The following is a 57,671-nucleotide window of genomic DNA, read 5'->3' as shown; positions in this document are numbered from 1 at the left end:
ATATCGTCGATACCGGCAAAGGCGATGATATCACCCATTTCAGCTTCATCAGTTTCAACGCGATTCAAACCATTGTATGTATATACGCGACCGATTTTCGCTTTACGAGTACTTTCACCGTTCATGATGGCAACCTGTTGGTTAGTTTTCATTTTACCTCGTACAATACGACCTACGGCGATTTTACCGATGAAGTTATCGTAATCAAGTGTAGTTACCATGAATTGAAGAGGGCCTTCCATATCACCTTGTGGTGCCGGAATCTCATCAATCAATGTTTTGAACAACGGTTCCATGTTTACAGCTTCATCATCCCAGTTGGTTTTGGACACACCGGACCGAGCAGATGCGTAAACCACAGGGAAGTCGAGTTGATCATCATCAGCTTCAAGTTCCATGAACAATTCAAGGACTTCATCCTCAACCTCTTTAACACGTTGGTCAGGACGGTCGATTTTATTGATAACTACGATTGGTTTCAATTTTTGCTCTAATGCTTTACGCAAAACGTATTTAGTTTGAGGCATTGGACCTTCGTAAGCATCTACGAGAAGCAATACGCCATCAACCATGTTAAGTACGCGTTCCACTTCGCCGCCGAAATCAGCATGGCCTGGAGTATCAACGATGTTGATTTTGATGCCATCATGCATAACAGCAGTGTTTTTAGACAAAATAGTAATACCGCGTTCACGTTCCAAGTCGTTGGAGTCCATTACGCGTTCTGCTACCTTTTCATTCTCACGGAACACATGGCTTTGTTTTAATAATGCGTCCACCAAAGTAGTTTTACCATGGTCAACGTGGGCGATAATCGCTACATTACGAAGATTTTCGCGAATCATAAGATCCTCCCTTTAATTCTTTCAGTATATTCTATATCACATAGCCTCTGTGAAAGTAGCTATGTAGGTATATTTTCCAAAAATGGCAACAGTTAATTATAACGCAGTCTATAGAAAAAAGTCAAAATAGTACACCTATTCTAATCATGGCAATTTCAACATTCGATTATACTTTTGACTCATCTTAGGACAAAAACCTATTTACGCGCTATCGCCCGCTTAGCAGATTTACGCAACAACGGAATTTGTTTATCTGTTAAATGGAAACAGAATTTAGGAATCAGCTTTTTTATAATCTCCACATCAGAGGCTTTCAAAATATATTCTGGCTGTAGCAACGGCTCTAATTCATCAAGTCCGGGATAATCCAGCCCTATGCTCCAGTCATGGTCTGCATTAAAAGGGCATGCATCCTGGCAGTTATCACAACCTAATATCCACGCCTCCAGCATATCGTCTGTGACACCATCCGGTAACTTACCATCACCGAATGTATTAATAAAAGATACACATGTTAACGGATTCATAGTAAACGGTGCAGATAAGGATTTTGTCCTACACCCTTGCTGACATAAATTACAAGAATCCGGACATGGTGGTATCTCTAACTGTTGAATATACTCACAGGATTCATCAATTAAATAGCCTACCAGTTCATAGCTAGAACCTTTAGGTCCATAAAAAAAATTATTTTTTCGATAAATGCCTAAACCAGCTGCTACCGAAGCGGGCCGCAAAGGAATAATTCCGGCAGGTTTCGCCGTTTCACCGCCAATATATCGTATTCCATTTTCACCAAGCCAGACTTCAAAAGATTGCCGTCGTTTAAACTCATCACTGTGAGGAATATTTAACAAAGATAACAACAACCCTTTTGCATATCGGTTTCGAAGAGATACAGGAAACTTATAATCACCAAAATATTCAGTACAAACCACTATGGATTGTGCCCAAGGATACTTTTCTTTTAATGCTAAAAAATCTTTACTATGCGCATATACCTCTTTACTTTCAGGTACATCTTCTAAACGCTTTATCAACCGTTCTTTATAAAAATCAAGTACATCAAGAGGCACTATACCACAACTGTCATACCCACACGCTAGCGCTTTATCATAAATCTCCTGGGCCAACAAAGTATTCATATCATCGCCTCCAAAATATGAACTAACTATAAACCTATCATACTCTTTTAAAAACTATAAAAAAAGATTTCTTATGAATCCGTCATCCTTAAAAGAGTAACATTACATAAGAAATCTTATATTAGTATTTAATTTGTATTAATCTTCACCAATCATGCGTACTTCTGGTTCGAGATGTACACCATGTTGATCATACACACGACGTTGTACCTCACTAATCAGGTCAAGTACATCCTTCGCACTTGCACTACCTGTATTGATTACGAAGCCAGCATGCTTATGAGATACTTGCGCATCACCTACAGACAAACCTTTTAGGCCTGTTTGTTCAATCAATGTACCTGCAAAGTACCCTGGTGGGCGCTTAAAGGTTGAACCTGCACTGGCATATTCCAAAGGTTGCTTTGATTCACGTTTTTCTGTTAACTCATCCATACGTGCCTTGATGGCATCCTTGTCGCCTGGTTTGAGTGTCATAATGACTTCCCCAATAACTTCATGATTATCGTGGAATACACTATGACGATAAGCAAAGTCCAAGTGAGATGCATCATACTCTTTAATATTTCCTTGGAAATCTACGGCTCTCACTGCAGTAACTACATGGCTCATTTCCCCATCATAAGCACCTGCATTCATAAATACGGCACCACCAAGTGTGCCTGGAATACCAATGGCAAATTCAAGGCCAGATAAACTATTCTCCCAAGCAAATTCAGAAGCATCCTTTAACATATACCCGGAACCAATACACAATGTGTTTTCGTTACAATCCATGATTTGGGTCATATGTCGAACTGATACGACGGCGCCACGGATACCTCCGTCTTTCACTAAAATATTAGATCCACAACCAATAATAGTTACAGGCACATCTAATTCGTGAATGGTACGAAGTGTAAAACTAAGTTCTGCCATCGTAGTAGGTTCAATAAATAAGTCCGCAGGTCCTCCAATTTTGAATGTCGTATGATGACAAAGAAGCTCCTGCTCTCGTACACGTGTACTTGGTAATTTTTCTAATAAAGCTGTTTGTAATACCTTAATGTTTTGGTTGTTGTTCGCCATGATCTAACACTTTCATCCCCTCAGTGATTGGTTCACTAATGATTTTATAAATATCATTAGAAATCTGGCTCCAACGCATTTGCGCTTGCAAATAAGCAGCCGCTGCAGCATTTTCTTGAATTTGAGGCATCAATTCCTCTTGTTTCTTTTGCAACTCATCCGCTTCTGGAGCACCAGACAACTTAGCATATTCCCATTGCATTTGTTGAGCCATAAATGTGCGAACCAAACCCGTTGCTACTGCATCTGCTTTCACTGCTTCCTGAGCAGCCATTAACTCTTTGTACTCTTCAGATTCACGCATTGCGTGAGCTAAATCATGAGCTTTATCGTAGTTCATAATATCCTCCTCCAAACAACACCGTTAAAATCGCTACCGGTCATATAGATTTGGTAGATCTTCTAACACATACGTATAATATATTTCTCAATTGTAAAAGTCTATTTATTTTGATTGAATCCAATTGCCTTCAGCCTTAAGGTCTGGATAATCAAGTTGACGCATACCTTCATAAGCTATGATTGCCACCGCATTAGATAAGTTTAGAGAGCGTGCTTCATCTACCATGGGTATACGAATGCATGTATCCTCTTTCCCCTCTAATAAACTTTCAGGCAATCCTCTTGTTTCAGGGCCAAAGACGAGCATATCACCGATTTCATATTTCACCTCGGAATGAGTATGCTTTGCTTTGGTAGTGGCATAAAAATATCTACGATCAGGATATTTCTCATATAATTCTTGAATATTTTCATGTACCTGTACATCTACCAAGTGCCAGTAATCAAGGCCAGCACGTTTTACGTGCTTGTCATTAATAGAAAAGCCAAGGGGTTTGATGAGATGTAAGGTCATATGATTGGCGGCGCATAAACGCGCTATATTTCCTGTATTGCCTGGAATTTCAGGCTCATAAAGTACTATTTCCATTTTCAATCCCCTATTCTTTATATCTATATTATTCTACAAAGGAACGGACAAAATGTCCACTTTTCCCGCCTTCTTTTTCTACAAGATATGTAGGGCCTATAATCATCCCCTTATCAATAGCTTTACACATATCGTAGACTGTTAAAAGTCCTACTTGAACCGCCGTAAGTGCCTCCATTTCAACACCTGTCTTTCCTGTCGTTTTTACGGTAGCATGAACTTTAACAGCTCTATTATGTGTAGCATCCGTACAGGCTGGACTTTCACCATCAACAAGAATACAATGCACCTCAACCTTAGTTAATGCTAACGGATGACAAAGGGGAATGAGATTACTCGTCTGTTTCGCCCCCATAATAGCTGCCAATTGAGCCACACTAAGAACATCCCCCTTTTTTATTGTTCCCGCTGCAATGCGTTCATAAATTGCATCATTAATAGTAATAAAGCCTTCTGCCACAGCAGTACGAGTTGTAATATCCTTATCTGATACATCTACCATCCAAGCATTACCATCTTGATCAAAATGTGTTAAATCCATAATATATCCTTACTAATTATGTATAAATTATCACCAATAGTTTTATTTTCATTTATTATATTATACAATAGAATTAAGAATTGTATGTACAAGGAAGGAAGTGTTCCTATGAAAACAAAACTAACTTATTTTGGTCACGCTTGCTTTATGCTCACACGTGGCGATGTATCCATGATTTTCGACCCATTCTTGACCGGTAATACATGGGATATCGCTAAAAAAGAAGATATCAAATGCCAATATATCTTTGTCAGTCATGGCCATGATGATCACTATGGAGACACAGATTTTATTGCCAAAGCAAATGACGCCCTCGTTATCTCTACGGCTGAGGTAGCGGGTAAAGCAGCAGCTGCCGGTTGTCGTACACACGCCATGCATTTAGGTGGCAAGTTCGACTTTGAATTCGGTTCTGTTCGAATGGTTCCTGCCTTCCATGGCGCTGGCATCCCTGGCGGTCACGCTGCAGGTTGTATCGTAGATTTCTACGGAGATATCCTATACTTCGCTGGTGATACAGCACTCTTTAGCGATATGAAATTATTAAATCGCTTTGGTGAAATCGATTACGCACTTCTTCCTATCGGTGATAATTACACAATGGGAGTTGAAGATGCAGCCCTTGCTGCTTCTTATGTAAAAGCGCGTATTTCCATTCCAATTCACTACAAAACATGGCCTGTTATCGACCGTGAACCAGGTGTATTTACAAGTCTTGTAGAAGGCAAATATAACCAAACAGCACTCATTATCGATCCAGGCTCCTCTATTGAGCTTAACAACTAATAAAAGATCCACAGACCTAAAAATGACGCAATCCGCTGGATTGCGTCATTTTTGTATACCATTTTGGTTCAAGATTAAACCTATAAAAAAACATGCGACCTAATATACTAAATTTCTTGATTAGCCATAGAAAAGCCACCGCGGTTGGCCATACGTACAAACTCATCAATATCCTGAGTTTCATCAATCCCCACATAACCGAGTTCACGAACCATGCCGTACGGATTATGCAAAGATAATTGTGGATTCTCACCGGTCAATACCCACAGCACCTTATAGCCTCTTGGCGCCTCTCGTAGTCGCTCTTCCCCTTTGCCATCTGTAAAGTATACAAGTAAATCTACACGGTTTTGATTAACCAGAGAGAATACAGGAGTAAAGGCTGTAGCACCACGCACATCGAGGCGCGGCTTCACATCCTTCACGGATTCCATCGTATAGGTGCGGCGTACTTCATTATCACATTCTACAACAGTAATACGATGGTTATAAGCATGCACGATTTGTAGCACTTGCTCTAAAGCATTTGTAAACTCCACATCAGTTATACTGCCACTCATGTCGAGAGCTACCCATACATTTGCCTTATGTTGACGTAATGTGCCAGACAACTCCAAACGCTCAGGTTGACGACGATTACGACGCATCGTCGTTTTTTTGTATCCACTCGCTACCTTGCCCATTAGCTTTTTAAGGTAGAAATACCAAGGCAAGGCACGACGTGTCTTTTGGAATGTATCGATAAGGCTTTTCACATAGCCTTCCATATCCCCCTTTGAGGCTTCGTTGATATAGCGCTCCGTGATTTGGTCCATCGTATCTGTATCAATAGGATCGGATTCATCCCAAATATCATGGCTGGTTTGAGGGTCAAACTCCATAGCAACCGCCGTATCTGCGTTATCAATAGGCACAAAGAGGTCTGGTTTTTCTTTCATGACCTTATCAATAGCCTTCGCATAGTATTCAATGGTACGGAAACGCTTTAATAACAAACCAAAGCGTGCATTTACATTGGCTACCGTTACCGCATCACGGTCTACATGTTCAAGGTAATCGTTTACGACCATATCCATAGCCATATGGACTGCTGTTTTGTGAAAGCCTTGGCTCAGCGCTTTTACCCGCATCAAATGAGCAGAAATGATATGAAGAACTTCACGCTTAATACCATCCTTCATCACATCAGGCGATTGGCGTAACAAGATAAAGGGATTTACATATAATACATATCCGCCCTGTTTAAGATTAATACCAAAAGCACTGGCCATATCAAAGCGAATGCGATGAGTCATTTGTAAGTAAAAGTAACCAAAGAATTGGTCCTCTTCAAGAAGCAAGCTGTTTACATCATGCAATATATTCCACAACCGTTGCTCATAGGCCGGTGTCATTACGGCTTGCTGCATAACGGAGAGGTCTGTCCCCTCCACTTGTACGTCTTCAAGAGCACGACCGATAGTACCTATATGGCTATCCGACATATTATGGTTCATAAGATCAGCCGCTATACGTTCAGGCGCCATGCTATGATGTTGTTCTTCATAGCTATCTACATAGGCCTCATAAGATGCGTATATTTGCGTATACAAAGCCTCTGCTTCACGATGAATACGCTCTCGTTTCGCATGCCATCGATCGAGCGTCTCGATAGCCTCCGCATCATAAGAACCAGTCTTTTCCCAGCCATCAATATGAGTTAGCAAATCCGACGCATCACGTATATCATCCTTATCTAAGTTTCGTTGCATAATTCCACCTCCTTTTCTTAAAAAACAAATTTAGTTTATATCATATTCCATATATCAATTAGTCTCATAACTAATAATTTACTAAGATTGGTTATCTATATAGATAGCTTCAATTCAACTAACTACTAACATAGAATTATTTTTGAGCTTCAAAAAAAGTGTCTACAAAGAGATCATCTTCAATAGCATAAGCGTAAACGCGCTCATACGTGTTACGAAGATCTTTCATAACCGCTACGCGCAAATCCCCTGGATACAAGGTTAAAAACTCCACAAAGTGATGTACTTCCTGCGCATTGCTATTGCGATTTAAACGATGCAACATATTTTTTGCTGCTACATAAAGGCGAGTTGGGCTTTCACCTTTAACCTGCTCAGCCATAGACATAATAGCACCTGGTTTTTGAACCGCTGTTAATACATCATCAAAGGTAATAAGAGGTTCTTGATCGGACTCGATAAAGTTTACAAAAGCCTCCGCAATGAGTTTACCTACGTTACCGCGGATAACATTCATAAATATATCGCGACTATAGCTTGTGCCCTCTTGATTCTTATAAATTCTATATAGACCGGACACGCGTTCAAAGGAACGAGGTGTGGCATCGATATCGTCTTCGTGACGTTGATTTAAATATTCTGGATAGGAAGAAATAAATTCAATAACCTTTTCTTCAATACCAGCACCAATAGCCCAGTCAATCCATTGCATATAATCAGCATTCATATAAAGCCATACGAATCGATTTTGTTGTGCCGGATCCATATCGATGGTTTGGTAATCAAAGGAATCTTCAGGGTTCATAGCGGCGATGATGCGCACTTGATCACTTAAAGAAAAGCCATTAATTTCACGGTTTAGAATAAGGTTCATCAACTCTTGTTGAACTGCATGTTCTGCGCGGTTAATTTCGTCGATAAACAACAATACTTGACGCCCTTTATCTACGGCTTGTGCCACATGTTCCAATGTATGATGCACAGCGTATACTGTAGTTTTCACATCTCGTGTATTGCCATGACCATCCGTATGAGTCACCGTTTCTACAGTAGGTAAACCACCGATTTCACCTTCTTTTAAGAGGTTTCCGTCGATAGTTACTAATTCCCAGTCGTGTACCTCTGCAACACGCGTTGCGAGAGAGGTTTTACCAATGCCAGTCTCACCAACGAGCAAAGGCACTTGATTTGCAGCAAGCACTAATTCAACGCTTGCCATTGTATCTATAAAGTTCATCGTATCTCCGTTCTAATATTTCAAATATTCGCCTACTGCGATTTTCTTAACAGTTCTAGTACCATACATATCAATAAGTGACAATATATCAATAGGCCATTTAGATTGACGTCCACCGATAGCTTTATTGTTGATTAACTCGCGTATATAGTCTTCATCAACTGTATCGCCGGAAATAGCATCTACAATTATAGCTTTGATTTCGTCTACTGTAACACCCAATGTATTAGGTATATAACCGACAATAGCCGCACTTACCTTAAATAGATGCAAGGCCAAGTCCTTAGTGAGGTTTGTAATCTGACGCATTGCCTGTGGATCTTGCTTTACTGCTGCTTCTAGTACAGCTACGCTAGGCTCATCAATGTAGCGCAAGGCTAAGTAACTTTCTTGCACGGCTTGTAACTGCACAGCTTCGCTTGGGGCCTTGATATATTGTAAGGCATCATAATTCGCCTTCATCGCTTCTAATTGCAATTCTTCAGATGGGTTCGCAATATAGCGAATAGCCCAACCTGATTGAGCTAACGCACTTTTTATTAATGTATCAGACGGATTGTCGATATATTCTAAAACCGCCCAATCTTTTTCCACTAAGGCTTTTAACAATTCTTCTGTAGGATTTTCAACGAATTGTATAGCTCGTGGTGCTTGTGAAAGTGCTGTTTCAATAACCTTTTGAGTAGGTTCTTTAATATATTGTAACAGCATGCCGTTTTGTCCCACACATGTAAGTTGCATAGCTTCTGTAGGATTTGAAATGTTTCGAATCCCATGTGGGTTATTGGTCAGTGCCGTTATATATTGTTCCTCTGTCATAATAACCTTCATTTCTATATTAAAAGGCCATACGAATACGTATGGCCTATACTGAATTCCATCTTATTATATCATATTTTTTCGATATATTTATATCACTTTTGTATACTTACTACACTGTTAATGCATCTAAATCAGAATTATTCCCTATAACTAATAATTTTTCCTCTGCTGAAAGAATCGTAAACGGATTAGGAGGGACTTCTAAATCCTCCCCACGTCTAATCCCTACAGCATTAAGATTATATTTCTCACGCAGATTAGAATCTTTTAAGCAGGTGCCTACCAAAAATTTTGGCATATCTACTTCAATAAGGCTAATGCTTTTAGATAGCTGTAAGTAATCCATTACATGTTCTCGTGTCAACGATTGAGCTAACCGTTGTGCCACATCATATTCTGGATAGATGACCATATCTACCCCCATCTTCTTGAGCATCTTACCTTGGAGTGCATTTTCAGCTTTCGAAACCACATGAGGCATTTTCATTTCTTTCAATAACATCGAAGTCATAAGATTTGCCTGGATATTATCCCCAATAGCAACAATAACTATATCAAATTGGCTCAAAGCTAAGGCTTTAATGGCCTCTTCATCAGTAGTATCTGCTACGATAGCATGTGTAACATAAGGGGAAACCTTTTGTACAATTTCTGGATTAATATCTACACCTAAAACCTCATGATTCATAGAGGCTAACATCTTGGCGATGGTCGTACCAAATTGTCCAAGACCAATGACAGCTATTGTTTTATATTTCATGCTATATCTCCTGATAGGCTAACTATTCTACTCAATTACAACAATACATTCTCTTCTGCATACCCAATTGGCTTCGTTGGTGATGTCCTAAGAGCCCATGTACCAATAACGGTCATAACACCGACACGACCGGTAAACATAACAAGCATCAGCACCCATTTACTGCTTTCAGATAAATCAGGCGTAATTCCCGTCGTAAGGCCTACAGTCCCAAAGGCAGACGTAACCTCAAATAACAATCGGATAAAATCATAAGGCTCATCCCAGGCCAGATAACATGTGGCGATTAAAATGAGAAGGAGCGATAAAAATATAATCCCGTTGGCTTTAAGCACGGTTACTAATGAAATACGACGTTCAAAAATCTCCGTATCTGGACGGTTATTAAACAAGGTACGCGATGCAAGTATGGTTACTGCTACGGTACTAATTTTAACCCCTCCACCGGTAGAGTTTGGTCCAGCCCCAATAAACATGAGAATAATGGTAACAAACAAGGTAATTGGATGTAATGCATTATAATCAACCGTTGCAATCCCAGCTGTACGCGGCGTAATCGATTGAAATAAAGAGGCCATTATTTTATTCCAAATCGGTAATGACCCAAAGGTTTTTGGATTTGACCATTCCACTCCTAAGAAAATGACGGTCCCTAGTAGAATAAGAGTCATTGTGCCTACTAACATAATCTTAGTATGAAGTTTTAAGTCAACAAATCGTCGCACCTTACGATGTGACCATATGTCAAAGGCCGCTAAATAGCCAAAACCACCGATCACAATTAGCACGGCCGTATTGATATTAAATAATATGTCCCCTACCATGGCATACGGTAGATCATTATCAAAAAATACAAATCCAGCGTTACAAAAGGTGGAAATAGCTTGCATGATACCTGTATATAATGCAGCCTGTCCAATATAAGGATATAGCTGAATCGTATAGATTATGCCTCCTACAATTTCAATAGCAAAGGTATAAAGCGTTAACTTTTTCGTAATATGTAGTAATCCAGTCATACCATCCTGTCCGACATCCTCGGACAAAAGCACACGATTTTTAAGGCCTACTCGTTTACCTAAAAGCAAAGCAATTATGGTTGTGAAAGATACAATTCCTAAACCACCTAACTGAATAAGGATAACCATTACAAGCTTACCAAATAAAGACCAATGATAATAAGTATCTACAGTGGCCAGCCCTGTTACCGAAACACAAGATACGGCTGTAAAAGCGGCATCTACAAGAGCCGTCGTTTGCCCCTGAGCACTCGCCATCGGTAACATAAGCAATAGGGTACCTATAATCATGACGCCTAGAAAGCTAAACGCTAATAATCGATATGGATTTTGTTGCATGTACCGTTGTACATGAGAATGGGAAATATCGTGCCACATACTGATTTACTCCAAGCCCATTAACTTATGTACAACTTGTAAACTTGGTAAAGGGCTACGGCCACCAATCCCTTGCGTATTTAAAGCTGCTACAGCGGACGCAAAAATAGCAGCCTTTTCTAGATCAGAATGTCCACAATGTTGTAATAAATCTATACCATATGTAGAGGTCTTTAACCCTTCTACTGGGGCTAACTCACTCAATAATGTAACAAGCTTTGAAAGAAATGCACCATGAAAACTATCTCCAGCCCCCGTTGTATCAACTACATGTTCTTGAGGAAATGCTTGGCAGCGATAGAAAGTTCCATCAGGCCATACGAAATAACTACCATTAGCGCCATCCGTAACCCCTGCAATAAGTGCGCCACGTTCATAAATAATACGGCAAGCCTCTTCTAAATCAGTAGTGCCCGTATACTTTTCAGCATAATCACGAGCAACAATAACAATATGACTTGCCTCTGTAATAGATTTCATCTCTTCATCGTAGCGCTGTGCACCTCCATCGAGGGAGATAATAGTACCAACCTCTTGTGCTAATGCCATGGCAGAACACATGAGTTGTCGATGCCGTCCATTGACATGTAAAATGAAAGATTCTTTAATTAATTGCTTATGAGCATCTAAAAATACTGGCTCTGGCGCAGTAGAGCGTTCAAAAAATACGGCACGCTCGCCAGTACTATGCTTTACGAGGATTGTAGCGACACCACTTTTTGCCTGTCCCTCAATATGAATAGAATCGGTATTAACATTATATTTTTTGAAATCATCTAAAATATGCTGCCCTACCATATCGTCACCGATACTATCAATCATGGCCGTACGTGCACCATATTTACCTGCAACGGCCAAGGCAGTTGCTACAGGTCCACCACCATCGTTGGTCGAGGATAAAACTTGCTGCACCTCACGACCTGTTGGATAATGATCAACCACGATAAAACGGTCTAATGTACTAGCTCCAATACCTAATATATCTATCTTTTTCTGAGGAAATGTACTCATACTAACCCCCTAAGCCTACAATTAGCTATATAAGCAATATTACTTTACATCTTATAGATTCAATATCTTTCTTATTAATTTATGATTTTAACAGTAATCAGTTTTTATAGCCTTATAGGTTTGTATATCTATTCTTATACTGTTTAAAGCCCTTTAAGTCTTATATCTACAGAATACCTTTCGCGCTATAAAAAGTAAACCCCAGACCAAAGGCTGGGGTTACTTTGTACTACAAAGAGCACCTATATGTTACGTATTATGTCTTGTTTATTATAAATTAGTTATTCCCAGAGGTTGTTAGAATTGAGGTGTAACATAATAGTTTAGGACATCATACGTTCCATCATATATTCAATTTCGTCAGCGCTCAAATTGTACATAGCTTGCACCATTCGTTCTGCAGACTCTCCAGAAGCACCGCTCTTGGAAATTTCAGCTTTCGCCTTAGTAATAAGAGCCTCTTTACGTTGTGTCTCAGAATCCTCATCCGTTGGCACAGAGATATTCGCTTTTCCTTGACCAATGCCACGTACTTGTTGATTAGGATTCTCTTTAGAAATTGTTTTTGTATCCTGAGCCGCTACTGCTTCTACAGCGAAGGAGTTCTTACCAGTCAAGATATATTCAACAGCTTCTAATGTACTTTGTGTAAGATTTACAGTCCAGAACTCACCGGCTGCAGTCAATTTGTAAAGTAAACCATTATAAACAACAAGGCCTCGTTCTTCCCATAATTTATAGAGCCAGTTCAATTCATCTAATCTTGAATCCATCTTTACTAAGCTCATAATATTGAGGAAACCTTGTTCTAGTTGGCTTACTACTTGATTAACGATAGGTTGTAATTCACTTTGTTTCATTAGTGCCATAAACGGTTTTTCACCACGGCTTACCATATCTTCATATGGTTTTAATGCGCGATGTAACATCATGCCATAGCCATCGACGTTACCACCTGCACCACTACCAAATGGGAACATTGGGACACCCGATTTAGCTAGAGTGTTATATAAGCTACGCTCACGATTATTAGCACTCCAATGTGCGGCACTCAATCGGCGATAAGATCGCGCATCTAGGTATTGTCGACCGAATTCGAACATATCCCCTTGCATCGCTGTTGTTGCTGCAGCAGGAACCTTCCCATTTTCAATGTCTTTATTGAGATCACTACCATCAAATACATTTAATTGATATAGGTCTGCACCATCAACGCCAGAACTTACCAAATCAGCTAAATCTTGTTCCCACACCTCCATAGTTTGACCAGGCAAGCCATAGATTAAGTCAATAACGACAGAGCATTGACCATAAGCTTTTAAAGCAGCTAGCCGTTCTAATACAGTTTCTTTTGTATCTAAACGACCTACCATTTGACGCACTTCTGTGTTGAAAGATTGTACGCCGATGGACATACGGTTAACGCCGTTTGCCATCCAAACTTCAAGATTTTCAGGAATCAAATCGTGAATACGACCCTCTAAGGTAAGCTCATAATCGTTTGCCAATGGCAAGTACTCTTTAATGGCTTTGAGCAATCTTTCAGAGTTTGTCGGTGATAAAGATGTTGGTGTGCCACCGCCGATAAACACGGCATGGATCAAACCATCTTTTAATCTCGGACGTTCACTTGCGAGCTTTAATTCGCTAATTAGACCATCAATATATTGGTCTTCAACACTTTGACTCGTACCGTTTTGGAAGAAGCCACAATATGTGCATTTTGTCTTACAAAACGGAATATGAATGTAAGCGCATTGCATTTCACCCTTTTTAGGAACACCATTCATCAATGTATCCCAAACAGATTGTGTTTCTTTCGGAGAAACGAGCGTACCATTAAGGCCTGCATGAACAACCCGTTTATGAGGAAATGCACCACTCATCGGATTATCGCATTTGAAACCTAATTGTAGATTTCGTTGTTTCTCCGGAATGGATTCAAAAAAACTTGCTAAACTCATACTCCAATCCCCTTTCAGAAATTAGGCTTGTAACTTTGCAAGTACAGATTTAGTAAATTCTTTTGCATTTGCAAAGTCTTGTTCATCTGGATGAGTTTCCGCCGCTTTATGTAACGCATCGCGCTCTGGGCTTTGCCCATGTGCAGATCCAGGTGGGAACATTTTATACATCATTTCGATTACTTTAGGATCGATTTTACCTTGGCATACGAAGCCATCTACAAGAGCTTCTTTGTTAGGCAACAATTCAGATGCTTTCTCGATACTTTCACGAGCATGATCAGAATCAGCATACATTCCTAGTGTGGCAAAGAATACCACATTAGGATTTTTTAAAGTTTCAATCAATTTTGCTGCTTCTTTATTCGCTGTACCGCGATCCACCCAGAAACCTACGAATACTGTATCATAATCAGCTAAATTTTCAGGTGCATCTTTTACAGAAACGCAAGGTGTTCCCTCAGGCATAACGGAAGCCATTGCTTCCGCTACACTTTTAGTATTTCCCGTAAGGGAAGAATATAAAATAATAGATTTCATATTTATCTCCTTTATTACTTAGATATATTTATTCTTCTTCATCTTCGCCATCGGCCTGTACTACAAAGTGTACAGGAACTTCTACTGGTTGTATATCCCCTGTTTCATTTGGATACGGAGTCGCTCGTCGCACTGCATCAAGAGCCGCTTCTACAAATATCTCATCCCCACCACTAGTTGGATATACGTCTATTAAATTACCATTAGTATCTAATTTAGCCATTACATTAATTGTAACATCTACGTTCATTTTACGCTTAATAGCCGCATAAGGAATTTGTTTTTGGCTATCTACAGCTGCATAAAAGCCCTCTACATTGAACGCTGCTTTACCTGTACCATGACCATCACCTTCACCGGTACCATCACCTGTACCAGTACCATGGCCTCTACCATCACCAACGCCAGTACCTTCGCCGGTACCATGACCACCACCAGAACCGCCACCAGATCCAGGGCCTGTGCCACCAACAGCGGAATTATCACCGGATGTATTGCCTTTATTTTCGCTTGCTTTAGCTGCCACATCTACTGCATCAGGAATATCTGTTGCGGTAGATGGTTCAACATTTGCTACAACAGCCTTTGTTCTTGCCGCTACTTCATCTGCTGACAATGGTTTAGGGAACAGATCGGCTCTGTTGCCTCCGCCACCACCAGCATGTCCACTGCCACCATCATCGAGCACACTTTGTGTGAGATCGATTTCATAGGTATCCATTTCTTGAATGGCTGGAACCACTACAAAAAAGATTACAGCAATAAAGAGAGCAATAAGATGAACTACGGCGGATATAATGGCTGCTTTTTTCCATGATATGCCTAGTCCCATAGTTATCCTTTCTGTTCAGCTGCAATAGCTAAGCGTTTAACGCCAGATTGTTTTAACATGTCCATGATTGCTACTACTTGACCATGAGCCGCTCGTTTATCAGCTTGTAAGATAACACTAGCATTAGGGTTTTCTTGGATACGTTGTTTTACCATTGCCTCAGCATCGTCAATGCTCATTGGCTTGTTATCAATCGTAATATGACCCTCTGCATCTAATGTTAGAACCACTGGTAATTGAGCCGGTGCAGAAGCACTAGTAGCCTGTGGTAATTGTACAGACAAGGCTTTTTGAGCCACTGTTTGCAAGCTGTTCATCATGAAGAATACCAACAAGAAGAAAATGATATCAATCATTGGAATAATCATGAATTCCGGCTTAGTTTTCATACGAAAGCTTTGCAAGTTCATAACTATTTCCACCCTTCTCGTTTAGCTGTAACAATATTTACACACATATTTTCAATTTGGTTAATAATGGAATCCAAACGATGACTAAAGATTGTGTATACGATAAATGCCATTATGGCCACACATAAGCCAGATGCTGTTGCGATAAGAGCCTCACCTACACCACCAGTAATGGCAGATGCACCCGCACCGGAGTCAAGGATACTGAAAGAACCAATCATACCTGTTACTGTACCAAGTAAGCCCAATAATGGAGAGATTGTAACTGTTGCACTTAAGTAGTCCATATATTTTCGGAAGCCAACTGCATCAACCCCCATTTGATCAGCAAAGGCTGTCTTCATTGCTTCTTCGCTAGAATCATTTTTTAAACCTGCTTCCGCAATACGACTTGCAATAGAAGGGTTCTCTTTAATGACTTTATCGATTTCATCCCAACGTTGTAGTTTTGCAAATTCATTTACTGCATGAGTTACAACAAATGTTTTGCCTGCATACTTACGATAGAAGAAAGCACGTTCTGCAGCTATAGCGATAACCATGAAAGACAAGAGTAACAATGGATACATTACATACCCACCACTATGAAATAAGTGAATGACATAATTTAAATTTTCCATATTTGTAACCTTTCTGCCTGTTTACAGACTGAGCATTAGAACCTATAGGTCCCTTGAATTCGTGTATAATCGCCTAACTTAAAGCTTTCACTACCATATAAAGTATCTCGTTTATTAGTGCCCTTCGCATCAAATGTATAGAATGCTTCAAGGAGCAAGTCCTTACGCGGTACATAGCCGGCACCAAATGTAAAGCTACGAACACCATCTAAATAACGATCAGGTACTGCGCCCGTACCATTGCCACCGAAGAAGGAACCATGTTTAAAGTATTTGTAATCGATGAACGCATTCCAAGATTTCGGAACATCTAGATCAGCACGCCCAATATCTAGACGAGCCATCCAGAAGTGTGGTGTGCCGCCCATTTGGTGACCTTTTAGAGTAAAGTCTGCTGTGCCACGTTCATGTTGATATACGGTATTACCATTGAGGTAACGTCCTAGGTTAGAACGGTTTTGACCATAATCAACCGTAACAGCTGCATTAGCACCAAGTTGATACTTAGCACCGATACCAAACACATGAGCTACATCGGAGAAACTGTATTCATCATTACTGTTCCCATTAGCATTTAAATATGTATGTGTTTTACCGCCAAAGGAACGTAAGTACCAAGCTTGTAACCCAAGTCGAGAGCCAATTTGCTTCTTGTATTGAATAAATGCGGCCTTATCGATAGCTGGCACAGTATCTTTTTCAAGAACTACACCTTCTGTTCTGATCAAGTTGCCAATGACCTTACCGATTGCTTCGCGTGGTAATTTATTTTCAGACTCTGCATCATGTACAACATTTTCAAGATTATACATATAGTTATACATAGCATTTGGCATGCCCCAACCATAATAAGAACCACCTTCACCATAATCGTTATAGGACATTGTAAAGTTCTTCTTATATAAGGCATCTTTAGCATCATAATCGCTAAATACGTATTTACCACTATCATATTTATAAGTCTTAGCCCCTAAGAAACCAGTAAATTCGTAATCACTAGATGGTTGACCATAGTAATCATAAGATCTCTTAAATGTACCATCAGCTTGTTTTACCCAAACCTCATCAAGCGAACCATTATTATAATTCTTCCAATTATCTGTGGCATTATATTTAGCAATTTCTGAAATGGATTGATTAATCTCATTACCATGCTTATCAACATAACCCTTTGGATTCAACAAAGCTTCTTTATTATCAGTAGGTACGATTAGACCTTTTGCCTTATCTTTTAGATATTCAGGGTATAACGGAGAGTTCACATTATACATAAGCTCACCAGTCTTATAGAGTTTTTCCCCTGTTTTCTTATTAGTAATTTCGTACATTGTATATCCACCAGATGGAATATCGAGGGAGAATTTTTTCTCAGCCATCTCTTTAGGATATGCTTTTGTAAGAATATCTTGTAAACGACTCATAACTTGAGCTTGTTTTTGTTGTGTTTCTGCTAACTTAGCATTAGCCTTTTCAATTTCTTGATCGCGGTTTGGATTACTCCAATTTAGATTTAATGTAGCCTTATAAGCTTCATATTCATCTTGCAAATCTTTAAGCTGTTGATAGAAATAAAGGCTATTAGTCTTGCCTTTATAAGTCGAATCATAAATGCCATTAGGACTATCTGGTGCTGCCGGAGCATCAGAATCTTTTCTTTCACCATCTGAACCAGATTTTGTAGCACTGTTGATATCATATGGATAATCATCACGATTGATACCAATCAATTCAGCTGCTGTTGGTGGTCTAAAGATAACTTTATGCACTGCATGTGTATATGCAGAATCAGTGATACCTGTACTATGTTTGAAAGTACCAACACCAATACGAACTTGAGAATCATGGCCATTCCAAACAGCACGAACGCCATCATATGATTGACCAAACCAGTAGCCACTAACGCCCATAGGCTCAGTTAAACGCCCTACGGATACGTCCCATTTCTTAACGCGTCTTGTAAGATCAACTGTATCGAGTCGTTGATGGTTGAGACCTTTGGAATCAGATTTTGTCCAGCTTGTATCTACTCCACTCATGCCACTCATGCTACCGATAACTTTGAGGTTAGTGAACTCATTGAGTCGAGCATCAAAGCCAAGGCGTAAGCGTTGTTCAAAACTATGACGATTAGCATCGTACATATTGGCTTTTGCAGAACCGATGGCAGAGTTTGCTCTAAATGGAGATTGCGGTCTATTAGAACCATCATGTGCCATCCAACGCGCTCTATAGTCGCCAACCATTGTAATACCACGTTCTTTAGTAGTATCAAAATCAGAACGAATAAAGTCAGTTAAACGAACTACATCAGCTACGTTTTGTACACCAGATTCAGAATTTACCACTTCACCATTAGCTATATTAGCACCTGTAGCATTAACGTTTGCACCATTCTTAGTTTTGCCGATGGCCGTAGTTTTACTACCATCGCCACCACCAAATTTAAGGTTAACACCCATGCGGTATACGCGTTCTTGTGTAGCACGATCATCATCGCGATGGTTAAAGATATTGTTGATACCGAAATACATCATGGCATTTTTATTGAAACGTTTTTGAATCATTACATTCCAAATGCCAAATGTTTTCTTTTCATACATTTGTTTCTTATAAACGCCTGCATCACCAGACAAGATATCTGGCCAGTAGTTACCGCCGTTATTAAGAGTATTACTATCAAGCATATTGATATAGTAATCACCCCAGATGGAGCCATTCCAACCGGATTTAGGATTATCATAAGTAATGCCAATATCAACTTTGTGCATTGGTTTATCCAATAATTGACGTGGCATGGATGGGTCGCTTTTGTTAATGGCGTGTAAATATGTATAACCTAATTTACCAGACCAATATTTGCCGAATTTTTGTTGTACTTCCGCTTGCAACCCTGTAATTTCAGCTTTACCAATATTTTTAAAGCTGTAAATCATATCCGGTGCACGTTGGTATTTCGCATCACCTTTAAGATATGGTGCGAAGTCCATAAAATCACCAGTGAAGTATACAGACATATAGTTCTTAATACGGTTATGGAATACACCTACGCGTGCATATGTATTTTTATTTTCACCTTCCAAGCTCATGTCGAAATTGACTGATTTTTCTGGTTTCAAATTAGGATTGCCAGCCCAATACCAACCGAGTTTTGCTACCCCAATCCCTACAGGGTTAGAAGCATACATTTCCCAGTTATACCACAATTCGCCCATACCAGGTTCTGTATAACCAGTACCTACATTGGCTTTAAATCTGCGATGTGTATTACCCTTAACGTTATATGTCATCCCCAAGGATGCAGATACGTTAGAACCAAACAAGCTACTATTATCAAAACGCACAATTGGAGACAATGTTAAATTCTTATTGACTTGCCATGTATCAGAAATATAAGCGTTTATTTTACGAATCGTACCACTACCAGTAGTCAAGCGTTGGTCGCGATTACGGTACTCTTCCAAGAAAGCCTTACCATTTAGCTTAGGAGCTTTCTTACGCATTTCTGGATCGTTAGACTCACCATATTTAAAATAGTCGCCTACGATATTTGCACGATGCGCCGCCATTTCAGGATTTTCCGATTTCAACCGATTTTCCAAAGCATAATATCGCTTCTTGAATTCATCCGTTACTGGCTGATTATTCGGCGATGTGCTTGACCATTCACTGAGTCTGCTTTCAGATAAACCATAATTCACATAATCATCATATGTAATCCCCGGTTTTTGCGCATCATTCGCTGCACCATAATATTCATAATCCATATCCCATTGCGGCATGCCGCCACCGGAATTAATGAATTTATAATCATGGATGTGAGAGTAAACTTTAATACTGTTATCACCTTTACGTCGCACGAGACGATCAAGGCGGTCTACTAACAAGCTTTTATCGTAATCCCAAGGATCAATGTACATCGTACTTGTATTAGGAGAACTCTTTAAGCGACTACCAGAGCCTTCTTCACGAGCATAGCTAACACCATAGCTTAGCAAATGATTTTTATTGACTTGCGTATTTGCATTGACTCGAATATCTAATTGACGATGATCGATGTTATCAATATAACGCAACTCATTAGAGCCTTCATAAGCGGAACGACCTGTATAGTTAATGAGGGCTACGTCATTTTCTTTAATACGAGAGTAATTAGTTTCTACCGTCCAGTCACTCTTTCCAGCTCTAGAGGACCATTGCAAGTTAGCTGTATTACGATCTGCGGTACGTTTGAAGTGTTGTTGTGGCTCTAAGTCGGAGTCGGAATGCTTAACATCGCGTACAAGATCTTCCGTGTACCGATTGAGTCGCAATTCCACCTTATTTTTATCATTTGCCTCATAGGTCGCTACAAGGCCGATATCTGCCGCATCACCATAGTAACGAAGTACATTTGGCTTGAAGTTATGTTTTGCGTAATCAAAGGCCATCCCAGAGGCACGCCGTTTAACAGATGCTAGAACAGGCATAAGATCTCGTTTACTACCTGATAAACCAACCTTTAACTTGCCCATTTGACCAGAATCGGCACGAATGAAGAAGTTTTGGAACGGAAACACATCGCCATCGCTCTTACGACGCATGCCTTCAGCATTAAATTGTACGGATGGTTTCTTTTGTGCTTTTTTAGTAATGATATTAACTACACCACCTACTGCATCGGATCCGTATTTAGCACTAGCCGCACCTTGAATAACTTCAATTCTCTCTACATTCTCTGTGCCCAAACGTTGTACTTCATCTGCCGCACCAGAGTACTTATCAAAATCACCTAGCACTGGTTGACCATCTACGAGGATAAGAGTGTGACGCGCTTCTGCACCGCGAATGGACACGCCCACACGCCCCATAGCATCAACTGTTCTAGATACGCCTGTTTGCGTAAAAATAATGTCTTCAACGGACTTCGCCTGTTTCTTTTCAATCTCTTTCTTGGTAATGATTTGCACTTGCTGTGAGTTCAATTTTGCTTCTTCTTCTGCCCATGTGCCTTTCACATTAACAACATCTGTAGTGACAGTCGCATTATCTGCCCAAACCACTAGAGGTGCGCTAAGCCACAAGGCAACTGCACTAGACAGGATTATGGTACGCTTTGTATGTCCCCACCGGTTCATTATGCCCTCCTAAACTTATAACTAAACATATGTCTTGTATCTCCCACACAAAAATTAAAAAGATACACTTCACCAACATTAATGACATTGAATATCATTCACATTTTAATGTTAGCAAAGTGTATCTTGCATATCTACTCCGAATAGACCAAAAATATACGTTTCGGACAAATCGGATATAAATTTTTAGAATTTATACGTCATTTGGAAACGAGTATAATTCCCAAGTTTAAAGTTTTCAGATCCATATAAGGTATCTCGTTTATTGATCCCTTTTGCATCAAATGTATAGAATGCTTGTAAAAGAAGATCTTTAGTTGGCACATAGCCACCACCAAAGGTAAAGCTCTTAATACCATCTAAGTAACGGTCAGGAACAGCCTCTGTACCATTGCCACCAAAGAAGGAACCATGGGCAAAGTATTTATAGTCTACATAGGCATTCCAAGAACCAGGTTTATTCATATCGGCACGACCAACATCAAAGCGCAATGCCCAAAAATGAGGTACACCACCTACGTCACGGCCCTTGATATCGAATTGAGAGGATCCAGCCTTATGGTCATAATGAGTATTGCCATTCATGAAGCGACCAAAGTCACTACGGTTTTGTCCATAGTCGAAGGAAACACTTACATTATGATTTAATTGATACTTAGCTCCAACGCCGAAAACATTAGCCATATTGTTGAATTCATGCGCTTCTGTAGCATTACCATTCGCCGTATAGAAGCGATAGTCACTACCGCCAAAGGAGCGTAAGTACCACGCAGCTAAGCCAAGTCTAGGTGTTACCATATGTTTAACTTGAACATAGGTAGCCTTTTCAATTGGTGGAATTGTATCCCGCTCCAATACGACACCTATTGAAGGAATAACAGCACCTGTATATTTGCCTAGCGCCTCTCTCGGCAAACGACTGTTGCCGTCCGCTTTTTCAAGCATTCGGGCCAAGCTATTAAAGTACGAAGCTATCATAGAAGGATAATAGGCACTTCCTTTTACGTTAATAAGACCAGACGTGCCGGAGTCGTTAATATCAACGACATTCGCCTTATAAATAGACTTGTCCAGCCCGTCAAAGGCATTATCTTCAAATTTCATCATGTACGGATTATTGCCAAAGCTATAGGTTGCTATATCTTTCGCCTTGGCACGATACGCCTCCACGATAGCCGCCTTATTCTGATTGTACCAATTTGAAATAAACGTTTTTCCACCATTGGAAAGAACAGTGGTATCACTCAACTTCATTTCAAACAATGGGTTTTTCTTATCAAGCCCAATCGTTCCCGGTGCTATTTTCTGAGTGAAAGTACGTTCGTCTTCATACCATTGTTCATCATCTTCATCATAGTATCGCGATTTATAAGAATACGTTACTGACACATCAGGCATCTTAATCGATACAGTCTGTTTAGCCGCATCCACACCATAAGCTTTCACCGCGATCTCCTGCATCCGGCGCAACACATCAAACTGCGCAGCTCGCAACCGTTCCCGTTCTTTCGCCACACGAGCTTCCACATCCGGCAAAGATGCTTCCAACTTTGCCAACTCCGCTTTTAATGGAGCCAGTTGATCCGCGGACATGCCGTCAATAAATTCTTTAGACCAGATATCGGAAGTCATATCGTCGATTTTCTTCTTTAATGTACCTACCTCCGCATCTAAGATGCCTTCCTTATCGCGCAAGGCTTTTAATTGCTGGTAGAAATTAATAGTATTCCCTGCGTTTGGTACGATGAGTTCCTTATTGGCACCGTCCGAATCCATAGTAACACCTAAGAATTCCTCTACCGTTGGAACCCGTTTAAAATGCGTATAAATAGCATGAGTATAAGCACTGTCGCTAATTCCCGTACTATGTTTAAAGGTCCCCACACCGATACGGACTTGAGTATTCTTATTCGTCCAAACACTACGAAGGCCGTCATATTCTTTATTAAACCAATAACCTGTAACCCCCATAGATTCAGTAATACGACCAACACTATGATCCCATTTAGAACCGTGATGTGTTACATCTAGTTCTTCGAGACGTTGATGATTAAAACCTTTAGAGCCTTCTGTTTCATGACTGCTATCTACACCAGCTTGGCCAGAAGCACTACCCACAACACGTACATTCGTATTATCGTTAATACGAGCATCGACACCGACACGTATACGTTGATTCAAGCCATGTTCCTTGCGGTCCGCCAGATTCTTTGCGGCCTCGTCGGATACGTAACTTGTAGCAGTCACCCGCGTAGCAGGACGATCAGATCCAAGATGACTGTCATTACGTACACGATAATCACCTACAAGTTCCATACCTCGTTTTCTGTCTGTATCGAAAGGACGCGTAATAAAATCCTGCAGCATAACCGGAGGTAACGATTCAAACTGCTCCTTCGTAAGTTTCGTTTTACTTTCACCTGAACCGAAACCGAATTTCATATTTAATCCGATACGATATACTCGAGCCGATAAAGCCCGATCATCATCACGATGATTAAAGAGATTATCAATACCGAAATAGATTCGTGAATCCTTATCAATCTTCTTTTGAATCATCAAATTCCATATGCCATAAGTTTTATGTTCATACATATCGGCGGTTTTTCTATTATTCAAATTATATCTGATAACGGAACGATCGGAATTATTAGGATCAATATAAGATACCATATAATTACCGCCGCCAGACAAGGAGTTACTATCCAGCATATGAATATAATAATCGCCCCACAGGCTACCGCTCCATCCACTGGCCTTATCCTCAAAATCCACACCGATATCCACTTTATGACGCGGTTTATCCAGTAATTCACGAGGCATATCTTTATCGCTCTTATTAAGCGCTCGTAAATACGTATATCCCAAACGGGCTTTCCAGTGCTTATTCAAAGTCTGTTTCACTTCAAATTGAAGACCTGTGATTTGGGCCTTGCCAATATTACGGAAACTGTAAATCATATCCGGCGCATGCGCAAATTTCGCCGCTCCATATGTGGTAGATTCATCATATTGAGGATAAAAATCCATCAAATATCCCGTATTGTAAATCGACATATAATTCCGAATATTATTGTGGAATACGGTTACTTTACCATAGGTATTTTTATTTTCCCCTTCCAAAGAAAGGTCGAAATTCATGGATTTCTCTGGTTTAAGGTTCGGATTTCCGACCCAATACCAACCTAATCGGGCTTCACCTCCACCGATTGTGGCATTTGTAATATTCGGGCCATACATTTCCCAGTTATAATACAGCTCGCCCATACCGGGTTCCGTATAGCTGGTACCCACATTAGCCTTTAATCTGCGGTGTACATTTCCATGTACATTGTGCGTCATGCCGAAATTAAACGACCAATTGGAGCCAAATAAATCACTATGATCCAGTCTTATAATTGGTGATAAAGTAGTATTTTTATTAACCTGCCACGTATCCTGAATAAAGAAATTCTGTTTCTTGATCTCCGCACGTCCTGCGGTCTGTTGATTAACGCGTTTTAAATACTCTTCTTTAAAATAAGCTCCGTTTAATTTCAACTTCGTAGAATCAAAATCCGGTACGGCGCCATAGTAAAAGCTCGGTAAATAGGCATCATAAAGTGCAGGATAATACTTACCGTTCTCATCTTTTCGGCCTTCCTTATTAAAATGATAGTCTTCAATAAATTCTTTATTCTCCGCTATCAAACGTTTAGCAAACTGCTGATATCGCGCATAAGCTTCAGGATTCCGTTTTTTCAGCGTACGCTCCGTCACAGGGCCATCCACAAGCCCCATTACGGCCGCCGAATCAATTCCCGCCTGGGGATTCAAATATTGAAGATATTCTTCGTAAGTAAATTCCGGCAATGTATTTGGCTTACTTTTATCCCCGTTATACCATTCTTTCTCCTTATTCCACTGCTCTACACCAGCGTCGTTTTTTCTGAAAGAATGGTCATAAATTGTGGATGAAGGAACACCGTTTTTTACAGCTAGACTTTTATCGTAATCCCAGGGATCGATATGCCGTTTATAGGTATGAGGCGCATTTTTAAGTCTGCTACCTTCGCCTGTCTCCCGTATAAACCCAATACCATAAGACAAGAGATGTTTCTTATTGACTTGTGTGTCTGCCCCGAGTGTTACGCTCCATTGACGATGATCTACATTATCCACATAGTTTAATGTATTTTTCCCTTCATAGGTACTGTTCCCATAGTCACTGGTTAATGTTACATCATCTTCTTTGGTCCGCGTATAATTCAGTTCCGCTTTCCAAGAACTCTTATTGTCCTGACCAGTATATGTCAAATTAAGATTATTCCTGTCTAAATCCCGTTTGTAATGAACCTGAGGTTCCAAATAAGAAGTACTGCGCTTTACATACCGTTCTAAGTCCTCATTATACCGATCGATGCGAATTCCCAAAGACTGCTTATCATTAATATCATACGTAGCGGCCAAACCTATATTAGAATTTGTACCGTAATACCGTAGGGAATTCTTTAAAAAACCGTGGTCTTCATCATTGGTCATAGCGCTGATACGACGCTGCTCGCTGGCATAAATAGGCATAATGTCACGTTTACTACCGTGAATATTAACTTTTAACTTACCTAATGAGCCAGAATCAGCGCGCATAAAGAAATTGGAAAACGGTACGATATCACCGTCGCCTTTAGTTCTACGACCTTCCGCATTAAACTGAAGGCCAGCGGTCTTACGCGGTTTATTGGTAATAACATTAATAACACCACCGATGGCATCGGATCCGTATTTAGCACTAGCCGCACCTTGGATAATTTCTATGCGTTCCACATTTTCTGTACCGAGACGTTGTAATTCATCACCAGCACCTTGATATTTGGCAAGGTCGCCCATCACAGGCTGTCCATCCACAAGAATCAAGGTATGACGAGGATCCGCTCCACGGATAGATACGCCGACGCGCCCCATCGAATCGACGGTTCTAGATACGCCAGTTTCGGAAAACACAATATCTTCTACGGATTTTGCCTGCTTTTTGACAATATCCTTCTTCGTGATAATCGTCGTCTGCTGAGACTCTTGTTTTGCCTGCTCTTCAGCCCATGTACCGCGAACATGAACCACATCGGTTGTTACAGTCGCATTGTCCGCCATAACCACCGGCATTTGCAACCAGCACGCTACTGCACAGGATAGTATGACATATCTCCTTGCCCGCACCCAACTCCTATTCATTAAATTTCCTCCACACATATATTTAACTATGCATATAAAAATACACTTTACCACTACAACCAAATGACATTGAAAATCATTTACAGGTTTAATAGTAGCAAAGTGTATTATACATATCTACTCCGAATAGACCAAAAATATACGTTTAGGACAATATTTAATTTTCATAGACTATCAAACCTAGCCTAAAGCACAAAAATTTTTAGCTAGGATAATATAAGGTCCAAATTATTTAGACCTTACGATAGGCACTTGGCGTTACACCAGTAGCCTCTTTGAATGCACTAGTAAACTTACTACCATTCTCATACCCTACCGCATTAGCGATTTCTAAAATAGACTGATCTGAGTCTTGAAGCAATCGCTTTGCCGCATTAATACGACATTCTTTTAAATACTGATGTATAGTTGTACCAAATACACCTTTAAAGCAACGTTTCAGGGTAGATGTAGGAATATCAAACTGTTCAGACAAGGAGTCAATAGTAATACGCTTCATAAACTGTGTCGATACATATTCACTTACAGCTTTTACAATATCTACCTGTTGCTTTCTATAGGTACTTCTCTTTTCAGGATTGGCTGTAGAGATAACAGATAATAATAAAAAGATTTCAATCACTTTTAATTTAAAATAGTGCTCTTTTATTTGATCTGGCACATTATATAAACTGGAAAAAATATGACGAACAGTTTCCGTTTCTTCCATCATCATACCAAAATCAGAATGCTCACAAAACCGATTGGCCAGCTCAGTCAAATCAATTCGAGAATCACTAACAAGTGCATCTAATACGGGTTGAGCTTTCTCAACATCCACTAATAATACAATTCCTTTAAATAATTTTGTAGGAAAGTAATTTTCGTGTTGATAATCAGATCGTATATGCCAACCTAACGACATATCCCCTGGCCCCATATATAAATACTCACCAGATGAAAACTTGCACTCTATGCGCCCCTCTTCACAGTGATTTATAGCAAACGTCTTGGTATGTGATTTAGCATAAAATTGAATCGTCTCTTGTTTCACATCTAGGAACATTAGCTCGATACCGTCAAATACCGTATGCCTTGACATAGATGTTCCAGCATGTGAAACCGCATGATTATGTGGATTCATACTATCACCATATACACAAATACTATAAACATAAATTTTAATAATATTATATTATAGTATACTTATTGATAGTCATTGTCAAATTTAAAATAGTAATAATTCATTTTAGATTCAAAAATATGAGTTAGCTCATTTTAGTAATATAAAGCAATTACCATCATCGCTAGGAATTATGCTAAGTTACTATAAAATAAGCCTCATGAATTAAACTAGAAGAATTTAATTCATGAGGCTATATTCAGAACTAAGGATATAAGTTTCTATTTTTTTGTTTTAATAATAAAAGCTAATGCTATGACATGAGCGACCCATATAATGCCCATAACCATTAGAGCAATAGGCATATCTTGACTAAAATAGGCACCAATTGTCATTATGGCACTAACGGATACGAGAATGGACAACTTTGCCCGCAATGTCAACGCTTTATCGCGTTCATAAGCAGCAACAGTCTTTTGATATAAACTAGACGCCAAAAACATTTTATGGAGTCGTTCAGATCCACGAGCCAAACAAAATAACGTTAGCATATAAAAAGGAACTGTTGGCAATAGTGGTAGTACGATACCTGCTGTACCAAGGGCAAAACTTATGGCCCCAATAGTCAGGAATACATATCGAACAACTACATTACGATGTTGCTCAGTTATTTTCATTAATCCTCTTCTACGTAGTTAATAACTTTACCCTTTGTTTTAATAAAGTTAGGAACAATGAGTACTAAAGCGGCAATAGCTACAATGCCATAAATACCTGCCATACCTACCCATTCATAAGCATTACCTAATACTAGACCCATTACGGCAAAGTCCGCATCACCAAAGGTTGTATTTTGGAAGCCTAATTGACCAAGAACAGGAAGCGCCAAAGCTGGCAAGAATGTAATAGCCAAACCATTTAGGAAAGCACCTACCGCTGCGCCACGACGACCACCAGTAGCATTGCCATAAATACCTGCTGTAGCACCACAGAAGAAGTGTGGCACAAGACCAGGAATGATTAATACGCCACCTACAGCACCAAGGATAAGCATACCGATGATACCACCAATAAAGGAGCTAAGGAAGCCTAATACCACTGCAGTTGGAGCATAGGTGAAGAATACGGCACAATCTACAGCTGGAATTGCATTAGGGATAATTTTTGTAGCAATGCCTTGGAATGCAGGGATTAAATCACCTAGGATCATACGCACACCTGAGTATACGATTGTTACACCAACAGCAAAGTTCATAGCACTCATAACAGCGTATAAATATGGGCTCATATCTCCAGATAAAGTGGCTACAAACTCGGAACCAGCCGCAAAAGCTGCAATTAAGTAGAATACAATCATAGTCAATGCGGTAGATAATGTTGAGTCACGTAAAAAACCCCATTTTTCAGGTATTTCAATATCTTCTGTACTATCTTCAGCTTTTCCAACATATTTAGCAACCCAAGCCGATAAATAGTAGCCTAAACTACCAAAATGACCAATGGCAATTTCATCACCATCTGTCACTTTGGATGTATAACTTTGACCAATAGCTGGAGAAATAGCAGACCATGCCCCCATTAAGAAACCACCTACAAGTATGAGTTCCATACCAGATAAACCTGCTGTACCAAGTACGGCAGACATAAGGCATGCCATAAATAAGCTGTGATGACCTGTTAAGAACACATACTTAAACTTGGTGAAACGTGCAATACATAAGTTCATCAATAAGCCTACAACAAGAATAGACATTGTTTCAACACCAAGTACCTTTTGCGCAACAGCTACGATAGCTTCATTATTTGGCACTACACCAGTAATATGGAATCCGTGTTCAATCATCTTCCCCAAAGGGTCAAGATTGCTAACGATAACACCCGCACCTGCAGCTAACATTAAATACCCAAGAATAGGTTTTAATGTGCCCGTCATTATTTTATGAAACGGACGTTTCAAGGCGATCAGGCCTATACATGACATAATACCAATCAAAAGTGCTGGTTGAGACAGCACATCACGCAAGAACTCTAATACCATTTCCATGGCACTACCTCCTATATAATTGTTACATATTATTGAGCAGCTTGTTTTAATGCTTCAAGAACATCTTCTGTAATCTTCTTTTTATTAATATAGCTACGAACAATAGCAACATTTTTATCGTCAAATTGTTCAGCCAACTCTTTTACAGTTACGATGAGATCTGCCTTACGACCTTGAGCCGCGTTAAAATCGATAGATTCAACTTGTGCATCGATACCATTTTCAGCACAAATTTCTTCAATTTTCATTTTTAACATCAAGCTAGAACCAATACCATTACCACATACAGTTAATACAGAAATCATACTTGCCTCCTTCTAAATGTTTATTGCTCGTCTAAATGCTCTGCCAGGAATGCTTGAACATCATCGATACTTTCAAAGTCAACAGCCGCATCTAAGAATTCTTCATCCTCAAATAAAGTAGCAATATCTGTTAACAATTGAATATGCTCATCTTTGTTGGGAGCACATAAAAATAATGCGACAGATACAGGGTCATTATCAGGACTGCCAAAATTCAATGGTTTTTCCAATGTCACCAAAGCCGTTCCTACACGCTTTGCACCATGTTCTGGGCGAGCATGTGGCATAGCAAGACCGGGAGCCAATACGATATATGGGCCCATTTCGCGAACTACTTCAACCATAGCCTCTGTATAAGATGGATCCGTAAAACCCGCATCAACCATCAGTTGACCACCATGACGAATAACATCCTCCCACGTCTCAGCGGGATAATGAAAGGATACATTATCCTCAGATAATAAATCTTGTATCAAACTAACACCTCCTAAACGTACTTCTGTACATATAGTTCTATTATAGCTATTATAATAAATTTTTCATATATCAAAATAACAATGAACTTATAAAAATGAATAAAACTAACATAAGATTTTGCTATTTATAATTTAATAAACCCTTATACGTATAATACCTATACAGGTATTAATATTGTATATATATTGAAAATTCTCTATACTTAGATAAGAATTAGACTACCTAAATAAAAAATAGAATAAGGAGATTTTATGCAGACTTCGGTAAAAGTATTTGTACTCTGTCTAATCCTCTGTATTTCATTAGTAACAGCTTTACAGTTTGGCGCTAAATTCATTTCTCTAGACCAAATTATTTCAGCACTTATGTCTATGATTGATGCAAATACTACAGCATCTATGACTGATACGATTATTACAGATATCCGCTTACCACGACTTATTTACTCTGTTCTAACAGGTATAGGTCTATCACTTGTAGGTCTATTAATGCAAACTGTCACACGCAATGCCCTCGCAGATCCCTATGTATTAGGTGTTTCTTCTGGCGCAAGCACAGGTGCCGTTTTCGCTATTATCATGGGTGGCCTACCATTCTTAGGCCAGTACAATACGCCTATTTTTGCGGCCCTAGGCGCAGCACTTTCAATTATATTAGTCCTCTTATGTGTTGGTAAAAGCAACAGCCCCGTAAAACTTATCCTCATAGGTATGGGTATGACTGGTGTATTCTCAGCCTTAACAATGATGATTATTTACGGAGCCAAACACGAAGCTCAAGTGCGAAGTGCTATGTTCTGGCTACTTGGCAGCTTTGCAGGCATACAATGGAGTGATTTACCATTAACAGCAATCATCATAACCTTATTTATGCTATATATCTATACGTTCAATCAAGACCTTGATGTGTTGCTACTCGGTAATCATGAAGCAGCACAAATGGGCCTTTCCGTTAAGCAGTTACAATTAAGTATTGTTGTCATATCCTCTATTGTGATCGCCACACTAGTATCAAAGGTTGGTGTAGTTGGCTTTATCGGCCTTATCATCCCTCACCTTGCTCGGATTATAGGCGGACCTAAACATAAACATACATTACTATTTAGTGCACTCATAGGTAGCATCGTTATGATCTGGTCAGACGTATTATCGAGAGCACTCTACAGTCCAGAAGAAATCCCTATTGGTGTGCTTACATCTTTATTGGGGGCTCCACTCTTCATTTGGATTATCATGAATCGTTATAAACACAATGGTTAGTGTATATCATATCTATAGGAGATACTATGTATCAAATTAATCAGCTGTCTTTTTCTTATGAAACCAAAGAAGTGTTAAAGAATATTTCTGTAACATTTCCTACCAATAAAATAACAGCCATAATTGGACCAAATGGATGTGGTAAGTCTACGCTACTTAGCCATCTATATCGACTTCATCCGTCAAAAAACAAAATCACATTAAACGAAAAACCTTTAGAGTCTTATAAAGGTCGCGAGTTTGCTCAATTGGTAGCAGTCTTAACACAATCTAGAGACGCTATGATCGATGATTTTCTCGTAAAAGATATCGTTCTCATGGGCCGATATCCGTACAAACAACACTTTGGCACCTATAGTTCTGAGGATGTTAAAATTGCAGAGCATTATATGAATGAAGTAGGCATCACCCATTTATCAAATGAAGAAATTCATCATTTATCAGGTGGTGAGAAGCAACGCGTATTCATTGCTAAAGCCTTAACCCAGAAACCTCAAATACTTCTTTTAGATGAACCTACTAATCATTTAGATATGAAGTACAAAGTGGCGCTAATGGAACAATTACGGGCTTTTAAAGGCACTACGATTGTAGTCCTTCACGACTTGAATCTAGCGGCTCAATATTGCGATCATATAGTCATCATGAATAACGGAACTATCCTAAAAGAAGGTTCCCCTACCGAGGTGCTCACACCTGAAATTCTTGAACCAATTTTTGAAGTTCCTTTCAAAACCTCTTGGGATGAAGGGCGCTATCATTTATATTATTAATTAGTAAAGAAAGGACTTACTATGTTTCAGAATTTAAGAAAGTCAAAAAAATTATTATTAATCGCAATGACATGTGCTACATTCGCTATTGCTGGTTGTGGTTCTGATACTACAAAAACTACAGCGGATAATGGACCCTCTGTAACATGGAGTGAAACATTTGACGGTACAAAAACAGACTTTGCCGTAAAATCCGCCCCAACTCATGCCGTGTCCATGTCCCAAGCAACAACGGAAATGATGTTACAATTAGGACTTGAAGACAAAATGGCTGGGACCGCTTTCAAAGAAGAAGAAATCTACCCACCTTTACAAGCAGCTTACGACAAAGTAAAAGTATTATCTGAAAAATGGCCTTCCTATGAAGTATTTATGTCCGTAAAGCCTGACTTTGCTACAGGATGGCCTGATTCTTTCAGCAAACGAGCCATTCCTGCAGATAAAATGATTTCCCAAAAGGTTAATATTTGGATCCCTGAATCCATGTTATCTACTAAGGCTGACCTAGAAACCAACTTCAGCGACATGATTAAATTGGGTGAGATTTTCGGCGTAAAACCTAAAGCTGAAGAATGGGTTTCAGGTCAACGTAAAACATTGGCAGCTATCCAGGATAAACTAAAAGACTTACCTCGTAAACGCATTTTCATTTATGACTCTGAAGACGGTCAACCATTCACAGCATTCGAAGGTTATACTACTAACATCTTAAAACTTATCGGTGCTGATAATGTAATGAGCGGCTTAGGCGTTGATAAAACATGGGCTAAAGGTTCTTGGGAAACAGTAATTGCACAAAACCCTGATTATATTATTATCGCTGACTATGGCAATTCTATCCGCAACGACGATGATTTCCAACAAAAAATTGAAAAAATCAAGGCTAACCCTCAACTTCAAGACATCACAGCCGTTAAAGAAGGTCACTTCATTCGTGTAAAACTTTCTGAAATCACACCTGGTGTACGTACCGTCGATGCTTTAAAACGTTTAGCCGAAGAAATTCACGGCATCAAAGTAGACTAATTTAATATAACAAGATATAGAGTAATATATGTAATATGTTTTGTATATTATATATAACGAAGAAGGTCCCAATTCAAATGAATTGGGACCTTTTCGTACTACTTGTATTGCACACAGCATATTGTTTAGAGAGTAAAGATGTGTTGTAGTTGAAAGATTTAGAAATAATGAATTATTGTAAAATAGATTTAAAATGTATTAAATTGTATATGCTGTGACAATGCCTGATTATTTATACTTCTCGGCTATATTGTTGCCTATATCGTTTATCATTATTTGCCTTAATAGCCATGATCAATGGCTTTAGCGAAAGAAACTCTTCATCACTGAGTCGAAAGGTTCTACCAATACGTTTAATAGGATTACGTGGGCGCCCGGCACCGCGTCTAGATCCACCCCATGCCATATACATACCTCACTTTTCACTTGAAAAACTCCTTCTACCGATAGTATAACCTCGTATACATAAGTATGCAATAGCCATTCACTTTAAACAACCTCTTAACAGCCTATAAACAAGTAATAAACTTCATTTATTAGTAAAATGCATAATCAACAAAACACATATTTATAAGTATTTTCCCCTATTCAACTTGAATTGTAACATTAATGTTGCCAAATATAGATAAATCTCTTTTATAGAATATAGTATTTACAAATCAGTTTATTTCTATATTTTTAGACTATTTAGAAACTATCACGTACATATATAGTAAATAGAATTTTAAATTAGAAAAGCAAATTATTTATAAATATGACAATATAGGAAGAATATTTTGATAAACAAAAAAGACTGCTTTTGCAGTCTTTTTTACTATAATAAAAAGTATATGAATTAGCCAAATAGTAAGTGACCTACTTCATAAGCAATAGCGGCAACGATGCCAGATAATGGAATCGTTACAAACCAAGCCATAACCATAGATCTTGCTACGCCCCAGTTAACAGCTTTAATGCGTTTAGAAGAGCCTACACCTAGTAAAGAACCACTTACTACATGTGTAGTACTTACAGGCAAATGTAAGAATGTAGCTGTAAAAATAGTAATCGCCGAGTTTAAATCAGCAGCGAACCCATTAATAGTTTCTAGTTTGAAAATCTTGGTTCCCATTGTAGAGATAATTTTCCAACCGCCTACAGCAGTACCCATAGCCATTGCAGTAGCACAACAAAGTTTTACCCAAATCGGTACATCTAATGTATCGATGAAACCACCGCTAAGTAAGGTTAATGTGATTATCCCCATCGCTTTTTGTGCATCATTAGAGCCATGAGAAAATGCCATCATAATTGCTGATACAATTTGCATGGATCTAAATCGATCATTTAAAGCAATTGGAGAAAATCTACCGAAAATAAGCAACAATACTTTCATCACAATATAGCCACCAATCATGGCTACAATCGGAGATAAAATAAGAGACAAAAAGATTTTTAAAATCCCCGCCTCATTCAATGCGTCAAATCCTACAGACCAACCCACAGCACCGATGATACCACCAATCAAAGCATGAGATGAGGAACTTGGAATTCCCCAATACCAAGTTAAAAGATTCCATGTAATGGCACCGATAAGGGCTGCAGAAATAATACCACTATCGATAAGAGATGGCGACATTACTATATCACCACCGATAGTCTTTGCAACACCTGTACTAACCATTGCACCCAAAAAATTGAGAGCAGCGGTCATCATAATTGCCTTTTTAGGCTCAATAGCTCGTGTAGAAACGGATGTGGCAATGGCATTCGCCGTATCATGAAAGCCATTGATATAGTCAAAGGCTAATGCTAAAAATACAACTAGCCATACTAAATAATGAGCATCAAGCATACTTCAATACTACCCGGCGGAATGTACCAACCAAATCTTCGCAGCCATCAATTACATCTTCCATAGCGCTAAGGATTTCCTTCCATTTGATAATTTCAATTGGATCTGTACACTCTGTAAAGAGCTTAGCCATTTCTTCATGATAAATATTATCCGCTTCAGACTCAAGTTTCAATACTTGGTGAACACGCCCCTCTACCTTCACATGATCCTTTTTAAGACTACCCATATAACCAATGGATTTGTTGATATGCTTAACGCATTTAACAACAATTTCACTCATGCGAATAGCACCATCACTTGGTTTGCCAACGTGATACATAACCATTTTATCCATGATTTCTTTGATATTATCCAATGTAGTATCCAGTTGGTCAATCAAAAGCTGAATATCCTCACGATCCATTGGAGTGATAAATGTTTTGCGCAAACGCTCTACAGTTTCATTTACTAATTCATCGGCAGCTTTTTCCTTTGTATCAATTTCAAGAAATGCCTCTTCCTTAGAGATATCCCCCTTAAACACGCGTTCCATCATTTCCGCACTTTCATAAGTTAGTGCAGCATGCTTTTCCAAAATACTGAAAAATTTTTCTTCTTTTCCTTTTAATTTAAAAGCCATGAAGATCCTCCCGAACCAGTATTGATTGCTTCTATAATAACAATTTAATTATAGCATACTACAGATAATTCCTAAACCAATTTACCAATCTCTATATTTTAACCCCTATGCGTATATGGCATATATAGAATCTACATCTGTGAAAGCTTTTATTGACTATATTTCCACTATATAAAATAGAAAAAAGCAGATAGCTGACTAACATATCAACTATCTGCTATATATTTCTTAGCTATCTTTGTGCTTTTTATTAACTAATAACCATCAACTCTTAGCTATTAGCTTCCGCCGCCGCTTTAGCCGCCTCTGCCGCCTTTTTCAAATTAGGTACGGATGTAGGGCATGTAGCAGGCGTACAAGCTCCATTAGGGCCTAAATCTTCAGAACGATTTACAAAGGTAGTATGTAACATATGATGTGCTTTGTGGCTCATTGGTTTGCCATCAAAGAACTCAGCATACAATTTTTGGATATCTGGATTATCACAAGCAGCTTTTACAGTTACTTCTGCATCGCGAGTATATAAGGAAGTAATGCGAGCTTCACGAGCTTTGTCAGCCATCGGTAATTTAACGCGTGGTTGACCACCACCACCGATACAGCCACCACGACAAGCCATTACTTCAATGAAGTCATAATGGATATTTTCTGCACGCATGCGTTCGATGAACTTACGCAAATTACCTGTACCATGAACTGCCGCTACGTGTAATGTTTTATCGCCAATCACTACGTCTGCTTCGCGAGCACCGTCCATGCCGCGAATAGCTTCGAATGGAATCAATGTTTGAGGTGCATCTTCACCTGTCGCCATCTTGTAAGCCGCACGCATAGCCGCTTCCATAACACCACCAGTGTTACCGAAAATGATACCACCACCAGAAGCTTCACCCATCAATGGGTCAAAAGCAGAATCTTCAAGATCATCAAAGTTGATTTCTTCTGCGCGCAACCATTTTGCAAGTTCCCGTGTAGTAATACAGTAGTCTGTATCGCGCATTTCTGGTGTATCCCAGTATTCCGCAGAGGAATTCATTTCATCGCGACGAATTTCAAACTTCTTAGCTGTACATGGTGTTACTGCAACAGCAACAATTTGTTTTGCATCAAGGCCCATTTTTTCAGCAAAATATGTTTTTTGTGTAGGCGCTTGCATAGCAATTGGGCTCTTAGCCGTAGATAGGTTTGGCAAGAATTCTGGATAGAATGTTTCCGCAAACTTAACCCAAGCAGGACAACAAGATGTGAATTGAGGCAATACTGCATCACTATTAATAACACGTTCTAATAACTCAGATGCTTCTTCCATGATAGTCATGTCCGCACCAAAGTTTGTATCGAGAATATAGTCGCCACCCAATTTACGAAGAGCAGCCACCATTTTACCTTCTACAAACGTACCAGCCTCAAGGCCGAATTCCTCGCCTAAACCAACACGTACAGCAGGCGCAGTTTGGAAGATGACAATTTTATTAGGGTCAGCAATAGCTGCTTTTACTTCATCAATTTCAGAACGTTCATTAATGGAATCGAATGGGCAAATAGATGCACATTGACCACAATGAATACAAATTGGATGATCCCCATTTGTTGTTAAATCATAATAATCAAATACACCCATGTCTACAGCACAAGCTTTACGACATAAGGAGCAGTTTTTACATTTAGTTAAATCTTGTACTAATGCAATATTTCCGTCTTCAATTGGTACGCGACGGTCTAAAAATTGGTACTTACTCATGAGTTCCTCCTACTTAGGTAACGTTGTTATCGTTAATCGTAGAAATTATACTATACATTGTGAGTTTTATCAATAAACTTACACGTAATTCCTTTGCATAGCAGATATTAAAAAATGGCATGATAAAAGGAATTATAGGCGTTCCTCTAATTCCATCCACCGTTCAGTGAGCGCATCTATTTGGGCCTGTGTTTCTTCTCGTTCCTCCATCAGTGACTGCATTTTTTCATAATCAGTAGCCACTTGGCTTATCATAACATCGAGGCCTTTTACTAAATGTTCTAGCTTTGGCAATTCATCCATAATTTTGGCATACTCCGCTTCCTCTGCTTTATTGAGGCCCTTCTTTAGTATTGCTTTGAAAGTATCTGTTTCACCAACAGCTACTACATTGTCATTTTCAAAGATATCTGACGTATTTGATTGATTATCAACAGAGTCATCGGTATCAGCCTCTCCACCTTCTACAGCTTGTACCACTTTGGAATTAGCCGGTATATTATCATTTGGCATATAGAATGGGCGCTTGCTGCCACTACTTTCATCAAGAGCATCCTTGTAGTCAGAATAGGAGCCATGAACGATTTCAATATGCCCATCGCCGGTAAAGACAAATAATTTATCTACTACGCGGTCTAGGAAGTACCGATCGTGACAAACTGTAATGATGACGCCACTAAAGGAGTCAAGGAAATCCTCTAATACCTCCAATGTTGGAATATCAAGATCATTCGTCGGTTCGTCCAGCAATAATACGTTAGGGGCGCTCATCAACAATTTTAAGAGGTATAAACGACGACGTTCCCCGCCAGAGAGTTTTCGAATCGGTACACCATGTAATTCTGGGGTAAAAAGGAATCGCTCAAGGATTTGTCCTGCGCTCAATGTAGATCCATCACCGAGTACCATATAAGAGTGGTCCTCACGAATATAATCGAGAACGCGCATATCTTCATCAAATTCAGGTAGCTCTTGTTTAAAATGAGCAATGCGAACGGTCTCACCTTTACCGATAGTGCCTCTCGTCGCTTCGTAGGTGCCATCAAGGATATTCATAAAGGTAGACTTACCAACACCATTGGGTCCTACTATACCGATACGATCATGGCGTACCACGTGATAGGTAAAGTCCTTAATCATAGGACGTTCATCAAAATAAAACTCTAAATGCTCAATATCAAAGATGGTTTTTCCTAAACGTGTCTTCAGCGCAATAGGATCCATTTGATCCGGACGACGGGTTTTCTCCATATTCTTTAATTTTTCGTAACGGTCAAGACGAGCCTTTTGTTTTGTAGTTCTAGCCAGAGCACCACGACGTACCCACTCGATTTCTCGTTTTAAAAATTGACGTCGTTTTTCTTCCGTAGCAGCTTCACGAGCCTCTCGATCAGCTTTCAAGGCAATAAATTCTTCATAATTGCCATCGTATTGATACATATGACGATTTGATAGCTCTAAAATACCATTACATACGGAATCGAGGAAATATCTATCATGGGTACTGATTAATAATCCTCCTTGACGTGCACTCAAATACGACTCTAGCCAATCAATACTATCTTCATCCAAATGGTTAGTCGGCTCATCTAGTAATAAAAGATCACATGGATATAGCAATGCTTGCCCCAATGCAAGACGACGCTTTTGCCCTCCTGATAACATAGCTACCTTTTGCTCCACATCAGGAAAGCCCAATTTAGATAAAATAATGCGCGCCTCTTGCTCTACCTGCCACCCATCTTGCTGATCCATTTGCTCCAATGCATTCATATAGTTGCGAGATATTTTAGCATCGTCTTTGCCAGACTCTTGCATTTGGCGATACTCACGGCTAATACGTTCAAAGGCTTTTACCATCTGTAAGCGAGGATGATCTCCATCAAGAACTGCTTCTAATAAAGTAGATTCCGCATCAAAATCAGGTGTCTGCGCTAAGTAATGGATGCTGGCCTTACCATTACGCTCAATGGTGCCTTTATCAGCTTCCATTCGGCCTGCTAATATTTTTAGAAATGTAGACTTACCCGTTCCGTTGATGCCCACAAGACCTAATCGTTTTTCCGTGGTAAAAGTCATACTCACCTCTTTAAACAGTAGCCTTGTGCCATATGATTTCTCTATGTTCTGTAAACTAATAACGTTCATATTCCGCTCCTATTTTGTAATTCTGTTATTTATTATACTACACATTACCATTGACAGTAACAGGCGCCCTCAGTAGAATAAACGTAACATATATATTCATGAGGAGGTCCACATGGCGACGGATATGGTTTTAGACTTTTATGAAAGTATCAACTTTGAACTTATCGACATTGATGGGTATGACACATTATTTACTGAGCTCTTAGAGGATGGCACGTATGCAACTGTGTCCGATGATGACGGCTATATGCTAGAGGACTTAGAGACACCAATCGTATTCAACGTATACGACGATAATGACTCCTTCCAATGGAGTGTTACCCTTGATGACTCCTACCAATTAAAAGATTTATTGGATGGTGCCGAAAGTACAGATGCTTTTTTGGCTACTTTACAAAAACTTCGACAAGAACATATTGAACAGTATCAATAGAAAAAAGCGATGGCCTTTTAGGTCATCGCTTTTTTTACGCTGATTAGCTAAGAGCCTCTTCAGCTTTTACGAGTTCATCTTGTGTACTAGCATCTAAGATTTCAATGAGACTATTTACGATATCAGCAGCCCCATCCACATGCCATTCGCGAGCACGCTCAGACATTTGTTGTAGTCGCGGAGAATTAATTAACAGTGCAGTTACCACATCTTCTAAGTTGTGAATATCACGAGCCCAGCGGGCACAACCTCGTTGCTCTAATAATTCTGCATTTGCCTCTTCCTGCCCTGGGATAGCATTAAAGAATACCATTGGCAATCCGATTGTAACAGCCTCCATACAGGTCAATGCACCAGGTTTTGTGACGAGCAAAGACGATGATTTCATGAGCTCAGAAATATTAGTAGTATAACCATATACGGTGGTCTTCGTCTTCATAGATTCACTAAGGATAACTAACGATTCATAAAGAGACGTATTTTGTCCAGCTACAACGGTAATTTCACCAATACCATTTACTTCATCTAGATGTTTTAAAGCCGTCTCAAGAGAGCCTAAACCCAAGCCACCACCCATAACAAGTACTTTCACAGGTTCCTCTAAGGTATACTCTTCAATAGCATCACGGAAAAAAGATCGACGCACTGGAATGCCAGATACATGAATACGAGATTCATCGATACCTGAAGCCACCATTTCAGGTACCATAGATTCTGTTGCAACATAATAAACATCAATCTGTGGATAGAGCCAAAACTGATGACTACTAAAATCTGTCATAATAGCTACTAGTGGTACATCTATATGACCTTGACGCTTTAAAATCGATGCCGCCCCACAAGGAAATGGATGTGTAAAAACCATTACATCTGGCTCTTCTTGTTGTACTAGTTTAAGCATGCGGCTTTTAAGTAGGTACGACAATGCGGTTTGCAAAATGGTACCTCGTTTTTCCCCTTTCGATACGCGATAAATCATATCATAGAGCATGGGGAATACGTCAATCATCTTTATATAGGTACCCTTAATTAAATGCTCTACAGACATAGTTTCTGTATCAAGAAAATCAACATGAGTAATTGATGCTTGTGGCTCTTTTTCTTTCCAATATTCTTCTATGGCTCTTGCGGCTTGCATATGTCCAGTGCCGATTGAGGCGGACACGATGAGAACCTTCCTTGATGTTTCGTTATTCATAATGCACCCTTTCTCTGTGCATTATACCATAAATAGATAAAAAAAAGAGACCTCGAAAGGTCTCTTTCACATCCAATATGGATTATTTTTTGCGTTTTTTAGCTTTTGCAGCGTTAACTTGTTCTTTCAAACCTTTACCAGCTTTGAATGCAGGAGATTTGGAAGCTGCAATTGTGATAGTTTTACCGTTTTGTGGGTTACGGCCTTCACGAGCTGCGCGTTCACGAACTTCGAAAGTACCGAAGCCGATAACTTGTACTTTGCCACCAGCTGCTAATTCTTGAGCTACTGTGTCAAATACAGCTTTTACTGCTTTTTCAGCATCTTTTTTAGTTAATTCAGTTTTTTGTGCAACACTTGCGATTAATTCTGTTTTGTTCATGACAGAACCTCCTTAAAATTACAATACCTTAGAAGTGTATAAACCTCTAGGTTACTTTTCCTGCACTTTAGCCTCCTCCCAAAAAGCATCGAGCTCAGCTAATGAAAAGTCTTCCCATGAGCGATCGCTTTGGTTAACACAAGCTTCTACATGTAAAAAACGCTGTCGGAACTTTGTGTTTGTGCGATTTAGTGCATTTTCACCGCTTATTTTATACCATCTGAATAGATTAATCAAGGAAAAAAGCACATCTCCTGCTTCTTTTTCCATATTTTCTCTATTATTTTGGTCAATAGCCTCCTTAAATTCCCCCATTTCTTCGGAAACTTTAGCCCAAACAGGATCAAGCTCATCCCAGTCAAATCCTAGCTTTGCAGCCTTTTCTTGGAGCTTATAAGCCGCCATTAAAGCAGGTAAACTTTTCGATACACCATCCAATACAGAATTTTGAATATTTTTCTTTTCTTGTGCCTTTAATTCATCCCAAGTGTATGATTTTTCATCATTTCCTGGGCTAAAAACACGAGGATGACGACGAATCATTTTTTCAGCGACATCATTAATTACGTCTTGAAGTGTAAAATGACCAGCCTCCTCTGCCAATTGACTGTGAAAGACAACTTGCAATAATACATCACCTAACTCTTCACGAAGATTTGGCATATCTTTATTATCAATGGCATCTACCACCTCGTAAGTCTCTTCTATAAAATAGCGGCGTAAAGATTCATGCGTTTGCTTTTGATCCCAAGGACAGCCATTTGGTGCACGCAAAGTTTTCACTACATCGACTAAAGGTTGAATATCAATATTGTTCTTCATATAGCTTTGCTTCCTCCCTATTGCGTCGAGCTTGTAAGCGCTTGCCTATGATTGGGAAATGGTAAATATCATCTTTTACGACAGCTTTAGTAAGCCATAACGATAAACCATATACAAAAATAGCCACTACAATTGCTGCAGCCACAGCGCCACCATTGCCTAATAAATCAACAGTGCTCACATAGATGACTTGTGTAGCACCGCCCATGGCCATGGCAGATACTATTATTTTTAATAACTCTAATGTGTTCAGTACCGAACCTACATATCTTTTTACAAAAATATAGTTAATAAGCGCTGCAATAGCAAAGTTTAAATTCGTCGCCCAAGCTGCACCATTAATGCCCAACTCAACACTGCCTGTCAACTCATAATCTAAGAATGTCTTCACTAATAAGCCGATAAAAATCGACACCATAGGAATTACTGTCCTTCCTAACCCTTGTAAAACACCTGCAGTAACCTGCTGCCAACCGAGGAACACAATACTCAAGCTAATAACAGCAATAACAGGCCCTGCGTGGGGTGTTGCATATATTAATTGCGATATTGGCGTAGCTAGTACACAGAGACCAATACAGGCTGGAATCGTAAACATATTAGCAATTTTAATCGCCGTTTCCGCCCGTTTCACGATGCGATGTACATCACCTTGAGTATGTGCCTCAGATACGGCTGGTACAAGACTAGCGGCTAAGGATGTAGTTAGAATGATCGGCAACCCAATCAGAGATGTTGCCATACCCGTCAGATAACCAAATTGTGTGGTTGCTTCATTGAGATAGTATCCAATATCCATCAATCGTTTCGGAACTATAAATGTATCAATGAGTGATACCATGGGAAGCATGATATTCGCCATAGAAACCGGTATGGCAAGACTAAACAATCGTTTAACTACGGTGCCGTTACTTTCACAAATGGCATTAGAATTCTGTTGTAAAAGCATCTTCTCTCGAATATTGCGTTGTCGGTAGTAAAAATAAATTAATACAAGTAACCCCGCCAATACGCCTGGGAATGTAGCAAAGGTCGCACCACCTGCCGCTAAATGGAGTCCACGATCAATGAAGTAGTATGCCAAACCTACCATAGATGACACACGAAAAATCTGTTCAAATACTTGACTCGTACCAGTAGGCACCATATATTGGAAACCTTGGAAATACCCTCTAAAACAGCTCAGGATGGTCACTACAAAAATGGCTGGAGATAATAGCTGAATAGCAATTAAAGCACGTGGATCGCTGATGATTTGATTATCTACGAGCCATTGCGCACTTCCATATAAGGCCAAACTGAATACCAGCCCTAATATAGCGAGTACCCTCAAAGATACGGAAAATACTTGTTGTACGCCTCGCATATCATCATTAGCAAGTTTCTCTGCAATCATAATAGATATGGCTACAGGAATACCTGCCGCAGAAATACTAACGATAATTTGATAGATTGGATAGGCCATCATATATAGGCCAATTCCTTCACCACCTAAGATTCGTGCGATAAGAACCTTACTAAACGCACCGATGACCTTCACGATAATACCGGCTAAGGTCAAAATCATGGCACCCTTTAAAAATCGATTCATAGGCCCTCCTTAGTCGGTGACTTGTGGCTAAGAGCCTTTATCACCGCTTCCGTAATGGTCAAAATAGAACCTTTCATACCATTAAGGCTCACATATAATGTGGCTGGTTTGGTATCCATAAACTTCATTTTTTTCCATAAATCTTCTGGTACAGCCCCCATATCCCAATCGGCCATTTTAGAATCGTCATGCCAATGGATAGTGAGTTGCTTATCTCTACGGACGATACTCTTAATGCCCAGTAGACGTGCTTGCTCCTTAATTTGAGCAATGCGCAACAAACGGTCTACTGGATCGGTTGGTGTACCGAAGCGATCAATGAGCTCATCCGTCATATCGTCGAGTTGCTCTTTAGATTTAATATGTAACAATCGTTGGTATACAGAAATCTTACGAGCACTATCTTTGATATACGCATCGTCAATAAACGCATCTACCTCTAAGTCGATAGCTGGATCAATGGATACATCTCGCTCAACTTCTTTATTTTGAGCCTTTGCAATCGCCTCTTCTAACATACTCACGTACATGCCAAAGCCGACAGATGCGATATTACCATGTTGCTGTGAACCTAATAGATTACCGGCACCGCGAATCTCTAAATCTCGCATGGCTAACTTAAATCCTGCGCCGAGCTCAGTGAACTCCTCTATGGCTTTCAAACGCTTTTCAGCTGCCTCTGAAAGTATTTTATCTGGCCGATACATAAAGTATGCATAAGCACGTCTACGAGAACGGCCTACACGCCCTCGCATTTGGTATAGCTGAGATAAACCTAAACGATCCGCATCATAAATGATGATAGTATTGGCGTTAGGAATATCTAAGCCGGTTTCAATGATACTCGTGGACAAGAGCACATCATAATGACCTTCATAGAAATCGGTCATAATCTCCTCAATTTGACGGCCTGTCATCTGTCCATGAGCAACAGCATAACGCAAGCCAGGCAATGCGGATTCTAATAGTTCTCCCATGTGATTAATGGATGCGACACGGTTATATACGAAATAGACCTGTCCACCTCTTGCAAGTTCTCGTTTGATAGCATCTGCTATGAGATTCATATCGTATTCCACCACATAGGTTTGAACAGGCAATCGCTCCTCTGGCGGAGTATTGATAACAGACATTTCTCGAACGCCAACGAGGGACATATGTAAAGTCCGCGGAATCGGTGTAGCACTCAAAGTCAGTACATCGATATTGCTAGCCCACTCTTTCCACTTTTCTTTTTGTGCTACCCCAAAACGTTGCTCCTCGTCTACAACAAGCATTCCTAAGTCTTTGAATACCACCTTTTTGTTAAGTAATGAATGGGTTCCAATGAGAATATCAATAGATCCATCCTCTACGCCTTTAAGAATTTGTTTTTTCTCTGATGTAGTTCGGAATCGATTAAGCACATCTACTTTAACCCCGAATGGAGCAAATCGATTTAAAAAGGTTTGGAAATGTTGCTGTGCTAATACCGTGGTCGGTACAAGTACCGCTACTTGTTTACCGCTCATAACGGCCTTAAAAATGGCACGCATAGCCACTTCCGTTTTACCAAAGCCTACATCACCAGCGAGCAGGCGATCCATAGGAACAGGTCGTTCCATAGATTCTTTAATTTCCGCCGTAGCCTGTAACTGGTCTTCCGTCTCCTCATATGGGAACGCATCTTCAAACTCTTGCTGCCATGGTTGATCCGGCAAGAATGCAAAGCCTTCTGTGATTTCTCGTTGTGCATATATCTCAACGAGCTTATCTGCCAAATCATCAATGGATTTTTTTGCCTTTGTAACAACTTTAGCCCAGTCACGGCCACCCATCTTATGAATACGAGGCACATCACCTTCATTGCCGATGTATTTTTGTAACTGATCTAAATTATTTGCAGGTAAGAACAATTTATCCATTCCAGCATAAGCGATTTCAATATAGTCCCGATGGATGCCTTCCGTTTCTATCGTTTTAAGACCAATATACTTACCGATACCGTGCATACTATGTACAACATAGTCACCAGGGGTTAAATCCGTGAAATAATTGATCTCTTGGCCCTTTTTAGGTTTGGTGCGAAGCTTGCGCTTTTGTTGTCCGTAAATATTGCCTTCTACGACTACTACTAAATGACTATTTGGCAATTCAAAACCATCTGTTAATAATCCTTTTAAAATAACGACAGTGTTCGGCTTTGCTATCCATGTATCACTATGAGTAAATGCAATATTTTCCCCTTCAAGGGCACGCTCAATACCTTCTCGTCGTTGCTGATTATTTAATACTAGTACTACTTGGTGATTTAAACGATGCCATTGCTTTATTTCATCTGTTAATAGGGGAATTTGACGCTCAAAGCTCGTCATCGTCTTCCCTTGAATACCAATAGGGTTAAATCCAGTGAGACCAATAGAACGTTGTTGCATAAATGTGAAAGCCACTTGATTCACAGAATCTACAGTGCGTTGTAGTTCATTCCAATCACAATGATTTTTCCGATGTGTAGGATCTTCCTTAAGGAATTTCTTTAATGCTTCTTGAATACGACCTGGCTCGTCATAAATTAGAGTGCCCTCTTTCACATAAGATAATAAAGTACTTTCCGCATCACTTTTACCAAGAAAGAAAGGAGTTACCGTATAGGATTCGATTTGCTCAATAGAGCGTTGATTCTCAACGGAGAAGAAACGCAATGTGTCGATTTCATCACCAAAAAACTCAATGCGAATCGGATGCTCACTATTAACAGGATATATATCTAAGATATCCCCCCGCACGGCAAAATGACCACGTTGTTCCACCTGGTCTACGCGTTCATATCCAATTGTTACGAGCTGTTCAAGGGCTACATCACGTTCAATTGCATCATTTAAAGCAAAATGCAACGATTGTCCCTTTAAGTAATGAGGAGATACAACATACTGTGTAACCTCTTCAGCATTGGCAATGACTACTGCCGGCTCTTGCCACGCCAACAGTGCTAATGCTCGCATCTGCGCACCTTGGTCTTCAAGACTGCGAGCCACAGTCGTAAAGTCTACATGATCTGTTGTAGGAAATGATAAGACTGGTACATTAGGCATGAAAAAAGCTAAGTCCCGTTCCCACATCTCCTTATGGTCCTTATCATGGACTACGATGACTACAGGTTTTGTAAGACCTGCAGAAAAAGATTGACTTAAGAGGAAACTCTTTTGAGATCCGCTAAGACCATATATGACTGACTTCCCCTTTCGCTGAAATGCGTTTAGCCCATCCACAAAGGATGGGTTCTGTGAAAGCAGTTTTGTTAATGTATTATCCATACTGCACCATATAGTATTACTATGATTGTATTATTTAAATAGTTCTAACTCATTTATTATAACATAATAACGTAGTAGTTAAATCTGTACCTATCTTCCTATCAAATTATATGTGTTTATCGATATAAATATCCAAGTTAATACTTAATTTAGGCAAAAAAAATACACCTCTAAAGGTGCAATAAAGTTGGTGCGGGAGAAGGGACTTGAACCCCCACGCCGTAAGGCGCCAGATCCTAAGTCTGGTGCGTCTGCCAATTCCGCCACTCCCGCGTCTCAACTGAAATAATAATATCATGTATGGAATTCATCGTCAATCATTTTTTTATAAATGACATAAAATTCATACATCGAAAAATATATTCCAAGGAAAATAACTATCTAAACCTTACAATTTACGTAAACCTAAAACAAATTCTAAATCTAAAAACTCTTAACTCTACAATTGTATATATATTAACGCTTAACGCCTCATCTAAACCTTAACGCTACAGGTCTCAATCTAAAAGGTCTTACCGATAATTAATATTTGCAAAATAAAAAGAGACTGACCCAGAATCCGAACTACTAGAACCCTGGGTCAGCCTCTTTTTTAGGATGATGATGAATAAATGCATGCCCTACATTTACCATAAAATATATTAACAGTCATAACATATGCCATGCTGGTAATACCAATAAGGTAATCCACCATGACCATAGCACGACATTTAGGTCGTATAGAACTAAAATCTAAATCAAATATAATGCAATTTAGATCCAATAGAACTAAAAAATCCTTTTTACGGGTACGTAAAAAGGAGCTATTAACTTCTCCTCCCTATCTCTCGTAGGTCAAATGGTGAATGTTGAATAGGCAGTTCTCCTGACTCGGCGTCATCGCTCATCTAGCCTTCCCAGTTTCCCAGTGACTTAATTTAGACTCGCTCGACCATACAGTGGCGGGACCGTGCTGGCATTTAACCAGCTTCTCTATTATGCTTTTCAGCACCTATTCCCAAATATGATATTTTCTATGCCTTTATTCTAACAGTCTACATTCATTTAGTCAATACGGCAGTAGCATATTTATTAATAAAAAAATGCTATATAGGTCTGCCGTATTGTTCTAACAAAATATAAAAAGTTTAACGATCTAATCATTAGCTTTATCCAACGCGATTTCTAAATAGCCATCCTGCTATGGACATGCTTATAACGGTTAGGATAATCATAGGAATAAAATTAAACCAAATATCCGTCAATCCTGCACCTTCTAGATAAATCCTGCGCATTGCCTCAACAGAAAACCGCATAGGATTTCCATATGTAAGATATTGCAATATTTTCGGCATATTATGTACAGGTGTGATTAATCCGGACAATAAGGCTAGTGGAAAAAGAAAGACAAAAACATATACGAGAACTTGCTGCATATTTTTTGCAATAGCCGAAATAGATAACCCCAATCCAATGCTACTACTTATAAACGTAAACAACACGGCATACACAAGAAATATATTGCCCCGAAATGGAACTTTAAACCAAAACATGGCTATTAATAACAATACAGTACTTTGAAACAGTCCTATTAACATGGGTGGTATAGACTTTGCAACCAAAATTTGCATAGATGATACGGGCGTTACCAATAATTGATCAAAGGTCCCCTGCTCTCGTTCTCGTGCCACAGATAGCCCCCCCAACATGATAACTTGTGTCATACTGATCAATATAACGAGACCTGTCAAGAAAGTCCAGGAAGACTGCTGATTTTCATTGTACCAGGTACGAGATTCAATCGTGATTCCCTTATGCTCAACACCTAACCAAGTCTGATTGAATTGAGAAATGATTTGCCCCATATAGGCTGTGGCAAGACCTGAAGTCATTGTATTCGTTCCATTTACAATAACAGTAATAGATGCAGGTTGTTTATGCTTTAAGTTTTCTTCAAAATCCTGAGGTATGATAACCGCCATAATAACCTTGTTGGAGTCTATTAATGGTGCGATTATATCCGGAGAGTTCGCAGATTGATACAGTTCAAAAACACCGGATGAATTAATAGTCGATTCTAATGCAGCTGCGGTCTGCGTATGACTTTCATCAATCAATACATAGGGAACCTTGTTGAGATTATAGGTTGCGGCATAACCGAAGAGAAACCCTTGAATAATAACCGGTAACAGTAAGATTATACGAGTTTTCGGATCTTTAAAGGTGGCTAATAGCTCTTTCCATATGATGGAGACAATTTGATTCCAATACAGGCGCCAATTCATTATTCCACCTTCTTCCGCGTAATATAAATTGTCAATATTGTAAAGCAAATAGCAAACCCCGATAATACGGCACTATTTTTAATAATCAAATACCAGTTATTTCCACCTAGGAACAATGATTTCAGCAATTCTAAAAAATATGTAGGAGGTAAAAGCCGTGAAATATATTGAATCACCACAGGTTGTGAATGTGGATCAAATAAAAACCCCGTCAATATCAACGCCGGTAAAAAACTGGTAAGTAACGCCATTTGACAAGCTAAGAACTGTTTCTTCGTAAACGCAGATATAAGTAGTCCCATATTTAAGGAAACAATCAAATACAATGTGGACACGATGCAGATGATCCATAAGGAACCACGCATAGGTACTTCATAAAAGAAATACGAAACACCGAGGCAAAACAACAGCCCCAACATGGCCAATACATAATAAGGCACTACCTTAGCCAAAATAATTTCAATAGGCTTAACTGGTGTAACGAATAAAGCCTCAAAAGTACCACGTTCCCATTCTCTAGCCATAACGACAGCCGTAAGAAAAACGGATACAATCGTCATGATAATCATGATGAGTCCAGGAATCAAAAACCAGGTACTTGTATTTGCCTCATTAAACCACATGCGAGGGTTCATTGTTATATATCCACCACGTAGCATAAACGGAATATTCTTAACGGCCCATAAGTTAATAGCTGAGTTTACATAACTTTCTATACTCATCGCTACCGAAGTATCGACACCATAGTAAATCCCCTGCACTTTCCCTTGTCCACGCATAATTTGATCAGAAAAGTCCTGTGGAATCACCAATATGGCATCTACCTTTCGTTTTTCCATCAATAATTCCGCCGTTTTTCTATCGCGAACCGCTATAGGTTGAAAGTACTCAGAGCCGTATAAGGAGTCATACACACTCTGGGTCATAGAATCTTGCCGTTCCATAACCACTGCTATCGGCACGTGTTTAACATCCAAAGTAACCCCTGAGCCGATGAGGATGATAAGTAGTATAGGTAGCACAACACCCAACAAAATAGTGCTAGGGTCGCGCAATACTTGTAAGGTCTCCTTGTATACCAATGAGGAAAACCGTCTTATAAATCCGTTCATACGTTATCCTCCTGTTCCCGTTTTTCCAGTATGACGGAGATAAACGCTTCATCCATAGTACAATTCTCATCGCCGGCAATCCGTCTAACTTCATCAGGTGTTCCCAGTACAACGAGTTTCCCTGCATCCTGAATCATAATACGGTCACAGTATTCCGATTCATCCATAAAATGAGTCGTAATAATAATCGTTGTTCCTCGCTTTGATAAAGAAGTAATCTGTCGCCAGAAATTACGCCGCGTAAGAGGATCAATACCACTTGTGGGCTCATCCAAGAAAAGAATTTTTGGCTCATGCATTAAGGCAGCCGCCATGGACAAGCGCTGGTTATAACCACCAGGCAAATCACCGGCTATCATATCGCGCACATCATTTAGACGAAACTCCTTGATAACAGCTTCTATTCGATCATCCTTTTTTTGACCGTACAAACCGTACACACCAGAAAAAAATTCCAGATTTTCCATAACGGACAAGTTGCCATACAAAGAAAAATTTTGCGCTACATAGCCAAAATTGCTTCTTGCCGCCGTACGAGATTTAACGACATCAACGCCAGCTACGCGTAAATCACCGCTCGTTACAGGTAATAAGCCACACAACATACGAAATGTCGTCGTCTTGCCAGCTCCGTTTGGTCCAAGCAATCCGAATACTTCTCCGCGCTGCACCGTAAATGATGTATTAGCTACCGCCGTAAAATCACCGAATGTTCTCACCAAATGAGATACAGAAATTTCTATTGGACGCTCAACCATTTCATTTGGGGACAACAAACGCTTTCGTTCTTTCTCTATCGCACTTTCATCCAAATCCATATCGATAGCATCTAAAAGGGAAGTCCTCTGTTTCGAAGTAAACTCATCCTCTTTTAACAGCATCATAAAGGTATCTTCCAAACGGCTTTGAACTGATTGTTCCTCCATACCGTACTCGCTAAGCCAAGGAATCGAAAGCATTTCTTTCGTTTTTATATATCGTACGGTACCAGCCTCCGGAACTGCATCTGCCACGCATTTTCTATCATCCATCAATGCAGCCTGTACATTTCGCATGCTCAATGACTTCGGAATTTTTACCTGAAAGCATCGCCCCTCAGACATTTGAGTCAATTCATTCGGTGTCCCAGTTGCTAAAAACCGCCCCTTATTGAGGACAAAAACATCTTTACAACGCTCCGCCTCGTCTAAGTATGCAGTACTAACAAGTACGCTGATTCCATCTGTACGTACTAACGACTCTAAAATTTCCCATAACTCCCGCCTTGAAAATGGATCGACCCCTACGGTAGGCTCATCAAGCAATAATAACTCTGGAGAACGCACCAAGGTACAGGCTAAACTAAGCTTTTGCTTCATACCGCCCGACAATTTACCGGCTTGACGCTTCGTAAATTTTGCTAGTCCCGTCATATGCAGTAATTTTTCAAACCGCTCCATTCTCACACTCAAAGGAATTCCGTGTAAATCTGCATAGAGATTCATGTTTTCACTGACCGATAACTCCTCATAAAGACCAAACTTCTGAGGCATATAACTGAGTCTATCTTGAACTGCCTGTGAATGTACTTTCACATCCATTCCGAGGACATCTAAAGAACCAGCCGTGGCATCCAATAAACCAGCTATCAGACGAATCAAAGTCGTTTTTCCCGCCCCATCTGGCCCAACCAACGCAGTTAAACAGCCTTTCCGAATTTTAAAATCCAAATGGTCCAATGCTATTATAGGATCAGCTCCAACAATGGGAAATTCTTTATATAATTGTGACGCTTTGATTGCATATACATCATTCACCGCACACCTCTATATATCAATGGAAACAGTGGCAGGCATTCCTAAACGAAGGCGATTATTCGGGTCATCCACATATACCCGCACTTCATACACAAGGGTAGTACGCACATCTTCCGTTTCTACCGATTTAGGGGTAAATTCCGCTACGGAAGAAATATATCCGATTGTTCCGTGAATCGGTTCGTTCTTATATGTATCCGTTGTTACATTTGCTGCCATACCATTATAAATTTTCCCTAAATCTCGTTCGTTCACATATACACGAACCCACTTTTTGGTATTCTCAGCCAACTTGAATACAGGTGTACTCGGTGAAGCCATATCACCGACCTGTAATAATCGGGCCGTTATAACACCGTCTATAGGAGCCGTTAATACAGTTTGGTTTAACAAAAACTCCTGACGGGCCAATTCACTTTTCATCGAATCCAATTGTGCTTGGGCCTGTGCTATATCTTCCTGTCTTGGCCCTGCGACAGCTAAATTGTATGCTTGCTGAGCCTCATTTAATTTGGCTTCCGATACTTTCACCTTCGCCTGTATATCATCTACAGACTGTCGACTGACGGCCTTACCATTTGAAGCATTATATGATTTTTGTAACTTCTCTGCTTCTTGTTTCGATTGCGCTAACGCAGCTTCTGCAGATGTAACTCTTGCCGATGCTTGACCGATTTCTTCTGGTCTACTGCCGGCCTGCAACTTGGCCACTATAGCTTCCTGTGCTGCAATGCTAGCCTTAGCCTGCTGTACAGCAAGATTTAATTCATCAGAATGTAAATACCCCAAAATCTGCCCTTGGCTCACGACCGCACCTTCATCCACTAACAGGTTGGCAATCCGATCACTTCCCCGAAATGCAACATTCACTTCCCGCAGATTTACATTACCTTGTAACACGATGTGATGAGAGGCCATGTACGCTTCGTATTGATTATAAGCATAATATCCTACGCCACCCAAAATTATCAGAAAAGCAATCATTATACCTACGCACTTTTTTTTATTATTCGCCATCCAACGTTTAAGGACATCAAGTTTCTCTTTCATAATCATTCCCCGTTTCTCACACTATTTCTTAGCATGCGAGTCCGCCTCTGCCTCCTGATCCATGTCCATGGCTTCCCAACCACCGCCTAAGGATTTGAATAAACGAACGGTATCAGCAAACTCTTGCCCCCGACTCATGATATATTGCCGCCTTACAGACAATACATTTCTTCGTGCATCAAGAACACTTAAGTAATCGCTAAGACCGGAGTCAAAATTGGTTTGCGCCAAAGATTCTGCTTGCTGTGCAGATTCTACAGCAGATTTCAATTCCTCAGACTTAATATGATCCTGAGATGCATCCGTTACCGCATTTCGGACCTCCCCTACAGCTTTCAAAACAGTCTCTTCGTAAAGTGCCAAGTATTCCTGTTCCTTTTCTGTTTGTACCTTTATATTCTTACGAATAGCACCGGCATTGAAAATAGGCATAGTGATAGATGGTCCTATTCCTATCATTTTACCGATAGCCGAAATAAGACCTCCCGATGAAAACGACTCCAAGCCTATACTGCCATTTAGTGAAAATCTAGGCTTAAGGTCAGCCTTTGCAGCCTTGGTTTTCTGTTGTTGCGCCGCAATACGTCTTTCCGCCGCCTGAATATCAGGCCGTTGTCGTAAAGCTTCCGCCGGTATGCCGATAAACATGTGTGGATCCACCGTAGGTAATGAAGTATTTTCCATCAATAACCCGTCAATCTCGCCTGGAACTGTTCCTGTCAATATAGAAAGAGCAGACATTGTGGAAGCTATATTTTTCTTTAATGAAGGAATCTCCGCTTGAGTCTGAGATAATGCATATGTAGCCTGTTGTACAGGTAATTCGTTGATAATACCAGACTGATAATTTATCTTAATCAGTTCCAACGCTTCCTGCTGACGCTTCACATCCTCTTCCGTTATGCGCAATTGCTCCTGTAAAGTTCTTAACGACATATACTGTAATGCTGTTTCCGCGCTCAATGATACCCAGGTGGAATATAAATCCGCCTGTGATGCTTGTAACGAATTCGATGCAGCTCGTGATTTTGCTTTTTGTCTCCCGAATATATCAATTTCCCATCGCGCATCAATTCCTAATTTACCGGTTTCTACATTTCTCGTCATCTTATCAGGTATAGGCAAATTCTTTATCGCTTCTCGGTCCGAATCCCATTCGCCCTGACCTCTATTAGCCGACCATGAACCGGAAGCATCTAGCCAAGGTAATCGCTGTGCTTCAGCAATACCCAACTGTAACCGCCCTTGTCTAACTCGAGAACGAGCCAACTCTAACTGCCGATTATTTTTGAGGGTCAAATCAATTAATTGATCCAATACAGAATCGTTAAAAACCTTCCACCAGTGGGCTAATTCTTCTTCACTGACTGCTTTTCCTTCTACAACCTCATACGGTAACGGATGTTTTCCCGCTTCTTCTACCCAAGAATGTTCATTTAATTCTTTAGTTGCTTTTTGTTTCTCTGAAAGCTTAGGCTCTTCAGCAGCAGTGCTCTTTTTCTTCTTTTTTTTGCCATCCTTGTAATACGATGCAATAACAGGACTGCCTTGGTCAGAATCGTCAACAGTTTTTTCAGACCTATGCTGTACTGTCGTATTATCTCGACTCATTCGATTCGCATCGCCGTTTGATTGACTAAAACTGACGCCCGCGCTAGCACTCCAAGCCCCTAATGCTAAACATATATAAACAATTAAAAGTTGTTTTCTATTCGTCTTCATAGCAAACCTCTTTTCATTTCCATATATATCAGTATCATTGTATGTTCATCTTATAATATAAAACCATTATGTATCAATAATATGAAGTATCATTTTAATCTAACTTGAGTTTTATCAAACTTTCACATAAAATAAAAATGTATTAATATAATTCAAGTGGAGGCGATTATGTATATCGGTGAAATCATTAAAAGCTATCGCGAAAAACATAATATGACGGTTGAAGAATTTGCAAATAAATCGAGTCTAAGTCAAACAGAAATCAACCAATTGGAAGAATTATTTCAAAACGATGGAACGACACCTCATCCTGTTGCAATGCGACAAATTAAAGCTATAGCTGAAGCCATCGGACAGCCAATCCCCATCATTATGAATCTTATTTCTGCAGATCAAGAAATCGTCGTTAACGTAGTAGCTGAATCAGATCAGCCACATGCGAAATAATCAGACTTAGTCTATTAAATAAAGATCATTAGCTCATAAAAGGACCCTACATAAATATGTAGAGTCCTTTATATACATATAAAAAAATAAAAAAGCACCACATTACTGTGATGCTTTAATTTGGTGACCCAGAAGGGATTCGAACCCCTGGCCTTTTGATTCGTAGTCAAACGCTCTATCCAGCTGAGCTACTGAGTCATGTACAAGGTACTCACTTATATTAACATAATGATTGCAGCTACGCAAGCATTTTTTAATATTTTTCGAGTAATTTTATGGACATGCGGTCCGAAGACCGCAATCCAAAGTTTGGCAGGGGCAGTAGGACTTGAACCCACAACCAACGGTTTTGGAGACCGCTACTCTACCAATTGAGCTATACCCCTATGTTCATCAAGCTTTGCTTGATACTTGATTAGTTTAACAAATATTACATACTCTGTCAAGAAATAAAGGCCTTTTAATCGATAAAATAATAGTGATTATTAAAGGAAAAGAGCCCTTTCTCAAGGGCTCTTATGTCTACCTAACTTTTACCTTTATATATACGGGAGATGGTATATATAATTAGAGAGTTTTGTATATGTATTGTTTTGTTTATACACAGGGAGAGTATTGTTGTGTATTTAAGTGTTGTTTTATGTGTTGTATTGTTTTGTGTTGTTTGTATTATTTGTAAAAGGGACAGGTAAAAGTTATTAGTAGTAGACCTCCATTTCCTTAGTTGATCTCAATCAACTATAGCTAGTATATAGATAATTCGTGAAAACATAGTGAAAGTGATATGAAATATAATCAAAACGAGTAATTTTTGGTACATTTTGGTATATTATTAAATATCAGAAAAATATCTACAACGCACGTATTTACTAGGTTAAACAGAGATCTATATAAAATAGTGATAATTCTATGCATGAATAGAATATGTAATAAATAGTAATTATTAAAATTTATAATTGAACCTCCATTAATTATTTATTATCAATTAATTGATAATATAATTAAAAAATAATGAACTAAGCGATGCAGTGAATCTGTCGTCGTTTCACTCCTCCATCTTCTACTGCCCTGCTTACCAGGTCCCCTGGGAGGATAGGAAGCCATACAAAAAAAAGACACACCCTCAAGTGTGCCTTTAATCAATCAGCAGCTTCCTATCCTCCCAGGCCGTCTCCAGCCAAGTACTTTCGGCGTTTATGAGCTTAACTACTGTGTTCGAGATGGGAACAGGTGGATCCTCATAGCCAT

General features: G+C 39.6%; 45 protein-coding genes, 3 tRNA genes, 1 rRNA gene, 1 pseudogene and 1 riboswitch (1 of these 51 running past the window's edge). Of the genes and pseudogenes, 6 read left to right on the top strand and 44 right to left on the bottom strand.

The window, feature by feature from the left end; translation table 11 throughout:
• From typA to moaC, 6 genes are all read right to left on the bottom strand, one after another.
• Positions 1–845: the start of a translational GTPase TypA gene (typA, locus tag E6X37_RS09890; protein ID WP_004698751.1), read on the bottom strand. It extends 967 nt beyond the left edge of the window; the window shows 845 of its 1,812 coding nt (coding positions 1–845); its start codon is at positions 843–845; the stop codon falls past the left edge of the window.
• A 197-nt stretch (positions 846–1,042) separates the two neighbouring features.
• Positions 1,043–1,990, bottom strand: coding sequence for an epoxyqueuosine reductase (locus E6X37_RS09885; RefSeq protein ID WP_316689774.1), 948 nt, complete (start codon positions 1,988–1,990; stop codon positions 1,043–1,045).
• A gap of 138 nt (positions 1,991–2,128) precedes the next feature.
• Complete coding sequence (murB, locus tag E6X37_RS09880; RefSeq protein WP_316689773.1) at positions 2,129–3,058, bottom strand: UDP-N-acetylmuramate dehydrogenase; 930 nt, start codon at positions 3,056–3,058, stop codon at positions 2,129–2,131.
• Positions 3,033–3,398, bottom strand: a complete 366-nt coding sequence (locus tag E6X37_RS09875) for a YlbF/YmcA family competence regulator (RefSeq protein ID WP_008714407.1) — start codon at positions 3,396–3,398, stop codon at positions 3,033–3,035. Before E6X37_RS09875 ends, murB begins: the two co-directional genes overlap by 26 nt.
• A 105-nt stretch (positions 3,399–3,503) precedes the next feature.
• Positions 3,504–3,989, bottom strand: coding sequence for a tRNA (uridine(34)/cytosine(34)/5-carboxymethylaminomethyluridine(34)-2'-O)-methyltransferase TrmL (gene trmL / locus E6X37_RS09870; RefSeq protein WP_316689772.1), 486 nt, complete (start codon positions 3,987–3,989; stop codon positions 3,504–3,506).
• A gap of 28 nt (positions 3,990–4,017) precedes the next feature.
• Positions 4,018–4,530 (bottom strand): cyclic pyranopterin monophosphate synthase MoaC, encoded by a 513-nt coding sequence (gene moaC, locus E6X37_RS09865; protein ID WP_316689771.1) that lies wholly within the window; start codon positions 4,528–4,530, stop codon positions 4,018–4,020.
• A 108-nt stretch (positions 4,531–4,638) separates the two neighbouring features.
• Between moaC and E6X37_RS09860 the strand changes: the two genes are divergently transcribed.
• Positions 4,639–5,316: a metal-dependent hydrolase gene (locus E6X37_RS09860; RefSeq protein WP_008714410.1), complete on the top strand. Its 678-nt coding sequence runs from the start codon at positions 4,639–4,641 to the stop codon at positions 5,314–5,316.
• Between the two features lie 107 nt (positions 5,317–5,423).
• On the opposite strand, the gene E6X37_RS09855 is transcribed toward E6X37_RS09860, so the two are convergent.
• From E6X37_RS09855 to E6X37_RS09770, 18 genes are all read right to left on the bottom strand, one after another.
• A complete protein-coding gene (locus E6X37_RS09855) occupies positions 5,424–7,067 on the bottom strand; it encodes a vWA domain-containing protein (RefSeq protein ID WP_316689770.1) in 1,644 nt (547 codons plus the stop codon).
• 136 nt (positions 7,068–7,203) lie between these two features.
• Positions 7,204–8,304: an AAA family ATPase gene (locus E6X37_RS09850; RefSeq protein WP_215675406.1), complete on the bottom strand. Its 1,101-nt coding sequence runs from the start codon at positions 8,302–8,304 to the stop codon at positions 7,204–7,206.
• A gap of 12 nt (positions 8,305–8,316) precedes the next feature.
• A complete protein-coding gene (locus tag E6X37_RS09845; protein WP_215675404.1) occupies positions 8,317–9,123 on the bottom strand; it encodes a hypothetical protein in 807 nt (268 codons plus the stop codon).
• A 112-nt stretch (positions 9,124–9,235) separates the two neighbouring features.
• On the bottom strand, positions 9,236–9,886 hold the full coding sequence (locus E6X37_RS09840; RefSeq protein ID WP_004696663.1) for a potassium channel family protein: 651 nt from the start codon (positions 9,884–9,886) through the stop codon (positions 9,236–9,238).
• A gap of 35 nt (positions 9,887–9,921) precedes the next feature.
• Complete coding sequence (locus E6X37_RS09835) at positions 9,922–11,283, bottom strand: TrkH family potassium uptake protein (protein WP_128113921.1); 1,362 nt, start codon at positions 11,281–11,283, stop codon at positions 9,922–9,924.
• 6 nt (positions 11,284–11,289) lie between these two features.
• Positions 11,290–12,294: a carbohydrate kinase family protein gene (locus tag E6X37_RS09830; RefSeq protein WP_128113920.1), complete on the bottom strand. Its 1,005-nt coding sequence runs from the start codon at positions 12,292–12,294 to the stop codon at positions 11,290–11,292.
• Between the two features lie 323 nt (positions 12,295–12,617).
• Entirely contained in the window at positions 12,618–14,258 is a 1,641-nt protein-coding gene (gene hutW, locus E6X37_RS09825) for a heme anaerobic degradation radical SAM methyltransferase ChuW/HutW (protein WP_302010822.1), read from the bottom strand.
• A gap of 21 nt (positions 14,259–14,279) precedes the next feature.
• Positions 14,280–14,798: a flavodoxin family protein gene (locus E6X37_RS09820; RefSeq protein ID WP_021148425.1), complete on the bottom strand. Its 519-nt coding sequence runs from the start codon at positions 14,796–14,798 to the stop codon at positions 14,280–14,282.
• A 28-nt stretch (positions 14,799–14,826) separates the two neighbouring features.
• Positions 14,827–15,630 (bottom strand): energy transducer TonB, encoded by an 804-nt coding sequence (locus E6X37_RS09815; RefSeq protein WP_004696671.1) that lies wholly within the window; start codon positions 15,628–15,630, stop codon positions 14,827–14,829.
• 2 nt (positions 15,631–15,632) lie between these two features.
• Positions 15,633–16,040 carry an ExbD/TolR family protein gene (locus tag E6X37_RS09810; RefSeq protein ID WP_004698605.1) on the bottom strand — a complete coding sequence of 136 codons (408 nt, stop codon included), beginning with the start codon at positions 16,038–16,040 and terminating at the stop codon, positions 15,633–15,635.
• Between the two features lie 2 nt (positions 16,041–16,042).
• The gene (locus E6X37_RS09805) at positions 16,043–16,660 is read right to left on the bottom strand and encodes a MotA/TolQ/ExbB proton channel family protein (protein ID WP_004696674.1); all 618 of its coding nucleotides are present in this window, start codon (positions 16,658–16,660) and stop codon (positions 16,043–16,045) included.
• Between the two features lie 35 nt (positions 16,661–16,695).
• Positions 16,696–21,774 (bottom strand): TonB-dependent receptor plug domain-containing protein, encoded by a 5,079-nt coding sequence (locus tag E6X37_RS09800; protein ID WP_316689767.1) that lies wholly within the window; start codon positions 21,772–21,774, stop codon positions 16,696–16,698.
• A 186-nt stretch (positions 21,775–21,960) separates the two neighbouring features.
• A complete protein-coding gene (locus E6X37_RS09795) occupies positions 21,961–26,982 on the bottom strand; it encodes a TonB-dependent receptor plug domain-containing protein (protein WP_316689766.1) in 5,022 nt (1,673 codons plus the stop codon).
• Positions 26,983–27,214: 232 nt separating this feature from the next.
• On the bottom strand, positions 27,215–28,105 hold the full coding sequence (locus E6X37_RS09790; RefSeq protein WP_278468312.1) for a helix-turn-helix transcriptional regulator: 891 nt from the start codon (positions 28,103–28,105) through the stop codon (positions 27,215–27,217).
• Positions 28,106–28,365: 260 nt separating this feature from the next.
• Positions 28,366–28,761 (bottom strand): YbaN family protein, encoded by a 396-nt coding sequence (locus E6X37_RS09785; RefSeq protein WP_278468314.1) that lies wholly within the window; start codon positions 28,759–28,761, stop codon positions 28,366–28,368.
• A complete protein-coding gene (locus E6X37_RS09780) occupies positions 28,761–30,128 on the bottom strand; it encodes a PTS ascorbate transporter subunit IIC (RefSeq protein WP_004696684.1) in 1,368 nt (455 codons plus the stop codon). Before E6X37_RS09780 ends, E6X37_RS09785 begins: the two co-directional genes overlap by 1 nt.
• Before the next feature lie 29 nt (positions 30,129–30,157).
• The gene (locus tag E6X37_RS09775; RefSeq protein ID WP_004696686.1) at positions 30,158–30,433 is read right to left on the bottom strand and encodes a PTS sugar transporter subunit IIB; all 276 of its coding nucleotides are present in this window, start codon (positions 30,431–30,433) and stop codon (positions 30,158–30,160) included.
• A gap of 20 nt (positions 30,434–30,453) precedes the next feature.
• Positions 30,454–30,909: a PTS sugar transporter subunit IIA gene (locus E6X37_RS09770; RefSeq protein ID WP_004696688.1), complete on the bottom strand. Its 456-nt coding sequence runs from the start codon at positions 30,907–30,909 to the stop codon at positions 30,454–30,456.
• Positions 30,910–31,161: 252 nt separating this feature from the next.
• Between E6X37_RS09770 and E6X37_RS09765 the strand changes: the two genes are divergently transcribed.
• The 3 genes from E6X37_RS09765 to E6X37_RS09755 are packed head-to-tail and all read left to right on the top strand — an operon-like array spanning position 31,162 to position 33,968.
• A complete protein-coding gene (locus E6X37_RS09765) occupies positions 31,162–32,169 on the top strand; it encodes a FecCD family ABC transporter permease (protein WP_123137753.1) in 1,008 nt (335 codons plus the stop codon).
• Positions 32,170–32,195: 26 nt separating this feature from the next.
• Positions 32,196–32,942 carry an ABC transporter ATP-binding protein gene (locus E6X37_RS09760; RefSeq protein WP_021148436.1) on the top strand — a complete coding sequence of 249 codons (747 nt, stop codon included), beginning with the start codon at positions 32,196–32,198 and terminating at the stop codon, positions 32,940–32,942.
• A gap of 21 nt (positions 32,943–32,963) precedes the next feature.
• Positions 32,964–33,968: an ABC transporter substrate-binding protein gene (locus E6X37_RS09755; protein ID WP_123137751.1), complete on the top strand. Its 1,005-nt coding sequence runs from the start codon at positions 32,964–32,966 to the stop codon at positions 33,966–33,968.
• A 232-nt stretch (positions 33,969–34,200) separates the two neighbouring features.
• On the opposite strand, the gene E6X37_RS09750 is transcribed toward E6X37_RS09755, so the two are convergent.
• The 5 genes from E6X37_RS09750 to E6X37_RS09730 form a co-directional block, all read right to left on the bottom strand.
• Positions 34,201–34,374: a hypothetical protein gene (locus E6X37_RS09750; RefSeq protein WP_004697552.1), complete on the bottom strand. Its 174-nt coding sequence runs from the start codon at positions 34,372–34,374 to the stop codon at positions 34,201–34,203.
• A 429-nt stretch (positions 34,375–34,803) separates the two neighbouring features.
• Positions 34,804–35,802: an inorganic phosphate transporter gene (locus tag E6X37_RS09745; RefSeq protein ID WP_008601598.1), complete on the bottom strand. Its 999-nt coding sequence runs from the start codon at positions 35,800–35,802 to the stop codon at positions 34,804–34,806.
• Entirely contained in the window at positions 35,795–36,424 is a 630-nt protein-coding gene (locus tag E6X37_RS09740; protein ID WP_004697557.1) for a DUF47 domain-containing protein, read from the bottom strand. Before E6X37_RS09740 ends, E6X37_RS09745 begins: the two co-directional genes overlap by 8 nt.
• 271 nt (positions 36,425–36,695) lie before the next feature.
• Positions 36,696–38,165: a [FeFe] hydrogenase, group A gene (locus tag E6X37_RS09735; RefSeq protein ID WP_316689765.1), complete on the bottom strand. Its 1,470-nt coding sequence runs from the start codon at positions 38,163–38,165 to the stop codon at positions 36,696–36,698.
• A gap of 132 nt (positions 38,166–38,297) precedes the next feature.
• The gene (locus tag E6X37_RS09730) at positions 38,298–40,313 is read right to left on the bottom strand and encodes an ABC-F family ATP-binding cassette domain-containing protein (protein WP_316689764.1); all 2,016 of its coding nucleotides are present in this window, start codon (positions 40,311–40,313) and stop codon (positions 38,298–38,300) included.
• A 112-nt stretch (positions 40,314–40,425) separates the two neighbouring features.
• On the opposite strand from E6X37_RS09730, the gene E6X37_RS09725 reads away from it, so the two are divergent.
• Positions 40,426–40,746, top strand: a complete 321-nt coding sequence (locus E6X37_RS09725) for a hypothetical protein (protein ID WP_004697549.1) — start codon at positions 40,426–40,428, stop codon at positions 40,744–40,746.
• Between the two features lie 43 nt (positions 40,747–40,789).
• On the opposite strand, the gene E6X37_RS09720 is transcribed toward E6X37_RS09725, so the two are convergent.
• From E6X37_RS09720 to E6X37_RS09670, 12 genes and pseudogenes are all read right to left on the bottom strand, one after another.
• Positions 40,790–41,944, bottom strand: coding sequence for an MGDG synthase family glycosyltransferase (locus E6X37_RS09720; protein ID WP_004697560.1), 1,155 nt, complete (start codon positions 41,942–41,944; stop codon positions 40,790–40,792).
• A gap of 82 nt (positions 41,945–42,026) precedes the next feature.
• The gene (locus tag E6X37_RS09715) at positions 42,027–42,326 is read right to left on the bottom strand and encodes an HU family DNA-binding protein (RefSeq protein ID WP_004696710.1); all 300 of its coding nucleotides are present in this window, start codon (positions 42,324–42,326) and stop codon (positions 42,027–42,029) included.
• 51 nt (positions 42,327–42,377) lie between these two features.
• Positions 42,378–43,148, bottom strand: coding sequence for a nucleoside triphosphate pyrophosphohydrolase (gene mazG / locus E6X37_RS09710; protein ID WP_195213059.1), 771 nt, complete (start codon positions 43,146–43,148; stop codon positions 42,378–42,380).
• Positions 43,132–44,739: a putative polysaccharide biosynthesis protein gene (locus E6X37_RS09705; RefSeq protein WP_195213058.1), complete on the bottom strand. Its 1,608-nt coding sequence runs from the start codon at positions 44,737–44,739 to the stop codon at positions 43,132–43,134. The genes mazG and E6X37_RS09705 overlap by 17 nt, the downstream gene beginning before the upstream one ends.
• Positions 44,736–48,032, bottom strand: a complete 3,297-nt coding sequence (gene mfd / locus E6X37_RS09700) for a transcription-repair coupling factor (RefSeq protein ID WP_316689763.1) — start codon at positions 48,030–48,032, stop codon at positions 44,736–44,738. Before mfd ends, E6X37_RS09705 begins: the two co-directional genes overlap by 4 nt.
• A 188-nt stretch (positions 48,033–48,220) precedes the next feature.
• Positions 48,221–48,305 (bottom strand) — tRNA-Leu (locus E6X37_RS09695).
• Between the two features lie 565 nt (positions 48,306–48,870).
• A riboswitch (cobalamin riboswitch) is annotated at positions 48,871–49,042 on the bottom strand.
• 138 nt (positions 49,043–49,180) lie between these two features.
• Positions 49,181–50,296 (bottom strand): ABC transporter permease, encoded by a 1,116-nt coding sequence (locus E6X37_RS09690; RefSeq protein WP_316105155.1) that lies wholly within the window; start codon positions 50,294–50,296, stop codon positions 49,181–49,183.
• Positions 50,296–51,408, bottom strand: coding sequence for an ABC transporter permease (locus E6X37_RS09685; RefSeq protein ID WP_195213056.1), 1,113 nt, complete (start codon positions 51,406–51,408; stop codon positions 50,296–50,298). The genes E6X37_RS09690 and E6X37_RS09685 overlap by 1 nt, the downstream gene beginning before the upstream one ends.
• Complete coding sequence (locus E6X37_RS10385; RefSeq protein WP_394802678.1) at positions 51,405–52,166, bottom strand: ABC transporter ATP-binding protein; 762 nt, start codon at positions 52,164–52,166, stop codon at positions 51,405–51,407. Before E6X37_RS10385 ends, E6X37_RS09685 begins: the two co-directional genes overlap by 4 nt.
• Positions 52,167–52,706: 540 nt before the next feature.
• Positions 52,707–53,204, bottom strand: a pseudogene (locus tag E6X37_RS10380) (ABC transporter ATP-binding protein); the annotation flags it as partial.
• A 9-nt stretch (positions 53,205–53,213) separates the two neighbouring features.
• The gene (locus E6X37_RS09675; protein WP_260447354.1) at positions 53,214–54,188 is read right to left on the bottom strand and encodes an efflux RND transporter periplasmic adaptor subunit; all 975 of its coding nucleotides are present in this window, start codon (positions 54,186–54,188) and stop codon (positions 53,214–53,216) included.
• A gap of 87 nt (positions 54,189–54,275) precedes the next feature.
• On the bottom strand, positions 54,276–55,976 hold the full coding sequence (locus tag E6X37_RS09670; protein WP_316689762.1) for a TolC family protein: 1,701 nt from the start codon (positions 55,974–55,976) through the stop codon (positions 54,276–54,278).
• A gap of 168 nt (positions 55,977–56,144) precedes the next feature.
• Here E6X37_RS09670 and E6X37_RS09665 point away from each other — a divergent pair, with 168 nt between their 5' ends.
• Positions 56,145–56,423, top strand: coding sequence for a helix-turn-helix domain-containing protein (locus E6X37_RS09665; RefSeq protein WP_287518385.1), 279 nt, complete (start codon positions 56,145–56,147; stop codon positions 56,421–56,423).
• Positions 56,424–56,544: 121 nt separating this feature from the next.
• On the opposite strand, the gene E6X37_RS09660 is transcribed toward E6X37_RS09665, so the two are convergent.
• The 3 genes from E6X37_RS09660 to rrf all read right to left on the bottom strand — a co-directional run.
• A tRNA-Arg gene (locus tag E6X37_RS09660) sits at positions 56,545–56,621 on the bottom strand.
• A gap of 112 nt (positions 56,622–56,733) precedes the next feature.
• Positions 56,734–56,809, bottom strand: a tRNA-Trp gene (locus E6X37_RS09655).
• Between the two features lie 755 nt (positions 56,810–57,564).
• Positions 57,565–57,671: ribosomal RNA gene (gene rrf / locus E6X37_RS09650) — 5S ribosomal RNA — on the bottom strand; the annotation flags it as partial.

Origin of the sequence: Veillonella parvula (genome assembly GCF_032550495.1) — a bacterium.
Classification (GTDB): Bacteria; Bacillota; Negativicutes; order Veillonellales; family Veillonellaceae; genus Veillonella; species Veillonella parvula_G.
This window is presented reverse-complemented; position numbering and strand designations above follow the sequence as displayed.

Bases quoted from the DNA above. Each gene is read 5' to 3' on its own strand.
- E6X37_RS09885 (WP_316689774.1), bottom strand. From the start codon at position 1,990: ATGAATACTTTGTTGGCCCAGGAGATTTATGATAAAGCGCTAGCGTGT.
- murB (WP_316689773.1), bottom strand. From the start codon at position 3,058: ATGGCGAACAACAACCAAAACATTAAGGTATTACAAACAGCTTTATTA.
- E6X37_RS09875 (WP_008714407.1), bottom strand. From the start codon at position 3,398: ATGAACTACGATAAAGCTCATGATTTAGCTCACGCAATGCGTGAATCT.
- trmL (WP_316689772.1), bottom strand. From the start codon at position 3,989: ATGGAAATAGTACTTTATGAGCCTGAAATTCCAGGCAATACAGGAAAT.
- moaC (WP_316689771.1), bottom strand. From the start codon at position 4,530: ATGGATTTAACACATTTTGATCAAGATGGTAATGCTTGGATGGTAGAT.
- E6X37_RS09860 (WP_008714410.1), top strand. From the start codon at position 4,639: ATGAAAACAAAACTAACTTATTTTGGTCACGCTTGCTTTATGCTCACA.
- E6X37_RS09855 (WP_316689770.1), bottom strand. From the start codon at position 7,067: ATGCAACGAAACTTAGATAAGGATGATATACGTGATGCGTCGGATTTG.
- E6X37_RS09850 (WP_215675406.1), bottom strand. From the start codon at position 8,304: ATGAACTTTATAGATACAATGGCAAGCGTTGAATTAGTGCTTGCTGCA.
- E6X37_RS09845 (WP_215675404.1), bottom strand. From the start codon at position 9,123: ATGACAGAGGAACAATATATAACGGCACTGACCAATAACCCACATGGG.
- E6X37_RS09840 (WP_004696663.1), bottom strand. From the start codon at position 9,886: ATGAAATATAAAACAATAGCTGTCATTGGTCTTGGACAATTTGGTACG.
- E6X37_RS09835 (WP_128113921.1), bottom strand. From the start codon at position 11,283: ATGTGGCACGATATTTCCCATTCTCATGTACAACGGTACATGCAACAA.
- E6X37_RS09830 (WP_128113920.1), bottom strand. From the start codon at position 12,294: ATGAGTACATTTCCTCAGAAAAAGATAGATATATTAGGTATTGGAGCT.
- hutW (WP_302010822.1), bottom strand. From the start codon at position 14,258: ATGAGTTTAGCAAGTTTTTTTGAATCCATTCCGGAGAAACAACGAAAT.
- E6X37_RS09820 (WP_021148425.1), bottom strand. From the start codon at position 14,798: ATGAAATCTATTATTTTATATTCTTCCCTTACGGGAAATACTAAAAGT.
- E6X37_RS09815 (WP_004696671.1), bottom strand. From the start codon at position 15,630: ATGGGACTAGGCATATCATGGAAAAAAGCAGCCATTATATCCGCCGTA.
- E6X37_RS09810 (WP_004698605.1), bottom strand. From the start codon at position 16,040: ATGAACTTGCAAAGCTTTCGTATGAAAACTAAGCCGGAATTCATGATT.
- E6X37_RS09805 (WP_004696674.1), bottom strand. From the start codon at position 16,660: ATGGAAAATTTAAATTATGTCATTCACTTATTTCATAGTGGTGGGTAT.
- E6X37_RS09800 (WP_316689767.1), bottom strand. From the start codon at position 21,774: ATGAACCGGTGGGGACATACAAAGCGTACCATAATCCTGTCTAGTGCA.
- E6X37_RS09795 (WP_316689766.1), bottom strand. From the start codon at position 26,982: ATGAATAGGAGTTGGGTGCGGGCAAGGAGATATGTCATACTATCCTGT.
- E6X37_RS09790 (WP_278468312.1), bottom strand. From the start codon at position 28,105: ATGAATCCACATAATCATGCGGTTTCACATGCTGGAACATCTATGTCA.
- E6X37_RS09785 (WP_278468314.1), bottom strand. From the start codon at position 28,761: ATGAAAATAACTGAGCAACATCGTAATGTAGTTGTTCGATATGTATTC.
- E6X37_RS09780 (WP_004696684.1), bottom strand. From the start codon at position 30,128: ATGGAAATGGTATTAGAGTTCTTGCGTGATGTGCTGTCTCAACCAGCA.
- E6X37_RS09775 (WP_004696686.1), bottom strand. From the start codon at position 30,433: ATGATTTCTGTATTAACTGTATGTGGTAATGGTATTGGTTCTAGCTTG.
- E6X37_RS09765 (WP_123137753.1), top strand. From the start codon at position 31,162: ATGCAGACTTCGGTAAAAGTATTTGTACTCTGTCTAATCCTCTGTATT.
- E6X37_RS09760 (WP_021148436.1), top strand. From the start codon at position 32,196: ATGTATCAAATTAATCAGCTGTCTTTTTCTTATGAAACCAAAGAAGTG.
- E6X37_RS09755 (WP_123137751.1), top strand. From the start codon at position 32,964: ATGTTTCAGAATTTAAGAAAGTCAAAAAAATTATTATTAATCGCAATG.
- E6X37_RS09750 (WP_004697552.1), bottom strand. From the start codon at position 34,374: ATGGCATGGGGTGGATCTAGACGCGGTGCCGGGCGCCCACGTAATCCT.
- E6X37_RS09745 (WP_008601598.1), bottom strand. From the start codon at position 35,802: ATGCTTGATGCTCATTATTTAGTATGGCTAGTTGTATTTTTAGCATTA.
- E6X37_RS09740 (WP_004697557.1), bottom strand. From the start codon at position 36,424: ATGGCTTTTAAATTAAAAGGAAAAGAAGAAAAATTTTTCAGTATTTTG.
- E6X37_RS09735 (WP_316689765.1), bottom strand. From the start codon at position 38,165: ATGAGTAAGTACCAATTTTTAGACCGTCGCGTACCAATTGAAGACGGA.
- E6X37_RS09730 (WP_316689764.1), bottom strand. From the start codon at position 40,313: ATGAACGTTATTAGTTTACAGAACATAGAGAAATCATATGGCACAAGG.
- E6X37_RS09725 (WP_004697549.1), top strand. From the start codon at position 40,426: ATGGCGACGGATATGGTTTTAGACTTTTATGAAAGTATCAACTTTGAA.
- E6X37_RS09720 (WP_004697560.1), bottom strand. From the start codon at position 41,944: ATGAATAACGAAACATCAAGGAAGGTTCTCATCGTGTCCGCCTCAATC.
- E6X37_RS09715 (WP_004696710.1), bottom strand. From the start codon at position 42,326: ATGAACAAAACAGAATTAATCGCAAGTGTTGCACAAAAAACTGAATTA.
- mazG (WP_195213059.1), bottom strand. From the start codon at position 43,148: ATGAAGAACAATATTGATATTCAACCTTTAGTCGATGTAGTGAAAACT.
- E6X37_RS09705 (WP_195213058.1), bottom strand. From the start codon at position 44,739: ATGAATCGATTTTTAAAGGGTGCCATGATTTTGACCTTAGCCGGTATT.
- mfd (WP_316689763.1), bottom strand. From the start codon at position 48,032: ATGGATAATACATTAACAAAACTGCTTTCACAGAACCCATCCTTTGTG.
- E6X37_RS09690 (WP_316105155.1), bottom strand. From the start codon at position 50,296: ATGAATTGGCGCCTGTATTGGAATCAAATTGTCTCCATCATATGGAAA.
- E6X37_RS09685 (WP_195213056.1), bottom strand. From the start codon at position 51,408: ATGAACGGATTTATAAGACGGTTTTCCTCATTGGTATACAAGGAGACC.
- E6X37_RS10385 (WP_394802678.1), bottom strand. From the start codon at position 52,166: ATGGTTGAGCGTCCAATAGAAATTTCTGTATCTCATTTGGTGAGAACA.
- E6X37_RS09675 (WP_260447354.1), bottom strand. From the start codon at position 54,188: ATGATTGCTTTTCTGATAATTTTGGGTGGCGTAGGATATTATGCTTAT.
- E6X37_RS09670 (WP_316689762.1), bottom strand. From the start codon at position 55,976: ATGAAGACGAATAGAAAACAACTTTTAATTGTTTATATATGTTTAGCA.
- E6X37_RS09665 (WP_287518385.1), top strand. From the start codon at position 56,145: ATGTATATCGGTGAAATCATTAAAAGCTATCGCGAAAAACATAATATG.